This window comes from Litoreibacter sp. GN1-5, from assembly GCF_055693805.1.
Genome location: NZ_JBVFUP010000001.1, coordinates 281,667 through 338,271, shown reverse-complemented (window position 1 = coordinate 338,271; position 56,605 = coordinate 281,667). Strand labels below are relative to the sequence as shown.

At 55.0% G+C, this 56,605-nt stretch carries 54 protein-coding genes, 1 tRNA gene, 4 pseudogenes and 1 riboswitch (2 of these 60 only partly in view); of the genes and pseudogenes, 26 read left to right on the top strand and 33 right to left on the bottom strand.

What is annotated here, in order from left to right:
• Positions 1-758, bottom strand: the 5' portion of a protein-coding gene (locus tag ACZ1HF_RS01745) for a DUF2189 domain-containing protein (RefSeq protein ID WP_472655890.1). Its footprint begins 19 nt before the window's first position; 758 of the gene's 777 nt are visible here — the first part of the coding sequence; the start codon lies at positions 756-758; the stop codon falls past the left edge of the window.
• A 44-nt stretch (positions 759-802) separates the two neighbouring features.
• Positions 803-1,135 (bottom strand): hydroxyisourate hydrolase, encoded by a 333-nt coding sequence (gene uraH / locus ACZ1HF_RS01740; protein WP_472655889.1) that lies wholly within the window; start codon positions 1,133-1,135, stop codon positions 803-805.
• Positions 1,136-1,273: 138 nt separating this feature from the next.
• Between uraH and ACZ1HF_RS01735 the strand changes: the two genes are divergently transcribed.
• The 6 genes from ACZ1HF_RS01735 to ACZ1HF_RS01710 all read left to right on the top strand — a co-directional run bounded on the left by ACZ1HF_RS01735 (position 1,274) and on the right by ACZ1HF_RS01710 (position 7,542).
• Positions 1,274-2,569: a hypothetical protein gene (locus ACZ1HF_RS01735; protein ID WP_472655888.1), complete on the top strand. Its 1,296-nt coding sequence runs from the start codon at positions 1,274-1,276 to the stop codon at positions 2,567-2,569.
• Positions 2,570-2,653: 84 nt separating this feature from the next.
• The gene (gene puuE / locus ACZ1HF_RS01730) at positions 2,654-4,072 is read left to right on the top strand and encodes an allantoinase PuuE (protein WP_472655887.1); all 1,419 of its coding nucleotides are present in this window, start codon (positions 2,654-2,656) and stop codon (positions 4,070-4,072) included.
• Positions 4,069-4,875 carry a bifunctional allantoicase/(S)-ureidoglycine aminohydrolase gene (locus tag ACZ1HF_RS01725; protein ID WP_472655886.1) on the top strand — a complete coding sequence of 269 codons (807 nt, stop codon included), beginning with the start codon at positions 4,069-4,071 and terminating at the stop codon, positions 4,873-4,875. Before puuE ends, ACZ1HF_RS01725 begins: the two co-directional genes overlap by 4 nt.
• Positions 4,872-5,351, top strand: a complete 480-nt coding sequence (locus ACZ1HF_RS01720; RefSeq protein WP_472655885.1) for an ureidoglycolate lyase — start codon at positions 4,872-4,874, stop codon at positions 5,349-5,351. The genes ACZ1HF_RS01725 and ACZ1HF_RS01720 overlap by 4 nt, the downstream gene beginning before the upstream one ends.
• A gap of 45 nt (positions 5,352-5,396) precedes the next feature.
• A complete protein-coding gene (locus ACZ1HF_RS01715; protein WP_472655884.1) occupies positions 5,397-6,818 on the top strand; it encodes a nucleobase:cation symporter-2 family protein in 1,422 nt (473 codons plus the stop codon).
• Positions 6,819-6,921: 103 nt separating this feature from the next.
• Entirely contained in the window at positions 6,922-7,542 is a 621-nt protein-coding gene (locus ACZ1HF_RS01710; protein ID WP_472655883.1) for an ATP-dependent Clp protease proteolytic subunit, read from the top strand.
• A 58-nt stretch (positions 7,543-7,600) separates the two neighbouring features.
• On the opposite strand, the gene ACZ1HF_RS01705 is transcribed toward ACZ1HF_RS01710, so the two are convergent.
• Positions 7,601-7,687: transfer RNA gene (locus ACZ1HF_RS01705), tRNA-Leu, on the bottom strand.
• Positions 7,688-7,829: 142 nt separating this feature from the next.
• Between ACZ1HF_RS01705 and lipB the strand changes: the two genes are divergently transcribed.
• From lipB to ACZ1HF_RS01690, 3 genes are all read left to right on the top strand, one after another.
• Positions 7,830-8,474 carry a lipoyl(octanoyl) transferase LipB gene (lipB, locus tag ACZ1HF_RS01700; protein WP_472655882.1) on the top strand — a complete coding sequence of 215 codons (645 nt, stop codon included), beginning with the start codon at positions 7,830-7,832 and terminating at the stop codon, positions 8,472-8,474.
• A gap of 160 nt (positions 8,475-8,634) precedes the next feature.
• Entirely contained in the window at positions 8,635-10,305 is a 1,671-nt protein-coding gene (gene ctaD, locus ACZ1HF_RS01695; protein WP_472655881.1) for a cytochrome c oxidase subunit I, read from the top strand.
• A 5-nt stretch (positions 10,306-10,310) separates the two neighbouring features.
• Positions 10,311-10,853 (top strand): DUF2244 domain-containing protein, encoded by a 543-nt coding sequence (locus tag ACZ1HF_RS01690; RefSeq protein WP_472655880.1) that lies wholly within the window; start codon positions 10,311-10,313, stop codon positions 10,851-10,853.
• 91 nt (positions 10,854-10,944) lie between these two features.
• On the opposite strand, the gene ACZ1HF_RS01685 is transcribed toward ACZ1HF_RS01690, so the two are convergent.
• Positions 10,945-11,403 (bottom strand): GatB/YqeY domain-containing protein, encoded by a 459-nt coding sequence (locus ACZ1HF_RS01685; RefSeq protein ID WP_472655879.1) that lies wholly within the window; start codon positions 11,401-11,403, stop codon positions 10,945-10,947.
• Positions 11,404-11,562: 159 nt separating this feature from the next.
• Here ACZ1HF_RS01685 and carA point away from each other — a divergent pair, with 159 nt between their 5' ends.
• From carA to ACZ1HF_RS01670, 3 genes are read left to right on the top strand one after another with little or no spacing between them, the layout of a single operon-like run.
• Positions 11,563-12,732, top strand: a complete 1,170-nt coding sequence (gene carA, locus ACZ1HF_RS01680; RefSeq protein ID WP_472655878.1) for a glutamine-hydrolyzing carbamoyl-phosphate synthase small subunit — start codon at positions 11,563-11,565, stop codon at positions 12,730-12,732.
• Between the two features lie 47 nt (positions 12,733-12,779).
• A complete protein-coding gene (locus ACZ1HF_RS01675) occupies positions 12,780-13,721 on the top strand; it encodes a GspE/PulE/PilB domain-containing protein (RefSeq protein WP_472655877.1) in 942 nt (313 codons plus the stop codon).
• Positions 13,685-14,707 (top strand): glycosyltransferase family 2 protein, encoded by a 1,023-nt coding sequence (locus ACZ1HF_RS01670; protein ID WP_472655876.1) that lies wholly within the window; start codon positions 13,685-13,687, stop codon positions 14,705-14,707. Before ACZ1HF_RS01675 ends, ACZ1HF_RS01670 begins: the two co-directional genes overlap by 37 nt.
• Here ACZ1HF_RS01670 and ACZ1HF_RS01665 read toward each other — a convergent pair.
• A complete protein-coding gene (locus ACZ1HF_RS01665; RefSeq protein WP_472655875.1) occupies positions 14,651-15,298 on the bottom strand; it encodes a GntR family transcriptional regulator in 648 nt (215 codons plus the stop codon). The two genes, ACZ1HF_RS01670 and ACZ1HF_RS01665, sit on opposite strands and share 57 nt — an antisense overlap.
• A 113-nt stretch (positions 15,299-15,411) precedes the next feature.
• Here ACZ1HF_RS01665 and ACZ1HF_RS01660 point away from each other — a divergent pair, with 113 nt between their 5' ends.
• Together ACZ1HF_RS01660 and ACZ1HF_RS01655 are read left to right on the top strand one after the other, a co-directional pair.
• On the top strand, positions 15,412-16,059 hold the full coding sequence (locus tag ACZ1HF_RS01660) for a pyrimidine 5'-nucleotidase (protein WP_472655874.1): 648 nt from the start codon (positions 15,412-15,414) through the stop codon (positions 16,057-16,059).
• A 39-nt stretch (positions 16,060-16,098) separates the two neighbouring features.
• Positions 16,099-17,289: a UbiH/UbiF family hydroxylase gene (locus ACZ1HF_RS01655; RefSeq protein WP_472655873.1), complete on the top strand. Its 1,191-nt coding sequence runs from the start codon at positions 16,099-16,101 to the stop codon at positions 17,287-17,289.
• 1 nt (position 17,290) lies between these two features.
• Here ACZ1HF_RS01655 and ACZ1HF_RS01650 read toward each other — a convergent pair whose 3' ends face one another.
• The 4 genes from ACZ1HF_RS01650 to ACZ1HF_RS01635 all read right to left on the bottom strand — a co-directional run bounded on the left by ACZ1HF_RS01650 (position 17,291) and on the right by ACZ1HF_RS01635 (position 20,433).
• Complete coding sequence (locus ACZ1HF_RS01650) at positions 17,291-18,427, bottom strand: aminotransferase class V-fold PLP-dependent enzyme (protein WP_472655872.1); 1,137 nt, start codon at positions 18,425-18,427, stop codon at positions 17,291-17,293.
• A gap of 164 nt (positions 18,428-18,591) precedes the next feature.
• Positions 18,592-19,437, bottom strand: coding sequence for a crotonase/enoyl-CoA hydratase family protein (locus tag ACZ1HF_RS01645; protein WP_472655871.1), 846 nt, complete (start codon positions 19,435-19,437; stop codon positions 18,592-18,594).
• A 76-nt stretch (positions 19,438-19,513) separates the two neighbouring features.
• Positions 19,514-19,981 carry an Lrp/AsnC family transcriptional regulator gene (locus ACZ1HF_RS01640; RefSeq protein WP_472655870.1) on the bottom strand — a complete coding sequence of 156 codons (468 nt, stop codon included), beginning with the start codon at positions 19,979-19,981 and terminating at the stop codon, positions 19,514-19,516.
• Entirely contained in the window at positions 19,978-20,433 is a 456-nt protein-coding gene (locus ACZ1HF_RS01635; protein WP_472655869.1) for an Lrp/AsnC family transcriptional regulator, read from the bottom strand. Before ACZ1HF_RS01635 ends, ACZ1HF_RS01640 begins: the two co-directional genes overlap by 4 nt.
• Positions 20,434-20,566: 133 nt before the next feature.
• Between ACZ1HF_RS01635 and ilvC the strand changes: the two genes are divergently transcribed.
• The 3 genes from ilvC (at position 20,567) to ACZ1HF_RS01620 (ending at position 22,585) form a co-directional block, all read left to right on the top strand.
• Positions 20,567-21,589 carry a ketol-acid reductoisomerase gene (gene ilvC, locus ACZ1HF_RS01630; RefSeq protein ID WP_472655868.1) on the top strand — a complete coding sequence of 341 codons (1,023 nt, stop codon included), beginning with the start codon at positions 20,567-20,569 and terminating at the stop codon, positions 21,587-21,589.
• Between the two features lie 76 nt (positions 21,590-21,665).
• Positions 21,666-22,292 (top strand): DMT family transporter, encoded by a 627-nt coding sequence (locus tag ACZ1HF_RS01625; protein WP_472655867.1) that lies wholly within the window; start codon positions 21,666-21,668, stop codon positions 22,290-22,292.
• Positions 22,190-22,585 carry an EamA family transporter gene (locus tag ACZ1HF_RS01620; RefSeq protein WP_472655866.1) on the top strand — a complete coding sequence of 132 codons (396 nt, stop codon included), beginning with the start codon at positions 22,190-22,192 and terminating at the stop codon, positions 22,583-22,585. Before ACZ1HF_RS01625 ends, ACZ1HF_RS01620 begins: the two co-directional genes overlap by 103 nt.
• Here ACZ1HF_RS01620 and ACZ1HF_RS01615 read toward each other — a convergent pair whose 3' ends face one another.
• The 11 genes and pseudogenes from ACZ1HF_RS01615 to ACZ1HF_RS01565 all read right to left on the bottom strand — a co-directional run bounded on the left by ACZ1HF_RS01615 (position 22,586) and on the right by ACZ1HF_RS01565 (position 33,609).
• Positions 22,586-23,053, bottom strand: coding sequence for a hypothetical protein (locus ACZ1HF_RS01615; RefSeq protein ID WP_472655865.1), 468 nt, complete (start codon positions 23,051-23,053; stop codon positions 22,586-22,588).
• A 39-nt stretch (positions 23,054-23,092) separates the two neighbouring features.
• Entirely contained in the window at positions 23,093-23,377 is a 285-nt protein-coding gene (locus ACZ1HF_RS01610) for a hypothetical protein (protein WP_472658955.1), read from the bottom strand.
• Between the two features lie 18 nt (positions 23,378-23,395).
• A pseudogene (glmM, locus tag ACZ1HF_RS01605) lies at positions 23,396-24,360 on the bottom strand (phosphoglucosamine mutase); the annotation flags it as partial.
• Entirely contained in the window at positions 24,294-24,434 is a 141-nt protein-coding gene (locus ACZ1HF_RS01600) for a hypothetical protein (RefSeq protein WP_472655864.1), read from the bottom strand. The pseudogene glmM and the gene ACZ1HF_RS01600, both read right to left, overlap by 67 nt.
• Before the next feature lie 19 nt (positions 24,435-24,453).
• Complete coding sequence (folP, locus tag ACZ1HF_RS01595) at positions 24,454-25,479, bottom strand: dihydropteroate synthase (RefSeq protein WP_472655863.1); 1,026 nt, start codon at positions 25,477-25,479, stop codon at positions 24,454-24,456.
• Positions 25,480-26,376, bottom strand: a complete 897-nt coding sequence (locus ACZ1HF_RS01590) for a dihydroneopterin aldolase (RefSeq protein WP_472655862.1) — start codon at positions 26,374-26,376, stop codon at positions 25,480-25,482.
• 78 nt (positions 26,377-26,454) lie between these two features.
• Positions 26,455-27,029, bottom strand: a pseudogene (locus tag ACZ1HF_RS01585) (cell wall hydrolase).
• 257 nt (positions 27,030-27,286) lie between these two features.
• On the bottom strand, positions 27,287-29,845 hold the full coding sequence (locus ACZ1HF_RS01580) for a putative PEP-binding protein (protein WP_472655860.1): 2,559 nt from the start codon (positions 29,843-29,845) through the stop codon (positions 27,287-27,289).
• Between the two features lie 62 nt (positions 29,846-29,907).
• A complete protein-coding gene (gene glyS, locus ACZ1HF_RS01575; RefSeq protein ID WP_472655859.1) occupies positions 29,908-32,163 on the bottom strand; it encodes a glycine--tRNA ligase subunit beta in 2,256 nt (751 codons plus the stop codon).
• A 1-nt stretch (position 32,164) separates the two neighbouring features.
• Positions 32,165-32,683 carry a DUF6446 family protein gene (locus tag ACZ1HF_RS01570; RefSeq protein ID WP_472655858.1) on the bottom strand — a complete coding sequence of 173 codons (519 nt, stop codon included), beginning with the start codon at positions 32,681-32,683 and terminating at the stop codon, positions 32,165-32,167.
• On the bottom strand, positions 32,680-33,609 hold the full coding sequence (locus tag ACZ1HF_RS01565) for a glycine--tRNA ligase subunit alpha (RefSeq protein WP_472655857.1): 930 nt from the start codon (positions 33,607-33,609) through the stop codon (positions 32,680-32,682). The genes ACZ1HF_RS01570 and ACZ1HF_RS01565 overlap by 4 nt, the downstream gene beginning before the upstream one ends.
• Before the next feature lie 153 nt (positions 33,610-33,762).
• On the opposite strand from ACZ1HF_RS01565, the gene ACZ1HF_RS01560 reads away from it, so the two are divergent.
• Together ACZ1HF_RS01560 and ACZ1HF_RS01555 are read left to right on the top strand one after the other, a co-directional pair.
• Entirely contained in the window at positions 33,763-34,245 is a 483-nt protein-coding gene (locus ACZ1HF_RS01560; RefSeq protein WP_472655856.1) for a hypothetical protein, read from the top strand.
• Positions 34,246-34,247: 2 nt separating this feature from the next.
• Positions 34,248-35,489: a serine protease gene (locus ACZ1HF_RS01555; protein ID WP_472655855.1), complete on the top strand. Its 1,242-nt coding sequence runs from the start codon at positions 34,248-34,250 to the stop codon at positions 35,487-35,489.
• A 14-nt stretch (positions 35,490-35,503) separates the two neighbouring features.
• Here the strand turns inward: ACZ1HF_RS01555 and ACZ1HF_RS01550 are convergent, their stop codons facing one another.
• Entirely contained in the window at positions 35,504-36,952 is a 1,449-nt protein-coding gene (locus ACZ1HF_RS01550; protein ID WP_472655854.1) for a TrkH family potassium uptake protein, read from the bottom strand.
• Between the two features lie 188 nt (positions 36,953-37,140).
• Between ACZ1HF_RS01550 and ACZ1HF_RS01545 the strand changes: the two genes are divergently transcribed.
• The 3 genes from ACZ1HF_RS01545 to folE2 all read left to right on the top strand — a co-directional run bounded on the left by ACZ1HF_RS01545 (position 37,141) and on the right by folE2 (position 40,420).
• Complete coding sequence (locus ACZ1HF_RS01545) at positions 37,141-37,635, top strand: ClbS/DfsB family four-helix bundle protein (RefSeq protein WP_472655853.1); 495 nt, start codon at positions 37,141-37,143, stop codon at positions 37,633-37,635.
• Positions 37,636-37,758: 123 nt separating this feature from the next.
• Positions 37,759-37,836, top strand: a riboswitch (SAM riboswitch).
• Positions 37,837-37,898: 62 nt separating this feature from the next.
• Entirely contained in the window at positions 37,899-39,083 is a 1,185-nt protein-coding gene (gene metZ / locus ACZ1HF_RS01540) for an O-succinylhomoserine sulfhydrylase (protein ID WP_472658954.1), read from the top strand.
• A gap of 233 nt (positions 39,084-39,316) precedes the next feature.
• Complete coding sequence (folE2, locus tag ACZ1HF_RS01535) at positions 39,317-40,420, top strand: GTP cyclohydrolase FolE2 (RefSeq protein ID WP_472655852.1); 1,104 nt, start codon at positions 39,317-39,319, stop codon at positions 40,418-40,420.
• A 22-nt stretch (positions 40,421-40,442) separates the two neighbouring features.
• Here the strand turns inward: folE2 and ACZ1HF_RS01530 are convergent, their stop codons facing one another.
• The 4 genes from ACZ1HF_RS01530 to ACZ1HF_RS01515 form a co-directional block, all read right to left on the bottom strand.
• The gene (locus ACZ1HF_RS01530; protein WP_472655851.1) at positions 40,443-41,051 is read right to left on the bottom strand and encodes an inner membrane-spanning protein YciB; all 609 of its coding nucleotides are present in this window, start codon (positions 41,049-41,051) and stop codon (positions 40,443-40,445) included.
• Positions 41,051-41,953: an EamA family transporter gene (locus ACZ1HF_RS01525; RefSeq protein WP_472655850.1), complete on the bottom strand. Its 903-nt coding sequence runs from the start codon at positions 41,951-41,953 to the stop codon at positions 41,051-41,053. The genes ACZ1HF_RS01530 and ACZ1HF_RS01525 overlap by 1 nt, the downstream gene beginning before the upstream one ends.
• Complete coding sequence (gene ftsY / locus ACZ1HF_RS01520) at positions 41,950-43,533, bottom strand: signal recognition particle-docking protein FtsY (protein WP_472655849.1); 1,584 nt, start codon at positions 43,531-43,533, stop codon at positions 41,950-41,952. The genes ACZ1HF_RS01525 and ftsY overlap by 4 nt, the downstream gene beginning before the upstream one ends.
• Before the next feature lie 70 nt (positions 43,534-43,603).
• The gene (locus tag ACZ1HF_RS01515; RefSeq protein WP_472655848.1) at positions 43,604-45,289 is read right to left on the bottom strand and encodes an NAD(P)H-dependent oxidoreductase subunit E; all 1,686 of its coding nucleotides are present in this window, start codon (positions 45,287-45,289) and stop codon (positions 43,604-43,606) included.
• A gap of 109 nt (positions 45,290-45,398) precedes the next feature.
• On the opposite strand from ACZ1HF_RS01515, the gene ACZ1HF_RS01510 reads away from it, so the two are divergent.
• Together ACZ1HF_RS01510 and ACZ1HF_RS01505 are read left to right on the top strand one after the other, a co-directional pair.
• Positions 45,399-46,496 (top strand): alkane 1-monooxygenase, encoded by a 1,098-nt coding sequence (locus ACZ1HF_RS01510; protein ID WP_472655846.1) that lies wholly within the window; start codon positions 45,399-45,401, stop codon positions 46,494-46,496.
• A gap of 29 nt (positions 46,497-46,525) precedes the next feature.
• Positions 46,526-46,936 carry a hypothetical protein gene (locus ACZ1HF_RS01505; RefSeq protein ID WP_472655844.1) on the top strand — a complete coding sequence of 137 codons (411 nt, stop codon included), beginning with the start codon at positions 46,526-46,528 and terminating at the stop codon, positions 46,934-46,936.
• Positions 46,937-46,938: 2 nt separating this feature from the next.
• Here the strand turns inward: ACZ1HF_RS01505 and xseA are convergent.
• Positions 46,939-48,496, bottom strand: a pseudogene (gene xseA / locus ACZ1HF_RS01500) (exodeoxyribonuclease VII large subunit).
• A 72-nt stretch (positions 48,497-48,568) separates the two neighbouring features.
• Here xseA and purD point away from each other — a divergent pair.
• A pseudogene (purD, locus tag ACZ1HF_RS01495) lies at positions 48,569-49,830 on the top strand (phosphoribosylamine--glycine ligase).
• A gap of 57 nt (positions 49,831-49,887) precedes the next feature.
• On the opposite strand, the gene ACZ1HF_RS01490 reads toward purD, so the two are convergent.
• Positions 49,888-50,616 carry an FG-GAP repeat domain-containing protein gene (locus tag ACZ1HF_RS01490; RefSeq protein WP_472655843.1) on the bottom strand — a complete coding sequence of 243 codons (729 nt, stop codon included), beginning with the start codon at positions 50,614-50,616 and terminating at the stop codon, positions 49,888-49,890.
• Positions 50,613-50,936: a 2Fe-2S iron-sulfur cluster-binding protein gene (locus ACZ1HF_RS01485; RefSeq protein ID WP_472655842.1), complete on the bottom strand. Its 324-nt coding sequence runs from the start codon at positions 50,934-50,936 to the stop codon at positions 50,613-50,615. Before ACZ1HF_RS01485 ends, ACZ1HF_RS01490 begins: the two co-directional genes overlap by 4 nt.
• Before the next feature lie 157 nt (positions 50,937-51,093).
• On the opposite strand from ACZ1HF_RS01485, the gene ACZ1HF_RS01480 reads away from it, so the two are divergent.
• Positions 51,094-51,648, top strand: a complete 555-nt coding sequence (locus ACZ1HF_RS01480) for a peptidoglycan-binding domain-containing protein (protein ID WP_472655841.1) — start codon at positions 51,094-51,096, stop codon at positions 51,646-51,648.
• 35 nt (positions 51,649-51,683) lie between these two features.
• On the opposite strand, the gene ACZ1HF_RS01475 is transcribed toward ACZ1HF_RS01480, so the two are convergent.
• The 5 genes from ACZ1HF_RS01475 to gor form a co-directional block, all read right to left on the bottom strand.
• Positions 51,684-53,150, bottom strand: coding sequence for a DegQ family serine endoprotease (locus ACZ1HF_RS01475; RefSeq protein WP_472655840.1), 1,467 nt, complete (start codon positions 53,148-53,150; stop codon positions 51,684-51,686).
• Between the two features lie 156 nt (positions 53,151-53,306).
• Positions 53,307-53,507: a DUF2065 domain-containing protein gene (locus tag ACZ1HF_RS01470; protein WP_472655839.1), complete on the bottom strand. Its 201-nt coding sequence runs from the start codon at positions 53,505-53,507 to the stop codon at positions 53,307-53,309.
• Complete coding sequence (gene hflC / locus ACZ1HF_RS01465; protein ID WP_472655838.1) at positions 53,504-54,373, bottom strand: protease modulator HflC; 870 nt, start codon at positions 54,371-54,373, stop codon at positions 53,504-53,506. The genes ACZ1HF_RS01470 and hflC overlap by 4 nt, the downstream gene beginning before the upstream one ends.
• A complete protein-coding gene (gene hflK, locus ACZ1HF_RS01460) occupies positions 54,373-55,518 on the bottom strand; it encodes an FtsH protease activity modulator HflK (protein WP_472655837.1) in 1,146 nt (381 codons plus the stop codon). The genes hflC and hflK overlap by 1 nt, the downstream gene beginning before the upstream one ends.
• Before the next feature lie 71 nt (positions 55,519-55,589).
• A protein-coding gene (gene gor / locus ACZ1HF_RS01455) for a glutathione-disulfide reductase (RefSeq protein ID WP_472655836.1) crosses the window boundary here: on the bottom strand, positions 55,590-56,605 show its 3' portion. Its footprint extends 340 nt past the window's final position; the window shows 1,016 of its 1,356 coding nt (coding positions 341-1,356); its start codon lies beyond the right edge, outside the window; it ends in the stop codon at positions 55,590-55,592.

Sequence of the window (56,605 nt, the reverse complement as noted above, 5' to 3'; positions counted from 1 at the left end):
GCCCGCCGATACAGATGCCATGTTGCATGTCCCAGCACAGGCAAAATCAGCAGCAACCCCAAAAACAGCGGTAGCATTGCCACAAAAACCAGTATCGCAATGATGGCAGCCCAAACCAGCAAAACCCGTTTATTGCGCGCTACAACCCGCATCGAAATCAGCATAGCGGTCACAAAATCCATCTCCCGATCCAAAAGCAACGGCATCGAAACCACTGTAATCGCGTAAACCAACAACGCGACCAACCCACCTGTGACCAGTTCGAACGCAATCAACATCAAACCGCTTGGGGTGTTGAACACCTCCCATGAGGTCGAGATATTGGTCAGCGTCATCTGCCCCAAGAACAATGCCAGCGACATATGGGCAAAGAAGCTCCAGAACAAGAAAATGATCAGGATGATCGCACCGATCCACGGCAATTGCCGCCCGCGTTCTCGCCAGACGACGGCCAAAATCTCGGACCATGCCAGCGGATCGCCACATTCCAGACGGCGGCTGACTTCATACAAACCAACGGCTGCGAATGGGGCCACCAGCGGAAACCCAAGCGACAGCACAAGGGTCCAGGTAAAGCTACCGGCCCCCAGCAAGGTGAGCGACAGCCCGCAAATCACATAAAAGCTGCTGAAGAACAGCCCAAACAACGGTGCGCGGCGGAAATCATGCCAGCCGGCCTTCAACACAACAAACAACTCGGCCAAAGTGACCGTGCCGATAGTCGGCTGTGCCGAGGGTTCTTCAATCTGATCTGTCATGGCCTTAGCTTTCCCGCAGTCACGAAGAAGGGCAATGATCTCGATCAACTGCCCCTGTAGGTCGAATACCCGAACGGGCTCAGCAGCAATGGCACGTGATAATGATCATCTTCGCTCATCATAAAACGGATCGGGATTTCACCCAGAAAGCTCGCGGCGTCCCCCAGATATGGCGCAGTATGAAAGATCAGCTCATACGCCCCTGTCTTGAAGGCGTCTGGCGGTAGGATCGGAGCATCTGTTCGACCATCTGCGTTGGTCACAGCGCTGGCAATTTTGCGATGCGAATTACCGGACACACGATAAAGCGATATTTCGATCCCGGCCGCCGGACAGCCCTTTGCGGTGTCCAGAATATGCGTCGTCAGATAGCCCATGGCGCTTCCTCGTTTTCAAATTGCAGATACAGTTCACCTCAAGCCATGCTCGGGTGCAAACACTAATAAAAGCACATTCCTGCCATATCACGACCATATTCTTTTGGTCGGCCTATCTTTATTTTTCCGATTGAGGCCATGATGTCATCCAAAACCAAAACTATTAGTTTTTCACAAAGCGCCGGTGATATCGCACTGACAGGTATCGGCTTTCTGTTCATGCCAATTTGTCTTGTATTTGCGCCAAGATGGGTCATCTCAACTTTTCGGGATGGCAATGCTCTTACTCTGGATAATGAACAAAATACTGAATATTTTGCGTCTGTCCGCAAGCCTGCTTCGAACGAAACCGCAGAGTTCAAGAAAGTGCGGAAACTGATCGAAGACCTGATTGACGTTAATGATTGGCGCGAACTGACAAACCGTATCGCCGACTGGGATAAAACGCGGGCTTCTACAGATTTCGGAACGGGCTACATGGATATGGCGCTTGATGCGTTGCGCGTACATCTGGCGGATGAAATCTACCCTCCAAATATGTGCAATTTTGAAGATTATTACATGATCCCAGATGGCGCATTGGCCCGCGTTCAGGCCGCATATGAAGCTGATCCCAGCAATTACATACTGACAGCGCTTTTGGCTCAGATACATATTGATCGAGGCTGGGTCGCCCGTGGAGGAGGCTGGAGCCATGAGGTCACAGAAGAAGGCTGGGACGAACTTTTGCGCAGCTTTGAAACCGCAGCAACACTTTTGGCGCGCTTCGATCCGGCTGAGCTGAGTTCACCGCTTCTGGCGCGGGTACATTTTCAGCTTGTTGCAGCCACGACAGACGGAATTGAAAGCGCGCGCACAGAATATCAGACATGGTCCGATCTGGATATTTCAAACCAACACCCCCATCGGGCTTATGCGTTTCATGTTCTGCCCCGTTGGTTCGGCGATTACCAAACACTGGAACAAGAGGCTCGTCTTGCCACGGAGCGCACCAAAAGCGTTGCCGGCGCAGCAGCCTATGCGGCATTCTATGCAACAGCGCTCAGTTATGAAGACGATGCGCTGGACCTGCTTGATCTGGATTTATTTGAGCAAGGTGTGTGTGATCGCATCAGCAAAGATAAAGATCCTGCAACACGTGCCATGCAACTTATCTTCGCAATTCATGAATTCAGCGATAATGGCATCCCAATGATCTGGCATGAAGTTTTCAGTCGGGATCGTATTAACAAACGGAATGAGTTGCGTAAAATCTGTCGTACATTGGCAGATCGTTTTCTCACCCATCTGCCCACAGAAGGGTTCAAAAAGCGGGAAACAGAATTGCTGTGGATCTTGTCAGGCTTATACCACGACGACCTCAAGGCGGGGGCTAGAATCAAGTTCACGCCGGACGGTGTCCGGATGATCAGGCCTGATCAAAACAACAGCTAAATCGCGCGTTGCGAAAAATTTTGCGAAAACACCTTGGCAGCCATGCCCCTTTCGTGGCCAATAGCGACGCGTTAGGATGAAGCTGTGAACAGATACCCAAGAGATATGCGAGGCTACGGCCCAACGCCTCCGGACCCGCGTTGGCCCGATGGAGCCAAGATCGCTGTGCAGATTGTTCTGAACTATGAGGAGGGCGGCGAAAATAATATTCTCCACGGGGATGCCGCGTCCGAAGCGTTTCTGTCCGAAATTGTCGGGGCTGCCCCCTGGCCCGGTCAGCGACACTGGAATATGGAATCGATTTACGAATACGGTGCAAGGGCCGGGTTCTGGCGCCTTCATCGTTTGCTGAAAGACATGCCCATCACCGTCTACGGCGTTGCCGAAGCCTTAGCACGCAGCCCTGAACAGGTCGCCGCCATGCAAGAAGCCGGGTGGGAAATCGCCAGCCACGGATTGAAGTGGATCGATTACAGGGATTTGTCCAAGGATGAGGAACGCGACCACCTGAAACGCGCAGTTGCCCTGCACACAGAAATCACAGGCGAAGCTCCGCGTGGCTGGTATACCGGGCGTTGCTCTGACAACACGGTCGAGCTTGTGTCTGAGCATGGCGGCTTTGACTATATCGCCGACAGCTACGCCGACGACCTGCCCTATTACCTGCGCCATAAGAACCGTTGGCAATTGTTGGTGCCCTACACGCTTGACTGCAACGACATGCGCTTTGCCACACCGCAAGGGTTCAATGCAGGTGATCAGTTCGAAACCTATCTGCGCGACAGTTTTGACGCTCTTTACGCCGAAGGTCAGGATGGCGCGGCCAAAATGCTTTCGATAGGCTTGCATTGCCGCCTGATCGGACGGCCCGGACGGGTCATGGCGCTGAAGCGTTTTCTGGACTATGCGCAAAGCCATGAAGGCGTCTGGTTCGCGCGCCGCATCGACATCGCCCGCCATTGGACTGAAACCCATCCACCAGGGCCGCGCACCCGCCCCTCTGCCATGAACAAAGACACGTTTGTTGCCGCCTATGGTGGCATCTTTGAGCACTCCCCCTGGATTGCCAAAGGCGCATGGGAGCTGGAGCTGGGCCCCGCCCATGACAGCGCCAAGGGCTTGCATAATGCACTGTCGCGTATCTTCCGAGCTGCATCTGACACCAAACGACTGGAAGTTCTAGACGCGCATCCCGACCTAGCAGGCAAGCTGGCGGACGCAAAACGCCTGACTGCCGAAAGCACCGCCGAACAAGCTGGCGCCGGGCTGAATGCGCTGACGGATGAAGAACGTCAGACTTTTATAAACCTAAATGAGGAATACACCGTAAAGCACGGATTTCCTTTTATTATAGCTGTACGGGATTATGACAAACCTTCGATCCTTGAAGCCTTCCGGCGGCGGATAAACAATGACAGCCAGACCGAATTCATCGAGGCCTGTAAACAGGTCGAACGCATTGCCTATTTGCGGCTGGCCGATCTGCTGCCGGAGGATCAATGAGCTACGCTTTCCCAAAAGGCGGGCTGCCGCCTCAATCACAATCCCCCGAAGGTCGCGCAATCTTCACTGATGCCTACGCCTTTATTCCAGCGGATGTGATGACTGATATCGTTACATCCAACCTGCCCCATTGGAACAATACGCGCGCGTGGATTATTGCCCGCCCCCTGTCCGGCTTTGCCGAAACCTTCGCCCAATATGCCGTCGAGGTGGCACCGGGCGGTGGGTCTTCCCGCCCCGAGCCGGACCCCTTTGCGCAGGCTGGGTTATTTGTTGCAGAGGGCACCATGACGCTGATCATCAATGGCGACAGTCACACCCTGACGGCTGGCAGTTATGCCTATGTGCCGCCACAGACCGAATGGTATGTTCTCAACAGCGCAGACATGCCGCTAAAATTCCACTGGATCCGCAAGCGGTATGAACCGGAAGATGGAATCGATCCGCCCGAGGCATTTGTCACCAGCGATCAGAATACTGCCCCATCGCCCATGCCGGAAACCGACCTTTGGGCCACCACCCGTTTCGTGGACCCGTCAGATATGCGCCATGACATGCATATCAATATCGTGACCTTCCAGCCCGGCGGGCGTATTCCCTTTGCCGAAACGCATGTTATGGAACATGGCCTATACGTGCTGCAAGGCACTGCACGTTACTTGCTGAACAAGGATTGGGTCGATGTCGGCCCCGGTGATTTCATGTGGCTCCGCGCATTCTGCCCGCAAGCCTGCGAGGCAACAGGGGACGCGCCCTTCCGCTATTTACTTTACAAAGATGTCAACCGCCATCCAGCCCTATGATCACTGCACAGCCCCTCACCGCGCAGCGCTTCGCCCTTTTTGGTGATGTACTGGACTGCAATGGCGATCCCGACAAGCTGATCAATCAGGGGCTCTGCGGTCGTTTTCATGACCGCGCCAAACTGGATTTCACTGATGGTCACGCAGGCGTAAGCCTGTTTCAGGCGCAACCGCGCAACCTGCCCTACACGCTGGACCTGCTGGAGCGGCATCCCAGGGGATCACAAGCGTTTATCCCGATGAGTCTCGATGAATTTCTGATCATTACTGCTGAAAATGCAGGCGACCGACCGGGGAAGATACACGCCTTTCTCAGTACGCCGGGGCAGGCCATCAACTTCCACCGTGGCACGTGGCATGGTGTGCTGACACCTCTGCACGCGCCGGGGCTATTTGCGGTGATCGACCGCATCGGGGACGGAGATAATCTGCAGGAGCATTGGTTAGAGACACCAGTGACCATCACACGGGACTGACTGAAAAGCCCCGCAAGAAAGTTGAACAATAACGGGGACCACACAATGAACGCTTTATCCATCGGCACGCCAGAGCAACTGCGCGATCCCAACTATACCCCTGGGCTGCACAAGGCAGTCCCTTTGGGCATTCAGCACGTTCTGGCGATGTTCGTCTCAAACATCACACCCGCCATCATCATCTCGGGTGCTGCGGGGTTTGGCTTTGGCTCTGACGCAGGCGCGCAGGGTTTTCCTGATATGACATACCTGATCCAGATGTCGATGCTGTTTGCAGGCATTGCTACGTTGTTTCAAACCATCGGGATCGGACCGGTCGGCGCACGCCTGCCAATCGTCCAGGGCACATCCTTTGCCTTCATTCCGATAATGATCCCGCTGGTCGCAGGCAAAGGGGTCGAGGCCCTGCCTGCTCTCTTTGGCGGCGTGCTGGTTGGTGGATTGTTTCACGCAACACTTGGCACAGTTATAGGTAAAATACGATTCGCTCTGCCGCCGCTTGTGACCGGCCTTGTTGTGACTATGATCGGTTTGGCACTTGTAAAAGTCGGCATCCAATATGCTGCTGGTGGCGTGCCAGCCATTGATCAACCGGAATACGGCAGTCTGTTGAACTGGTCCGCTGCATTGGTCGTTATCTTCGTCACGCTTGGCCTGAAATTCTTTGCAGATGGCATGCTGTCAGTCTCGGCTGTGGTGATCGGCATTTTTGTAGGCTACCTCTATGCCCTGATGGTCGGCATCATCACGTTTGAGGCCATCAGTACAAGCTGGAACCGCGCCGCGGTGTTCCAACTGCCCATCCCATTCAAATACGGTTTCGAATTCAGCTTTGCCGCCATCGTGGGATTCTGTCTGATGGCCTTTGTCTCGGCGGTCGAGACTGTGGGGGACGTGTCCGGCATCACAAAAGGCGGTGCCGGACGCGAGGCAACAGATACCGAAATTCAGGGGGCGACTTATGCAGACGGGGTTGGCAGCGCCGTTGCAGGTATCTTTGGCGGTTTTCCGAATACATCCTTTAGCCAAAATGTAGGTCTTATAGCCATAACCGGCGTGATGAGCCGTCATGTTGTCACAATAGGCGCGCTGTTTCTGATCCTGTGCGGATTGATCCCCAAAGTCGGCGCGATCATTCGCACCATCCCAATCGAAGTTTTGGGCGGTGGGGTCATCGTCATGTTTGGTATGGTCGTCGCCGCCGGAGTCTCGATGCTGTCAGAGGTTCATTGGAACCGCCGCAATATGGTCATCTTCGCGATTGCATTGTCCATCGGACTAGGCCTGCAACTGGATCCGAAAGCCGTACAATATCTGCCTGACGCTGCCCGGATTCTGATGACCAGCGGCCTCCTGCCCGCCGCAGTTATCGCAATCGTGCTGAACCTTGTTTTACCGCAAGAGCTGTCTGACGAAGCAACGGACGAGCTATCCGGCGGATTTTCAGGCCGCGATACGGGATCGTAATCCCGATGCGTTTGCTAAACGCCCCCTTGCGGTAACGGGGGCGTTTGCGTCAATGCCGACATGGACATCCTCAAAGACTGTCCATAGCTTGGCTGCATATTGGATGATCAGTAGATTGAAAGGCCGCGCTATGAACACTCAGATGCTAGACGACACCAATACCCGTTCTGAATCCGAGAGCGGCGGACAGATCGCAACTCTGTTTTTCAAAAGTCGCAATGTGGTTTTGACGGGCGAGATCAATGACAAGCTTGCCCAGCGCGCCGTTACCCATCTGCTGGCATTGGCCGAAGATAGCGACGACCCGATCAATGTACTGATCTCGTCCCCCGGCGGCCATGTGGAGTCCGGCGACATGGTGCATGACGTGATCAAATATATCCGCCCAAAGGTGCGCACTATCGGGTCAGGTTGGGTTGCAAGTGCTGGCGCGCTGATCTTTGTCGGCGCAGCAAAGGAAAATCGCTATTGCCTGCCGAACACCCGCTTTTTGTTGCACCAACCCTCTGGCGGTATCGGCGGGCAAGTCAGCGACATGCAAATTCAAGCCGAACAGATTCGCATCATGCGAGCACGTTTCGACAAACTCTTTGCCGAAGCCACCGGCCAAACCGAAAAGAAGATCGCCACCGATACCGCTCGTGATTTCTGGCTGACCACCAAAGAGGCATTGGATTACGGCCTTGTGGGGCAGATGATCCGATCAGTTGATGAATTGCGGTGAAGACATAAGCCTGTCTCTTTGTACCACTAGAAAATCGATGAATATCTGGAAAGTCTTCTGGTGCGGTCGGAGGGACTCGAACCCTCACTCTTGTTACAGAACAGCGACCTCAACGCTGCGCGTCTACCAATTCCGCCACGACCGCAAGTCATAGGCTGATTTGGCGTTGTTTAGCCGCAAGGCTCTGCGATGTGAAGCGAAAAAACGGCCCTGTACACGTCCCTATGCGTTGTCACCCATGCGCAGAATATGCCATGGCTTGCGCAGACACTTGCAAAGGCAGATCCATGGTCACTTGGCTCACCTCAGACGGCTTCATCGACTACCCCTCCGCCGTGACCGAGATGGAGACACGCGCAGCTGCTATTCAAGCTGGTGAAGCAGAGGAATGTATCTGGCTTCTGGAACATCCGCCGCTTTATACCGCAGGAACATCTTCCAAGCCGCAAGATCTGACCGATCCCGACCGCTTCCCTGTGTATGAAACACGGCGTGGCGGGCAGTATACCTATCATGGGCCGGGCCAGCGGGTGGTTTATGTCATGCTGGATCTGAACCGGCGCGGGCGTGATGTGCGCAAATTTGTCCAAAACCTTGAGGCTTGGGTGATCACAACACTGGCCGAATTTAACGTGACTGGCGAATTGCGCGAGGGTCGCGTGGGTGTCTGGGTCGCGCGCCCGGAAAAGCCGCCCCTGCCCGATGGCAGCCCTGCTGAAGACAAGATCGCCGCGATTGGCGTGCGCCTGCGAAAATGGGTCAGCTTCCATGGGCTATCGATCAATGTAGAACCTGATCTGAACCATTTTAGCGGAATCGTTCCCTGCGGTATCTCGGATCATGGGGTGACGTCCCTTGTTGATCTGGGGCTTCCTGTCACCATGGATGATCTGGACAACGCTTTAAAACGCACGTTCACGACCATTTTCTAACCCAAAGGCGTGTGTCTGGGTCCGATCTGCCGCGACATTTTTTCCACGTCTATAATTGCTTGGATCATTGCCCTAGCCGAACAACCGCACTAAACCAGAATATCAAAGCAGGGGGCGAATCCGTCCTCAAGGAATAGTCTACTGGAAACGGGAGAGACACATGGCAGACGCCGCCATTGAGGGACACGAGCACGACGACCGGGGCTTTTTTACCCGCTGGTTTATGTCCACAAACCACAAAGACATAGGTATTCTGTACCTCTTTACCGCCGGACTTATGGGTTTCGTATCCGTGGCCTTTACCGTCTACATGCGGATGGAGCTGATGGAGCCCGGCGTTCAGTACATGTGCCTTGAGGGCGCGAGTTTGTTTGCCCAGAACACGGCAGATTGTACTCCAAATGGACATTTGTGGAACGTACTAATCACCGGCCATGGCATCCTGATGATGTTCTTTGTGGTAATCCCGGCACTGTTTGGTGGGTTTGGCAACTACTTCATGCCTTTACAAATTGGCGCGCCAGATATGGCGTTTCCACGGATGAACAACCTGTCCTACTGGCTTTATGTGACAGGCTGTTCGCTTGCTGTTGCATCCCTGCTGACACCGGGCGGCAATGACCAGTTGGGCTCTGGCGTGGGCTGGGTGCTTTATGCGCCGCTCTCGACCTCTGAGGCGGGCATGTCGATGGATTTCGCAATCTTTGCCGTTCACGTATCAGGTGCGTCGTCTATTCTGGGCGCGATCAACATGATCACCACCTTCCTGAATATGCGGGCACCGGGCATGACCTTGCACAAAGTACCACTGTTTGCCTGGTCAATCTTCGTGACGTCCTGGCTGATCCTTCTGTCCCTGCCCGTTCTGGCAGGTGCCATCACAATGCTTCTGACAGACCGGAATTTCGGCACGACATTCTTTGATCCTGCCGGTGGTGGTGATCCAATCCTGTACCAGCACTTGCTGTGGTTCTTCGGCCATCCCGAAGTTTACATCATCATCGTGCCCGGGTTCGGTATTATCAGCCACGTGATTGCAACCTTCTCGCGCAAACCCGTCTTCGGCTATCTGCCGATGGTCTACGCCATGGTTGCAATCGGCGCGCTTGGCTTCGTCGTCTGGGCGCACCACATGTATACCGTGGGCATGAGTCTGACGCAGCAATCCTACTTCATGATGGCGACGATGGTGATCGCGGTTCCAACCGGTATCAAGATCTTCTCATGGATTGCAACGATGTGGGGCGGCTCGATCGAGTTCAAGACGCCGATGCTTTGGGCATTCGGCTTCCTGTTTCTGTTCACCGTAGGTGGTGTGACCGGCATCGTTCTGTCACAGGCCGGGATCGACCGCGCCTATCACGATACGTATTATGTCGTGGCGCACTTCCATTATGTGATGTCGCTTGGTGCTGTGTTCTGCATCTTCGCGGGTATCTATTTCTACCTGCCGAAAATGTCTGGCCGGATGTATCCTGAATGGGCTGGCAAGCTGCATTTCTGGGCTATGTTCATCGGATCAAACATTACCTTCTTCCCGCAGCACTTCCTGGGTCGCCAAGGTATGCCACGCCGCTACATCGACTACCCGGAAGCATTTGCTTACTGGAACTACGTTTCGTCCTGGGGGGCTTTCCTGTCCTTCGCATCATTCCTGTTCTTCATCGGCGTCGTTTTCTACACGCTGCTTTATGGTCGCAAAGTGACAGAGAACAATCCGTGGAATGAATATGCAGACACGCTGGAATGGACCCTGCCCTGCCCACCGCCCGAACATACGTTCGAGCAGCTGCCAAAGCAGTCTGATTGGGACAAGGGCCACGCGCATTAAGGCAGATGCCCTATAAACGCATAGACCTTACAGACAGGGCCTCGGATTATCCCGAGGCCCTGTCTCATTACGGCGATGCCATCCCCGTTTACCGTGTATTGCTATGGCCACACAGATCTCTGCCAAGGGGCGGCTTTGTCTTCATCATCGCTGTGACCTCAGCCCTGCTATTGCTACCCTTGTTGCCGCTTCTCGGCACGCAGGCGCTTTGGGGGCTGCTCCCTTTCCTGATCCTGACTGTGGCGTTGCTGTGGTATTTCCTGATGCGAAACTACCGAGACGGCCATTTGATTGAAGAGCTCAGCCTCTGGCCTGACCACATGGCGCTTGTCCGCAAAAATCCACACGGGCCCAGACAAAGCTGGACCGCGAACCCCCATTGGGTTGCTGTAGAGCGCCACGATGCGCCTGTAAGCAATTACCTGACCCTGACAGGCGGCAGCCGCGAGGTCGAACTCGGTGCGTTCCTAACCCCAGCAGAGCGGCTAGAACTGAAAGAAGAGCTGGAGCATCAGTTGAAATTTCTCGCCGTTCGTACATCGAGCTAATGCCGTGCTGACATAGCGTGACGACTTTTTTGGTGGAAGGCTACATCACAAAGTAATCTGCAAGGACTACCCCGCTAACACTTCCCTCAAATCACCCCAACCGCGCCTTGACCATCGGCCCAGCGGCACCGAAATCCATCTGGCCAGTGTACTTGCCTTTCAGCTCACCCATCACCTTGCCCATGTCGCGGATAGAGCTCGCGCCAGTCTTGCTGATGGCAGCGTCGATGGCCGCAACGGTCTCGGCCTCGGTCAATTGTGTTGGCAGGAACGCCTCGATAACCTTGATCTCTGACAGTTCTTTCTCGGCCAGTTCCAGCCGCCCGCCTTCTTCATAGGCGCGTGCACTTTCCTGGCGTTGCTTCACCATCTTACCCAGAATTGCCAAAATCTCGGGATCGCCCACCGATTTGCCATCCACGCGCATGGCAATATCCTGATCCTTGATAGCTGCATTGATCAGGCGCAGCGTGCCCAGACGCTCGCTGTCCTTGGCTTTCATTGCCTCTTTCAGCACGTCATTGATCCGTGTGCGCATATCTTGTGTCATAGCCCGTCTCCGCAGCTTGTCTGAGCGCCCGTCTCTAACGAATTCCATCTGTGCCTACAACAGGAAACGCTATGTCCCAAGACTGACCAGCCCAAGGGTTGACCCCTCGCAAGACCAATCCTAGTGTCGCGCAAATCTCAACGAGGGAGTCGCCAACCCATGTCCACCGCCCCCACTCATCCGACTGCCTGCCTTGTTCTTGCTGATGGCACCGTGTTTTACGGAAAAGGGTTTGGGGCTACGGGGCGCACTGTAGCGGAGCTGTGTTTTAACACGGCAATGACCGGCTATCAGGAAATTATGACCGACCCATCCTATGCAGGACAGGTGGTTACATTTACATTCCCTCATATCGGCAATACCGGCGTTACCCCTGAGGATGACGAAACCTCTGACCCCGTAGCCGCTGGCATGGTTGTCAAATGGGATCCAACCATAGCCTCTAACTGGCGTGCCACAGAGGAATTGGCCGAATGGCTTACCAAGCGGGGCCGTGTTGGAATGGGTGGCGTCGACACGCGCCGCTTAACCCGCGCAATCCGCGCCCAAGGCGCGCCGCATGTCGCGATGGAGCATAACCCGGACGGTGTGTTTGACTTGGAGGCACTTGTCCATGCCGCGCGCGGGTTTGCCGGCCTTGAAGGGCTTGATCTGGCTAAGGAGGTCACCTGCGCGCAATCCTACAAATGGGACGAGATGCGTTGGGCCTGGCCTGAAGGCTATACCAAGCGGACAAGCCCCGGCCATAAGGTTGTGGCGATTGATTATGGCGCAAAACGCAATATCCTGCGGTGTCTTGCCTCGGCGGGTTGCAACGTGACGGTACTGCCAGCCACAGCCACAGCCGAGGACGTGTTGGCCCTGAAGCCTGATGGCATCTTCCTGTCAAACGGTCCGGGCGATCCTGCTGCAACGGGTGCCTATGCCGTGCCGATGATCAAGGATGTGCTCAAGCGTGATATCCCCGTGTTCGGCATTTGCCTTGGCCACCAGATGCTGGCCCTTGCCCTTGGGGCAACGACGGTCAAGATGAACCACGGTCATCATGGCGCAAACCACCCAGTCAAGGATCTGGAAACCGGCAAGGTCGAGATTACCTCGATGAATCATGGCTTTACAGTGGATAGCCAGACCTTGCCCGACGGTGTCATGGAAACCCATATCTCGCTGTTTGATGGCTCGAACTGCGGTATCCGCTTGAAGGATCGCCCTGTTTTCAGTGTGCAATACCACCCCGAGGCCAGCCCCGGCCCACAGGACAGCTATTACCTTTTTGAGCGTTTTGCCGCTGCAATGGCTGCGCGGGCGGGCGTTTTAACCTCGCCTTAACCCGCCCTGACGCAAACTTTGTCCAAGGCAACAGACAGGGTTTGGGAATGGACGTTCAGGGATTTCGGCTTGGCTGCGCGGAAAACCCTGCCTCCGCGACCGGTGATCTGGCGCAGGAACTACTGCGAAGGGGGCTTTTGTCCCAAAACGATTTATCCCAGATAAAGACCTTACCGGATGCCGATCTTGGGGATACCCTGATCGCCCGCGGCATTCTACAACCTACTGATATACTCAAAGCCCGCGCCAAATGTCATGGAACAAGCTGGATCGATCTGGAAGAACTGCCGCCCGACCCTCGCCTGCTGGGACTTGCAGACCCGAAGGACTGCCTGCGTCTTGGTTTTGTCCCGTGGCGCATGCAGGGCGGGGTTTTGGTCGTTGCCGTGACCGATCCCGCGCAGATGTCAATCATCCAGATCAAACTGCCGCCCGGCATAGGACGCGCACGCCACGTTCTGGTAAGCCAGAATGATCTGCACGATTTCATCCATAAATCCCTTGGGGCAGACCTGATCCGGCAGGCCGAAACTCGCACGCGGGCGCAAGATAGCTGCAGGAATTGGTCAACGCGCAAGATGCAATTCTGTCTGACGTTTATCATGCTGGCCTTTGCAACCATCGCCCTGATGTATCCAGATAAGCTGCTGAAAGGGCTTTTTGCGCTGGCTGTTACAACTTTGTGCATCAACAGCATCTTGAAGGCGATATGCGGGGGGATCGCGCTTTCTCGGATACGCAGCGGGACCCACAAAATTGATGTGATTGTTCCAAAGCGCCTGCCAAAAATCTCGATCCTTGTGCCTCTTTTCAAAGAAGAAGACATCGCCGGTACGCTTGTAAAGCGGCTGGAGCGATTGAAATACCCCAGAGAATTGCTGGAGGTTTGTTTGGTTGTCGAAGCTGATGACACCGTCACCCGAAAGGCGTTGCAGGGCCATACGTTACCACCTTGGATGCGGGTCATCCGGGTGCCGGGGGAAGCCTGAAGACCAAGCCAAGGGCCATGAATTACGCGCTGGATTTCACCACGGGCGAACTTGTTGGTGTCTATGATGCAGAGGATGCGCCCGAGCCGGATCAACTCTACCGGGTTGTTCAGAAATTCAACAAAAGCGGCCCTGATCTGGCGTGCGTGCAAGGTGTGCTAAGCTTTTACAACGCGCAGACCAACTGGCTATCGCGCTGTTTCTTCTTTGAATATGCGGGCTGGTTCCGCATCATGCTGCCGGGTTTACAACGTTTGGGCTTTGCTATCCCGTTGGGGGGCACAACTTTGTTTTTCCGTCGAAATCAACTGGCCGACATGGGGGCATGGGATGCTCATAATGTGACAGAAGATGCTGATCTGGGGATGCGTCTGGCGCGGCGCGGCTATCGTTGCGAAGTGTTGCACACTATCACTCACGAAGAGGCGAATAGCCATGTCTGGCCTTGGATCAAGCAACGCTCGCGCTGGTTGAAGGGCTACGCAGTTACGTGGAGCGTGCATATGCGCAATCCTGTCAGGCTCTGGCGCGATCTTGGTCCTTGGAAATTTCTGGGCTTTCAACTGCTCTTTCTGGGAACACTTGTTGCGTTCCTGCTGGCACCCTTCTTGTGGCTGAGCATGGTTGTGTTTTCATTTGGCCTGCTGGGGGCAAGCTTGGGCAGCGTTGCTTATACCAACCTCTATGGCCTGACGGCCCTGTTTCTTGCGGCCGAGATTGTCACGCTTACGGTCTTTTTCCTTGCGACATACCGCCTGGCCAAGCGACCCGCCTTGGGCTGGATCCTGACCCTGCCCGTCTATTTCATATTTGGCACGATGGCCGCCTACAAAGGCATCGTCGAGCTGCTGTTCAAACCATTTTACTGGGATAAAACGGCCCACGGTATGTTTGGCGGGCAAAATCTTGCAGAGACAGAACCGGACTTATCAGGCGATGCCTTTGGACGCGTCGATCTTCAATCGGGTCTCGAAAGCAGTGGATAAATGCGCGCGCAAAGCTTCTGAGGCGGCTGGGCCATCCCGCGCCTCAATCCCGCGCACAATTTTCAAATGCTCATCCAATGCGGCGGCCCCCCGCCCCTCTGCCGCCAGCGACGTTGTCGCCAAAAGCGCCATTGAGCGATACACCAGATCAAGCTGCTGGACGAGGTATCGGTTATGGGATGCCAGATGAATTTGCCGGTGAAAGCGCCGGTTGGCCTGCGCCAGTTTGCTTGGCTGTCCCAGAAAAGCGCGGTCTTCCTTGACCATGTCAAACAGCACTTTGATTTCTTCCGGGGTTGCATGCTGAGCAGCCAATTCAGCCGCCAACCCTTCCAGCGCTGTCCGCACTACATAAAGTTCGGCCATCTGATCATGATCGAGTGACGCCACGATCAAGCTGCGACCATCGCGCGTCAGCATCGATTGCGTCTCAAGCCGCTGCAAAGCTTCACGGATTGGCGTGCGGGACACACCAAAACGATCAGCAAGCTCGCTTTCCACCAACCGGTCGCCAGGCTTGTATATCCCTGTATCAATCGCGTGCAGGATCAGCCCATAAGCATCATTCGCCGCAGGTATCGAGATCGACATAGCACCCCCTGAAAATCTTGTTTTTCAAACTAACCGCGCTTACCGGACCGCTACAAGCACAACCGCATCATTAATATGCTTGTCGCGACATGTAACGCAGCTAGAATAGTCCTATGGTTGCACAACAGTTTTCCCATGTCCGCCACTGGGTCTTTGACCTCGACAACACGCTTTATCCGGCGCATATGCGCCTTTTTGACCAGATCGAGCTGCGTATGACGGCTTGGGTCATGGACGCATTGAATGTGGACCGTGCTCAAGCGGATCATCTGCGTCAGCATTATTGGCATACCTATGGGACAACACTGGCAGGCCTGATGGATGAACACAGCATTGATCCGGACGACTATCTGGTCGATGTCCATGACATCTCGTTCGACGCTTTGACACCTGACACGACCCTGCGGGACAGAATTGAAAGGTTGCCCGGACGTAAGATCGTCTACACAAACGGCAGCAAGCCTTATGCAGAAAATGTTTTAAATGCCAGAGGCTTGAGCAATGCCTTTGATGCGATCTATGGCGTAGAGCACGCCAATTTTCGTCCCAAACCTGAACAGCGCGCCTTTGAAACGGTCTTCGCAACTGATGGCACCGACACCAAAAACGCCGCCATGTTCGAGGATGAGGCGCGCAATCTGGCTGTCCCCCACAGGATGGGCATGAAGACCGTTCATGTGTGCGAAACAGCGGAGCCGCAAGATCATATCCACCATCACACAGATGATCTTAGCGGCTTTCTGAAGCAGATCGTCGGTTGACCCTTTCCGAAGCGTCCCTATCGGCCTAATTCTATACTTATGGAACATGATATTTTGGTCTCGGGCGGTGGCGTCGCTGGTTTGATTGCTGCCTGCCTATTCGGCAGCGCGGGATTTCGCGTAGTTTGCGTAGACCCGCAAAAGCCAGTCACAACGCGCGATGATGCCAGTGCTGATTTACGCAGCACAGCATTTCTGCAGCCCTCGATCCCTGTGCTGGAACGCGCCGGGCTCTGGCAGCATCTGTCCCCACATGCCATGCCCTTACAGATCATGCGTATTATTGATTCAGGTGGGCCGGATGGCACACCACGCGCGACACGCGACTTTGACGCAAGCGATATCTCAGAGCTACCATTTGGCTGGAACCTGCCGAACTGGCTGATCCGGCGCGAATTGGTGAAACGCATTGAAAACTTGCCCAACGTCACCTTTCGCACAGGCGTATCCAGCGCCCGTATCTTGACACGTGCCACAGGCGCGAAAGTCTGGTTAAGCGACGGAACACAAATCAGCGCGCGTCTGGTCATCGCCGCAGACGGACGTAATTCCTGGCTACGCGAAGCCGCAGGAATTGGCGTTAAGACAACCCGTTATGGCCAAAAAGCGCTGGCTTTTGCCGTGACCCATCCCATCCCCCATTTCAACATCTCAACCGAAATTCATAAAACGGGTGGGCCGTTCACATTGGTTCCGCTGCCCGATTATGATGGCCAACCCAGCTCAGCTGTTGTGTGGATGGAGACCGGGGCTGAGGCACAACGCCTGTTTGAACTGGACCCAAGCGCTTTTGAGGCAGAAATGTCAGACAGATCGTGCCACCTGTTTGGCCCCCTGAGCCTCGCCTCGCGAAAAACGATCTGGCCGATTATCAGTCAGATCGCTGATCATTTCACATCTGAACGTATGGCTCTTGTCGCAGAAGCTGCCCATGTCGTGCCCCCAATAGGCGCACAAGGGTTGAACATGAGCCTCACTGATTTGGGCTTGCTTCTGGAACTGGTTGAGGAAAACCCCGCAGGCATGGGGGAGCCCACCATGCTGGCCCGTTATGATCGTGGCCGGCGGCTTAAGGCGCAAATGCGTGTGACCGGCATTGATCTTCTGAACCGCACATCAATGACCCATAGCCAGTGGGTAAAAGACATGCGGTCCTGGGGGATCGGCCTGTTGCATGACGCAACACCGATCCGCAAAGGTGTGATGCAACTGGGGCTGGGCCTGCGGTGATTCAGGCGTCTTCCAAAACCTGATCCGTCACGGATTTCAGGCGTGCAAGCGTCGCGCCAGTATCATAGAGCTTGTCCAGACCAAACAACCCGATGCGGAATGTGCTAAAATCTGCGGGCTCATCACATTCCAGCGGAACACCTGCAGCGATCTGCGTTCCAAGAGCCGCGAATTTTGACCCGTTCTGCACCGCCGGATCGTCTGTGTAGCTGACCACCACGCCGGGCGCGCCATAGCCATCTGCCGCGACTGACTTTACGCCCTTTGCCCGCAGCATATCACGTACATCGTTGCCAAGTCGCCACTGCGCCTCGCGCAACCGCTCAAATCCATATTCACGCGTTTCTTCCATTGTATCGCGGAAAGCACGCAGCGCATCTGTTGGCATGGTCGCATGATAGGCGTGACCGCCATTTTCATAGGTTTCCATGATGGACAGCCATTTTTTCAGATCGATGGCGAAACTGTCGGACGTCGTATCTTCGATTGCCTGCCTCGCACGATCCGACATGCAAACAATTCCCGCACAAGGTTGGGCCGACCAGCCTTTCTGCGGTGCCGAAATCAGAACATCAACACCTGTGGCGGCCATATCGACCCATGCGCAGCCCGAGGCAATGCAATCCAGAACCATCAGCGCGCCAACCTCATGCGCGGCTTTGGACATCGCTTTGATGTAATCGTCAGGAAGGATGACACCGGCAGATGTCTCGACATGGGGGGCAAAAACAATGTCAGGCTTTTCTTCATGTATTTTCGCCGTCACCTCTGCAATCGGACATGGGGTGAATGGCGCTGTCGTGTCATTGCCGGTTTGGCGGGCTTTCATGACAGTCGCCGAAGCGGTGAAGCCACCTGCCTCAAAAATCTGGCTCCACCGATAGGAAAACCACCCATTGCGGACAACAAGCGCGCGTTTGTCACGGGCAAACTGACGTGCAACGGCCTCCATAGCAAAGGTGCCGCCGCCGGGAACAAGGGCGATGCTATCAGCTGCATACACCTCTTTCAGCATAGACGAGATGTCTGTCATCACCTTCTGAAACGTCTTCGACATATGGTTAAGGGAGCGATCCGTGAAGACGACCGAAAATTCAAGCAGACCATCAGGATCAACGGTATTGGGCAATGCGGACATGTGACACCTCCTTTGGATCATATCAACCTACGGTGTAAAGCTATGTCATGCACGGTCTATTTGTGTATATCAAGCCGCGAAAACAGAGGCTTAGAGCCGATGGCCGTTTCCTTTCGGAAATAGTTTCACCCTCTGTCAACAACCAACCTGAACATATTGAACGATTATGTGTGCGACACGTCTTTCAACAGATCCTCAAAAACCGCCTGTTGCTTTGTCATCTTCGCTTGCATCGCTTTCATCAAATCTTCGGCGCGCAGCATCCCCGCATTCCATGTCGCAATCTGATCAAGACCGTCCGCAACACTATGATCCCTAGCATAAGTGATCGCCCGTTTGATGCCTGCGATTGCTAGCGGTGATTTTGCCGCAATCTCACTTGCCATCGCCAAGGCCGCATCAATTGTGGCTTCCCGATCAGCATGAATTGCGTTGATCATGCCCCATCCCAGCGCATCCTCGGCCGAAAAGCGGCGGCCTGTATAGGCCAATTCTCTGAGCACACCTTCAGGCATCAGCTTAGGCAAACGCTGTAATGTGCCGACATCAGCGGTCATCCCGATATTGATCTCTTCAATGCCAAATGATGCCTCGGCACTGGCCAGCCGGATATCGCAGGCCGAGATCAGATCAACCCCAGCACCAAGACAAACACCATGTGTCGCGGCGATCACCGGGATGCGCATTTGCTCAAGGCTTGTCAAAGAAGCTTGCAGCTTTTTCACCAGATCACGCAGGGCGAATGCAGCCCGGCCCGGCTCCCCTTCAGTGAGCTGCATGATGTTTTGAAAGGCCGTCAAATCCATACCACCCGTAAAGTGCTTGCCCTGCCCGGACAGCACCAGAACCCGTACTGAGGGGTCACTGTCCAATGTTTGGGCGAGCCGCGGTAAATCAGACCAAAACTCAGATGACATTGCATTTGCCTTGTCTGGGCGGTTCATTTCCAGATGCGCTATGCCATCGCTAAGGCTGAGGCGGAAGAAGGTGCTGTCAGTTAACTCAGGCATGTATGTTTTCCTCAGAGGACTGGATTGATGTGATTTCTATCATAGTTTACCCGATACAGAACATCATGACGTTTGGTTAACCGTCGCTGGGTTGTAGTGGCCCCGGCAGTCGCTCTTCCGACAGCAAGACATTCGCCTCGACATCCCCCACACCGGGTAAGGTCATGATCCGCCGACGCAAGACGCGCTCAAAATCTGACAAATCGCGGGCAACAACGCGCAGACGGTAATCATAAAGGCCAAGGACGTGCTGTACCGTCTGCACTTCGGGGATGGCAGTTACGGCGCGTTCAAAATCTTCAAGCGACACACGCCCTTTGGTGGCAAGTTTGATACCCAGAAAGACCGTAACGGCAAATCCCAACGCCTCGGGGTCCAGATCGACCCGTCGCCCAGCCAGCACACCTGCGTCTTGCAAGCGGCGAATGCGTCGCCATGTGGCAGGCTGGGACAGCCCCAGTTGTAGCCCCAAAGCGCCTGCGCTTTGCGCGGCGTTCTCAGAAAGTGCGCGCAAGATAGCAAAATCGGTTGCGTCCCATGTCATATTGGCAGCGTCTCGGCGGTCTTAATGGTGGCCACATGCATCAAGGCTTCCAACTCTGCGATATGAGGCAACATCAGGATATAGTCGCGGTAGAGCGTTTGGTAATGCGCCATATCGCGGGCAATCACCGACAGACGTACATCGACGCGGCCAAGAAATGTCTGGATCGCGATGACCTCAGGAATTTTGCGGGCCTGCGCCTGAAATTCATCGAAAGCCCGCGGGGCGGTTTTATCAAGGGTAAACCGCAGGGACACCTCCACCACATAGCCCAGACGTTGCCAGTCAATAACGGCATGCTGCCCTTTCAAAATGCCGTTCGCGACCAGCTTCTCCAACCTGCGCGCAGTCGTTGCTGGTTGCATGGCGCATCGCTCAGCCAGCTCAGAGATCGAAGCCTCCGGATCAGCCTGCAATTGGCGCAGCAATCGTCTGTCAGCATCATTAAGCATGATTTCTGCATATAACTTTTATTATACGAATAAAAGTATCGATTTATTATAAAAAATCAGATTCTTGATCTGTGAAAAGCGATATATATCTGTAATGTCCGCCTCAGATGTACACAAACAAAGGAGCGCCCTTATGCGCGTTTACTACGATCGCGATTGCGATGTGAACCTGATCAAGGACAAGAAAGTTGCCATTCTCGGTTATGGCTCCCAAGGCCATGCCCATGCGCTGAATTTACGCGATTCAGGCGCTAAAAACCTTGTTGTGGCGTTGCGTGAAGGCTCTGCGTCCGCAGCGAAGGCCGAAGGTGAAGGTTTGAAAGTCATGGGTATCGCGGAAGCCGCCGCCTGGTGCGATCTTATCATGTTTACCATGCCCGACGAACTTCAGGCAGACACTTACAAAAAATACGTCCATGACAATATCCGCGAAGGTGCAGCGATTGCATTCGCGCACGGCCTGAACGTGCATTTTGGCCTGATCGAGCCGAAACCTGGTGTTGACGTGATCATGATGGCGCCGAAAGGCCCCGGCCATACCGTGCGCGGCGAGTTCACCAAAGGTGGCGGCGTACCGTGCCTTGTGGCCGTGGACAATGACGCCTCTGGTAAGGCGCTTGAGATTGGCCTGTCCTATTGTTCTGCCATCGGCGGTGGCCGGTCCGGCATTATCGAGACCAACTTCCGCGAAGAATGCGAAACGGACCTGTTCGGCGAACAAGCCGTTCTGTGCGGCGGTCTTGTCGAGCTGATCCGCATGGGGTTCGAAACACTGGTCGAGGCGGGTTATGCCCCCGAGATGGCGTATTTCGAATGCTTGCATGAGGTCAAACTGATCGTCGATCTAATTTATGAAGGCGGTATCGCCAACATGAACTACTCGATCTCGAACACTGCGGAATACGGCGAATACGTCTCTGGCCCGCGCGTGTTACCATATGATGAGACCAAGGCACGGATGAAGGCAATCCTGACCGACATTCAAACCGGTAAATTCGTGCGTGACTTCATGTCAGAAAACCAAGTCGGCCAGCCTTTCTTCAAAGGTACACGCCGCATTAATGATGCGCACCAGATTGAGGAAACTGGCGAGAAACTGCGCGGCATGATGCCATGGATCTCTGCTGGCAAGATGGTCGATAAGGCGAAGAATTGATCGCATAGTTCGAAACTGATCGAACACTATGGGAAAGGCATCGCATGCGGTGCCTTTTTCATTTACGACCGTTCCCATGACACCTTCTCCACAAAATCCAGGCCTGCTGAACTGGGCACTAATCCTGCTGCTTGGTGTGATCTGGGGTGGGGCGTTCATGTCGGTGCGCCTGTCGCTTGACGGATATCCCCCCTGGACCGTGGCCGCCGGGCGCGTCAGCATTGCGGCCCTTGTTTTATGCGCGATCAGCGAAGCAATAGGTCAAAGCCTGCGAACGATCCCGTCGCGCCGCGCGTGGATGTTCGCCGCAATGGTAGGTGCAGGGGCCACCGCCCTACCCTTCGCATTGCTGAGTTGGGGGCAGCAATTTGTCCCGTCCGCCTTTGCCGGCGTGGCGATGGGCGCAGTGCCACTTTTGGTGCTCCCGTTGGTCTATATCTTCTCGCCCGAGGAAGGGATCGGACCAAGACGCATCATAGGCATGATGCTTGGGTTTATTGGCCTTGTGATCCTTGTCGGCGACGGCGCATGGGACAGCACGGGGCAAACGAATGAGTTCTGGGGGCGTCTCGCCTGCCTGTCAGCTGCGATGTGTTACGCATGCGGGTCCGTCGTCACGCGCCGCGCCCCAAAATGCCGCCAATTGCCTTTGCCACGGCCTCGACGCTTATTGCTGCGATCGTGCTTTTGCCGATTGCACTGATCAATGACGGGATACCGCAATCAATGCCGCTACAGCCCTCGCTGGCCTTGTTCTACGCGGCGTTGCTGCCGACCGCATTGGCTGCAATCATCCGCGTGCAGGTGATCACCACAGCCGGATCGGTTTTCATGAGCCTGACCAGCTATCAGGTGCCGGTCTGGTCCGTTCTGCTGGGTGTCACGCTGATGGGCGAACAACTTCCCCCGCAATTATTTATTGCATTGTTGATCATTCTGGCGGGCATCGGGCTCAGCCAGTCCCGTGCCCTGAGCGATTTATTCAAACGCCGCTGATCACATCCAGACCGCCCACTTGCCACGCTTGCATGCAAACCAGCCGCCAAGCGAGAAATGGTCGCGTCGGATAAGCAGGATCAGCGCAATCATCGCACCCAGAACGGCTAAATCAATCACCGCATTGCGGTTCACCGGAAAGCCGCGCTCATTGATTTCAAATGGGGCAAGAAAGCTTTCCCAACGTCGCAACACAGTGAAGAAATGCATTACCAAAAGCGCACCATAGGCAAACAGACGACCAATTCCTACAAATGCCATTAGACAGACAACTATCTGCACGCCTGCAACCAGCAGGACCTGAGATGTGACGATCTCGACCCCTTCAAAATGACGGACCAGTTGTTGATATTGCCCCGGCGTCAGAACTTTGTTCACAGCCCAGACAAAGATGAACCACGCAAGACCAACCCGCAGCACAAGCGTTGCGGTGGCATCAAGCTTATCATTGGCAGAAAGAGGATTCATTCGATTATGCGCCCTAGATTTCCAGCCAGCCCGCGAAATTCAAACAACATTTTCGACAGCAGAAACGACCGAACCGACAACGTCATTTAAAACCGTTTCGTCCTCACATTCTGCCATCACACGGATAAGCGGCTCAGTGCCTGATTTACGGATCAACAGACGGCCATGACCATTGAGACGCGCCTCGGCTTGCGAAATAGCCGTTTGCACCGAGGCATTATCCAATGGGGTTTGCCCTATGGCAAACCGCACATTCTTCAGCAGTTGAGGACACGGTTCAAACTGTTTGACCAAAGCGCTGGCCGGTTGGCCTGTGCGCACCATCTCTGCCAGAAATTGTAGGCCAGCAAGCAAGCCATCGCCGGTGGTCGCGTAATCGGTCATGACGATATGGCCCGATTGCTCCCCCCAAGATTGTAGCCGCCCTTGCGCATTGCCTCGACGACATAGCGGTCGCCCACGGGGGTGCGTTCCAGACGCAGACCTTTGCTTTGCAGATGCCGTTCCAACCCCAGGTTGGACATGACCGTAGCAACCAGCGTGTTGCCATCCAGCTTTCCCTGCTCGGCCCAGCGGGTCGCCAACAGCGCCATGAGCTGGTCGCCATCGGCGACAGCGCCGGTTTCATCCAAGACCATGACGCGATCCGCATCCCCATCAAGGCAAATTCCCATATGCGCCCCATGGGCGACAACGGCTTCCGCCGCAACAGCGGTGCTGGTCGACCCGCACGCATCATTGATATTAAACCCGTTCGGCGCAACCCCCACAGGGATCACGTCAGCCCCCAGTTCCCACAACACTTCGGGGGCAGTTTTGTAGGCCGCGCCATTGGCACAATCGATAACAACCTTCATACCATCCAGCCGCAGACCTTGTGGGAAAGTCTGTTTGACCCGTTCATTATAGCGAAAGCGGCCATCGTAGATATGTTTGGCCCGACCAATATTTTGGGCCTGTGCCGGGGCAATATCTCCTTCAAGCAGCGCCTCGATCTCGATCTCGGCTTCGTCAGACAGTTTGTAGCCATCGGGTCCAAAGAACTTGATCCCATTGTCGGAATGAGGATTGTGGCTGGCTGAAATCATAACACCCACATCCGCACGCATTGACGGCGTCAGAAGCCCAACGGCAGGGGTGGGAACCGGCCCCAGCAAAAGCACATTCATACCGGTCGAGGTAAACCCAGCCGTGAGCGCACTTTCAAACATATAGCAAGACAGGCGCGTGTCCTTGCCAATCACGACCCGGTGCGCACCAGATCCATCACGTCGGAAATACCGGCCAGCAGCAGCCCCAGTTTCAATGCCATATCGGCGGTCATCGGATAGGCATTTGCTTGCCCGCGCACACCATCCGTGCCGAAAAACTTGCGTGTCATGCGAAAAGCCCCGCTGTTTTTATTGCTCTTGCGTCAATAGTGCCGCCCAAAGGGCAATGGCCTGACGATGCACCTCTATATCATGAACACGTAGTATCTGAACACCCTGTCTCAGCCCTTCAAGCCCTATAGCAATCGATCCGGGGGCACGTTTTTCGGCAACTTCCTGCCCGGAAATCCTGCCAATGAAACTTTTGCGCGAGACGCCCAGCAAGATCGGACAGCCCAGCGTATGAAACAGGCTTAGGCCACGGATCAGCGCCAGATTATGATCCAGCGTTTTGCCAAACCCGATACCGGGATCGACAATGATGTTGTGCCGCGCGATGCCTGCGGCTTCAGCCATATCAATCCGTGCCTTCAAATGATCGTAAACATCCAGAAGAACTTGCCCGTAATCAGGGTTGTTCTGCATTGTCTCTGGCGTGCCTTGCGCATGCATCAAACAGATCGGCAGATTGGCAAAGGCTGCCGTTGCAGCCATATCCGGGTCATAGGCAAGCGCTGAGACATCATTGAGCATATCCGCCCCTGCCTCAATCGCCGCCTGCGCCACCGCCGCCTTGCGTGTATCGATCGAAATCGGCGTGGAAAGACCGCCCATGCGAATTGCACGGATTACCGGGGCGGTGCGGGCGATTTCTTCATCGATGCTGACCGTTTCTGCGCCCGGCCGCGTGCTCTCCCCACCCAGATCAAGAATATGCGCGCCCTCTGCCACCATCTGCTTGGCCCGCGCAACTGCCTGATCAGGGGCGTTGAACTGACCACCATCGGAAAAACTGTCAGGCGTCAGGTTCAGCACCCCCATGATCAGTGGGCGGGTCAGATCAAGCCCCGCAAGCTGTGGACGCGGCTTGGTCAAGCGCGCCACAACCTGATCTGGAATGTCCTGCACACAAAGGCGCGTATGTTCCACCGTGCCATTTGCCCCGCGCTTGAGATGCTCCACTTGATCAAACCAAAGCGGTCCACCCAAAAGCTGCAAAGCGTTTGGGCTGTGGGCATGATCCGATTGCAGGATTGGGCGAAAATAATCTGTCATTTAAAGCAAACGCACAGGTCCGATTTGGCCATGCGCGTCCTCGTCCAGCGTGACATCTAGTAAGCCGATGGCCGAGAATTCTTGCGCGAACCACGCGGTCAGTGCCTTATCGTCCAATTGGGACAAATCCGGGCCGTCTGTGGCATCCAGAACAATTTTCGACGGTGCCCAAACGCTGATCTGGTTGTTTTTCATCGACCAATCCAGCTCAGTCCGCGTCGCAACCACAACGCAGCGTTTATCGCGACCAGCCAAGACCCAAGCCTGTTGTTCGATGGCCAGAAGATCAATGCGCCGCTGAGCCGCCGGGTGATCGGCTTTCGGAACGGGCTGTGCGCCCTGCCCCACACACAAGATCAGCGGCTTGTCCTGTGCGGACAGCTCATCAAGTACTGCTGAAAGATTGCACATATGAATGGCCGTGGCATCAAGATAGACAATCAATGGCCGCACGACATCTTCGTCAGGAACTGGCTTCAAAGCTTCACGATCTCGCACGATCTCAACCCCAAGCGCACCGGGTCCACGGTCAAGCTTTTCGATCCGCACAAATACACGGGCGGCACGGGGGTCGGCCAGAATATCCTCTGCCACGCGTTCAGCCAGAGTTTCCAGAAGGTTCAGACGCTCGGCGGAAAGTTCCCGGTCAATCGCTTCGGTAATCGTGTCATAGGACAGGATCTTATCGACATCGTCGTCCAGCCCATCCGGCAAGCGCACCTCGACCACCACATTGAAACAGATGCGTTGTGTGCTTCCGCGCTCGGCCTGAAAGGCGCCGATCTCGACCTCGCGGATATGGTCGCGCAGCGAAATTCGGTCTCGCAATTCAGACCCGGCAGTTGCCTCGGCCCGCTCAGATGGATGGGCGAAGGCTAAGCGAATATCAGATATCATAAGGGCTGTCCCGAACCGCAACTTTGGCGACTACCTAACAAACCTTACGTGGCCTGTCTTCCCCCAAACCAGCCCGGCTCAGAAACCTACGTAAAACAGATGCACCCCATGGCGTGCGGTCCGGCGGAACGCGCGGGCCCATTTCGGATTGACCGCTGTTGTGTGATAATGCGTAGCCCCCCGGACAAGACACGCGGGGCACCATCCAGCATCATGCGTGCAATCTTGCCAAGATGTGCATAGGCTTTCTTATTGCGGATATGTTCAGGCAGCCCGTCACACGTATAGGTAAACTGACACGCATATTTGCGACCAGTACCTTGATTGACAACACCGCAGACCGTGTTCGGAAAGCGCCGCGATGCGACACGGTTCAGGATCACCTCGGCAACAGCAATCTGACCTTTCACACGTTCGCCACGTGCCTCGAAATAAAGCGCTTCGGTCAGGCATTTCCAATCTGCCCCGCCAGTGGCGGCGGGCATGGCAGCCAGCGCACGTGCATTATGGACCAGATCTGGCTTGGGCTTTGTTGCTCTGCCAGGCAAAACCCGCTGCGCGATTTTGCGCAAACGGTCCTGCGAAACCCTTGCCCGGGACCTGCGATCCGTAGAGGACACACGAATGACCTTCGGGCCTGTCAGCGCAGACATATCATATGGCGCAATCACAGCACGATCCGCCCATGCGGAAGAGCCTAGTACACACACACCTGCCACAATGGCCATCATTAAGCGCTTGATAATCATAGTCCTGCCTTTGGGATCAATCCCGTTACCTTCGAACCAGCACGTTCGAGGCGGCGCTATAAACAGCAGGATTTAACGAGTCTACCTTACGTAGCGATAACGTGACGTCGCCAAACCTGACCAGTTTGTGACCCGGTTATGGCCAACCGTCATAATTAAAGCTAAGCTTCTGGAAAATCAAAGTTTTCTTCGTGAACAAGCGGATCGCGGATCGCAAGCTGCGCTGCAGCAAGTCGAGCCACAGGAACCCGAAATGGCGAGCATGAGACATAGTCCATTCCCAGCCTACGACAAAACGCGATACTATCGGGATCACCCCCATGCTCGCCACAGACAGACAGGGTTAGTTTCTCGCGCACATGGCGACCTCGCTCACAGGCCAGCCCTAACAACTCGCCAACACCATCCTGATCCAATGCATGGAACGGATCTTCGGGGAACACACCCTCATTTACGTAATCCGACATGAACCGGCCCGCATCATCGCGTGACAACCCATAGGTCATCTGGGTCATGTCATTGGTTCCAAAGCTCAGAAAACTTGCATGCATGGCAATATCGCCGGCGCGCAAGGCCGCACGAGGCGTTTCAACCATAACGCCCAGGCGGTATTCGATACTCACGCCTTTCTCGGCTGCGACGTCTGCTGCAACGGCATCAATACGGGATTTAACCAGCTCGACCTCGCGCTTGGCTGACACAAGCGGGATCATGATTTCCGGCACGACAGCCGGGCCGCCCTTGGGTGAGGCAAGAATGGCCGCCTCAAAAATCGCGCGCGCCTGCATTGCATAAATTTCCGGCACTGTTATGCCCAGACGCACACCGCGCATCCCCAGCATCGGGTTAAATTCGGATAGATCATCGATCCGCATTTGCACTTCGCGCGCCGTCAGGTCCATCGCTTCGGCAAGCTCGCGGATACCGCTGCGGGTCGAGGGCAGGAATTCGTGCAAAGGCGGATCAAACAGGCGCAAACAAACCGGGCGCGGCGCCATGATTGTGAATATCTGCTCAAAGTCACGCCGCTGCATCGGCAACAGCCGCTCCAGCGCGGCTTGCCGATCATTGGTATTGCTGGCAAAAATCGCCTCCCGCAACACAGTCAGGCGATCTTCGTCGAAGAACATATGCTCTGTCCGGCACAGGCCAATCCCTTCGGCCTGAAATACCAGCGCCACCTCGGCGTCAGTCGGCGTGTCCGCATTGGCGCGCACACCGATATCACGCAGCTTATCGGCCCAAGTCATCAGTTTGCGGAACGGACCGCCAATTCCGGCCTCAACCATCGCAACCTCGCCGGCCATCACTTGCCCGGTCGAGCCATCTACAGTGACCAGATCACCTTCGCTAAAAATACGCCCGTCGGGAATACGCAAAATGCGCGCCTTCGCGTCAATCTCCATACCAGATGCGCCCGACACGCACGGCAGCCCCAAACCGCGGGCAATCACAGCCGCATGGCTGGTCATACCGCCGCGTTCGGTCACAATGCCACGGGCCGCATGCATGCCACGAATGTCTTCCGGGCTGGTTTCACGCCGGATCAGGATCGAGGCCTCGCCCCGCGCAGCCGCTGCCTGCGCTGCGACCGTATTGAACACCAGTTTGCCACAGGCAGCACCGGGGCTGGCGGCAAAGCCCGTCAGGATCACATCACGCGCAGCTTTGGGGGCCACCTGCCGGTGCAACAGATCAGCGACCGTCTTGGTATCGATCCGCAACACCGCGTCTTCGCGCGCGATGACCTTGTCATCGGCCAGCGCCACGGCCACGGCTACCCGCGCCCGCGCACTGCGCGGCGTAACCAACGCATCAAGGATATGCAGATTGCCGCCTTCAAGGGTAAATTCGATCTGCATCTCTTCGCGCAGGCCTTTGCGGGCAATCGCGCCATATCGTTCCAGATCAGCAAAGATATCCGGTTGAGTTTCCTCCAGCGACGGGCCGCGTTTATCGCGGGTCAGATACATCGCCTGACCCTCGTTGCTAAGCGCATCACGCCCCTGCGCCTGGCTGAGATAACGCCCGACTTTCTGCCGCTTGCCCGTGTCAGAGTTGATGAAATGGATCACCCCCGCCCCGCTTTCGCCTTTGCCCAGACCAAAAGCCATACGCTGCACCACAAGCCCAATCCCGGCATTCTCGGGCGCACCTTTCGACTGGCGCAGCAACCGGGCTGACGTACCTTCCCAGGCGCGGCTCATGGATTTGAGCACTTCAAACAGTTGCGCCTCGATATCTTGCGGGAATGGTTCGTCCATTTCCGTCTCGTAGGCCTCAAGCGCGCGGTCGGGGGTCAGATCAGGGATATCAAACATCTCATCATCCAGCCGTGCCACATCCAGCGCGTAGGATTTGATGAACTTCAGATGCAGCGCCGCCGCTGCATCAGCACCAATGCGTGAGGACAAATATGCCTCGGTCGCGCGGTTCATACCGATATTCAGGATCGTCCCCGGTCCACCCCAATCAGGTTCCACCGGCGAGGACCGGACCGAGATTACCGGCCATGATCCGAAATGCCCTAAAATCCCGCTCAGATCAGGGCGTTGTCCGGCGGCAATGGCGCGCACAAGCGGGATGGACAGGGCTACGGTTTCGGGCACCGGCATTTCCAGCCGGATCAGGCGTTGCAGGCATTTCGCCCTCGCACCATGAAGCTTGCGCTGAATTGCGGCGGTGGGGGTGATCAGCTCAAAATTCAGACTGTCCAACATGCGTTAGCCTCTCTGCGGCGCAGCATAACGAGCTACGCCGAGCGGTCAATGTTACACAGCTGTTACCCTTCCAACTGGGTCAAATCCGCCACCCCGCCGCAAATGGTGCGGATGCGGTGCAGCAGACACAAACGATTGCGACGGATAATGTCATTGTCAGCGTTGATCTTTGTATCTTCAAAGAACGCATCAATCGGGCCGCGCAGTTGCGCCATGGCGGTCATAGCCGTGGAGAAATCTTCGCGTTCCATTGCGGGTTTGATGGTTTTGTCGGCTTCGTCAAGCGCTGCGAACAAGGCTTTTTCCGCATCGCCTTCGGCAAATTTCGGATTTGGATCAAGCTCGTAACTGACGCCATCCTTTTCTTCGGCCTGGGTCAGGATGTTATTGGCCCGTTTGAAACCTTGTAGCAGGTTTTCCCCATCATCGGTTTTGAGCGTTTCCGACAGCGCCTCGACGCGTTTGACCAGCAAAGTCAGATCATCGTTGTTAGGCATAGCGATGCAAGCGTCGATGATGTCGTGGCGAATGCCTTTGTCTTTGAGGAAAACTTTGAGGCGATCGTGGATGAAGGTAAGGAGGCTTTCAACTACTATCTCAGGTTTTTCCATCTTATATTTAAAGGCATCTTTTGATGAAAACACATCTTCTTCAGCAAAAACATTACGTCTTGTTGCCCAAATTTCACAATCCTCCCTAAGACCAGCTAGTTCACCAACATGTTCTACTTTTGTATCTTTTCCATCGCCGCGAAGAAATAGCTCACCACTCTGAATCAATTGTATTGTACGTGGATCATAGGCTTTCGCTATTATTTCATTTAGGTTGAGGCGTTCTGCGCTTTGTGAAATCACACGAATAACCCCCAACGCAGCCCTTCTTAAAGCAAACGGGTCTTTCGACCCTGTTGGCTTCTCATCAATCGCCCAAAAGCCAGTCAGTGTGTCGATCTTATCCGCCAGCGCGACAGCCACGGACACTGGCGCAGTTGGGACATCATCTGACGGGCCCAAGGGGGAATAATGTTCCTCACATGCCTCTGGCACGCCGCCATCGTGCCCCGCCGCCTGCGCGTAATATTTACCCATTATCCCCTGCAGCTCGGGGAATTCGTAGACCATTTCAGAGGCCAGATCGGCTTTGGCAACCCGCGCTGCCTCTGCGGCCAGATCGGCTTTGGCACCGACGATGGGCGCGATCTCGCGGGCCAGCGCTTCGATCCGTTTGATCCGGTCCGCTTGCGAGCCCAGTTTGTTGTGGAAGGTCACGTCCGCCAAGGGTGCCGCCATCCCTTCAAGACCCACGTTTTTCACCGTGCGCAGGTCATTTTCCCAAAAGAATTTCGCATCCGACAGCCGGGCAAACAACACTTTCTGATTGCCCGCCAGAATGGTCGCGCCGCGGTCTTCCGTCTCGACATTGGCAACGGTGATAAAGCGTTCAATCCGGCCCGTTTTGGGGTTGCGGACGCTGAAAAACTTCTGGTGTTCCTTCATCGAGGCCTTCAGCACCTCGGGCGGCAGATCAATGAAGGCATCATCGATCTTGCCCATCAGCACCACTGGCCATTCGACCAGCCCCGCGACCTCGGCCAGAAGGCCCTTGTCCTCAACGACTTCAAGCCCTTGTGCGAATGCCTGATTGGTGGCGTCGGCCCAGATGTGATCTGCCCGTTCCCCGGCATCAAGCACAACGTAAGCGCGCTTGAGCTTCGCCGTGTAATCCTCGAAAGATGTTACAGAAAACGTCGCCTCAGACATAAAGCGATGGCCCTGTGTTATATCACCGGCAGCAATCCCATCGATTTCAAGTGGAACGATTTCGGCCCCGGCCTCATCGTTCAGGATGCACAGGATACGCTGCAAGGGACGCACCCAGCGCATACTGCCTGCCCCCCAGCGCATGGATTTGGGCCACGGAAAATTGCGAACCGTGTGTTCCAGCACCTCGGCAGCGATGTCAGCAGCAGTCCGACCCGGTTTTTCGATGACTGCGAACCAGACCTGCCCCTTTTTGTCATCCCGCGCCTCAAGCTGATCTTTCGTCAACCCGGTAGAGCGCAAAAACCCCTCTAACGCCTTTTCGGGTGCATCGGTTCTGGGCCCCTTGCGTTCCTCGCGCGTGGGTTGTGAGGCTGCTGTTAAACCATGCACGGACAACGTCAGACGGCGGGGTGTAGAAAATGCCTTGGCCCCTGCATAGGTCAACCCGGCCTCTACCAGCCCGTCCGTGACCAGCTTTTGCAAATCAGACGCGGCGCGGGATTGCATCCGTGCAGGGATTTCCTCGGAAAAGAGTTCGATCAGAAGATCAGGCATGTCAGTCGCTTTCACGTGGGGGGCATTCGGGGCCGGTAGGGCTGCCGTCATAGGTTCGCTTGCCGCAATTGTTCAATTGGTGCCAGACAAACCCGCGCCCATCCTCAAAGATGGCAACGATACGATCGACACCGTATTCAATATTCTCAACGCCCATAAAGGCCAGCGCTGTACCGTCTTCAAGGGCCGCGCCGATGTCATCGGCGTTGAAACAGTCGAACCAGTCCGGTGCAGTCAGCGGGGTTGCATCTTCATAAGGCGTATAGGTTTCGCTCAGCAGCGAATGGCTCATCGGAGTGGTGAAGCAGGCGCGAAAGCGAATGGGCGAAGATGTGGCATCAATCGCAGTAATATCGTCCGCGATGATTTCTTCCGGCGCACCCGTGGCAATGGCGGTCAGTGTGATCGCCTCAGGTGTTTCGACAGGTTCATAGAAATAATGGACCTGCAGGTAATACATCACCACACCGGCAATCAATGCTATCATCACGATAACCCCTCCAACGATTTTACCGCTCATACGACGTGGCCACCCGCCTCGGTCTGCACGAACGCATCCGCGCACGCCTTGGCAAGCGTGCGCACCCGACCGATATAAGCCTGACGCTCTGTAACAGAAATCACGCCGCGCGCATCAAGCAGATTGAACAGATGTGATGCCTTGATCGCCTGATCATAGGCAGGATGTGCCATAACGATGCGTTTGCCGGTCTTGGCATCCTCGGTCGGCGCTTCAAGGATACGGGCACATTCAGCCTCGGCGTCCTTAAAGTGTTGCAGCAGCGTGTCCGTATCTGCGGTATCGAAATTCCAGCGCGAATACTCTTCTTCAGTCTGGCGGAACACGTCGCCGTAGCTCAGCGGGGTTGGGCTTTGCGGGTCGTTGAACGGCATGTCCATGACGTGATCAGCACCAAGCACATACATCGCCAGACGTTCCAGCCCGTAGGTCAGCTCCCCCGAGACGGGGTGGCAATCATGGCCGCCAACCTGCTGGAAATAGGTAAATTGCGACACTTCCATACCATCGCACCAAACCTCCCACCCTAGCCCCCAGGCGCCCAGGGTTGGGCTTTCCCAGTCATCTTCGACAAAGCGGATGTCATGGGCTTCCATGTCAATACCGATAGCCTTCAAAGACCCCAGATAGAGGTCCTGCAAATCGGGCGGCGATGGTTTTATCAAAACCTGATACTGATAATAATGCTGCAACCTGTTGGGGTTCTCCCCATAGCGCCCGTCTGTTGGACGGCGGCAGGGTTGCACATAGGCGGCAGCCCAAGGTCTGGACCCCAAAGCACGCAGTGTTGTCGCAGGGTGAAATGTCCCGGCACCAACCTCCATGTCGTAGGGTTGCATGATCGCACAGCCCTTTGAGGCCCAATAGGTTTGCAATCTCAGAATGATCTCCTGAAAACTGCGGGGGATGCCGGATGTTTGTGTCATCTCGTCTGCCTTTGCCTGATCGCGTTCTCAATAGGCAACAGGTCAGGAAGGGTCAATCGGCCAACGAGGTCTTTGGGGGTGCATCACGCAACAAGACTGCTAGTTTACCACCTGAGATTCGCTATTGGCGTGAATCTGATCAGAGGCAAGTATATGTATCGATATATTATTCTGTCATTTTTATCTTGGGCTTTCGCCTGTTCACACGCAACTCTGGCGCAAAGCAACGCTGCGACATGGGTACAAGTCGAAGCCCATCGGGATTTACGCACAGCAGAAACCCGTGCCCGCGCCTACAGCAATGCCTTATCGGATGTAACCGGATTTCGCATGACTTCTGGCTGGTATGCCATATCCCTTGGTCCCTATAGCGAAGCCGAAGCAACAGCCCGCCTGCGCGAACTTCTAGCAGCCGGGATTATACCGCGCGATTCCTACATCGCGGAAAACAGAACCTATGGCCAGCAGTTCTGGCCTGTTGGCGGCGCAATCTCGCGCGTGGCACCCGCAGCAGATGATACGCAAGCGTTGACCCAGCAAGCCCCCCGACCCTGCAACCAGCAGACGAGACATCACAGGAAGCGCGCGCAAACGAAAGCCTGCTCGACCGCACAGCCCGCGAGCAGCTTCAGGTAGCGTTGCAATGGTTCGGGTTCTACAACGCCAGAATTGACGGCTCGTTCGGGCGCGGCACACGCGCGTCCATGGCGGCCTGGCAACAGGCTAACGGGTACGAGGCGACGGGCATCCTAACCACTGCGCAACGTAGCGTTCTGGGGGAATCCTACCGCGATGCCCTCAATGCGCTTGGTTTGGCCAAAATCACCAATGCTCAAGCCGGGATCGAGATCGAAATGCCAAGCAAGCTGGTGCAGTTCGAGAAATATGAATCCCCCTTCGCCCATTACAGCGAAAGAGACGAAAGCGGCATCAAAGTCCTGCTGATCAGTCAGGAAGGGGACGAGAATACGCTGTTTGGCCTTTATAACGTCATGCAAACGCTTGAAATCGTGCCGGTGGACGGGTTCCGCGAGAAGAGCAGGGATTCTTTCGTTCTGACAGGGCAGAATGACCGGATACATTCCTATAGCTATGCGCGGTTGCAAGGGGGGCAGGTCAAAGGTTTTACCTTGGCATTCCCGCCGGAAAAGGCGCAGGACATGGCCCGTGTGATCGAAATTATGCAAGGCAGCCTGAAAAGCATTGAGGGCGTTTTGCCCCCTAATCTAGGCGATGAGGATGCACAGGCCATTGATCTGGTCTCTGGGCTAGAGTTGCGCACGCCAATCCGCTCGGGCAGCGGGTTTTATGTGGACCGCCTCGGACGGGTTCTGACCAGCGCCAACGCTGTAGCCAGTTGCAAGCGGGTTACGTTGGACGAAACCCATGATGCCGAGATCAGCGTCGTTGGTGATGGATTGGCGCTGCTGACCCCGAAAACTGAAATCATTCCACTGGATTTCGCCCGGTTTGCAGGCTCAATCGGTCGGTTGCGTCAGGATGTAGCGGTATCAGGTTACAGCTACGGGAATGCGCTAAGCGCCCCTACGTTAACTTATGGCACCTTAGAGGACGCACGCAGTCTGGACGGTGATGAAAGCGTTCAACGGCTGGCTGTTGAGGTGGAGCAAGGCGATACAGGCGGCCCGGTTTTGAATATGTCTGGTGCCGTTACAGGCATGCTGTTACCGAAAGATGCAAACAGCAACCGTGCCCTTCCCGCTGATGTCGCTTTCGCAGGCAAAAGCCGTGTGATTGCAGAATTTCTGAACAGCAATGGCGTTGATGTCACGCAGGCTGATGATACATCGCCATTAGCACCGGAAGATTTGGTCGCGCGGGCGTCAGATATGACCGTTCTGGTCAGCTGCTGGGGGTAAATTGGGCTGACCGCCTAACCACGCCAGAACTGCGCTGAGAACAAGACATAAACCGCCAATAGCTCCAACCTTCCGATCAGCATAGTGAACGTCAAAATCCACTTTGCCGCATCGTTCAGGGCAGCGAAATTCCCGGCTGGCCCAATTTGTGGCCCAAGACCGGGGCCGATATTTGCCAGCGCCGTTGCTGCACCCGATACGGATGTAATGAAGCTCAGACCCGTCATCCCCAAAAGCACTGACACAACGCCCATTGTGACAATAAACAGCACGAAGAATGACATGACAGAGCTTAGGACATCTTCGCTGACAGCCCGTCCCTGATAGCGCGGCTGGAACAGCCCATGGGGCGAGTGAATCTTGCGTACCTGCGCCCGAATGGATGTAAAGAGCAGCTGATAGCGAAATACCTTTATGGAGCACGAGGTCGAGCCAGCGCAGCCTCCGATCAGGCCAACAAAGAAGAACATTACGACAGCAAACGGCCCCCATTGGCCGTAATCTGCACTGGCATACCCCGTACCCGTCAGGATCGACACCGTATTGAACAGCGATTTGCGAAAGGCAGTCTCGCCGCTCGAGGTGATAGTGCCTAATTGCCACAAGGTCATGATCAATACCAAAGCCAGTGCCGTGATCAGAAATGTTCTGATCTGGGTGTCCTGAGCCAGCGGGCGCGCGGTTCCTGCCACAAGCTGCACATACCGCACAAACGGCAGGGCCGCGAGGATCATGAACAGCGCCGCAACATATTCCGCCGCTGCACCGGCCTGCGCAAAAGAGGCATCCGTGTTCGCAAATCCCCCCGTCGCAATTGTTGTCATTGCGTGTACCAGCGCATCAAGGCTCGACATGCCAGCCGCAAGATAAGCCAACCCACATATGACTGTCAGAACAAGATAGATCAGTGAGATACTTTGAGCGATTTGCCCCGCACGTGGTAGAATTTTCCCGAATGTATCAAACCCTTCGGATCGAAAGATTTGCATGCCCCCCACACGCAGTTCGGGCAAAAATACCATGGCGACCACGATGATCCCGATCCCGCCAAACCATTGCAGTAAGCCGCGCCACAGCTTCAGACCTTCCGGCAAATCTTCCAGATTAAAAAACACTGTAGAGCCTGTTGTCGTCAAACCAGACATCGCCTCAAAAAACGCATCGACAAAACGGGCCTCCGTTGCCCCAAGGAAAAACGGGATTGCCCCGAAGACTGGCAAGGCCAACCAGACACCACTTGTCAAAAGAAACGTCTGCTGAATGGTTATGCGATCACGCACACCATTGGCTGAAGCAAGGGCCATAAGCCCCCCGCTGATCGTGGTGATAATTGCGCTTTCCGCAAAAACCGGCCAATGACCGTTGCCTGCCAACAGGTCCAGCCCCATGGGAAACAGCATGGACACACCAAGACAGGCCACCAACAGGCCAACCACATACCCAACAGGACGCAAGTCAAACATGAGGTGAAGGCTTGGCGCGGGAGAGTGCGAGTGTCAACGCTGATAAGGATTTATTGCAATTGGTCGATGATGTTTTGGAACACCGGATCACATGACATTTCTGATGAAGAAGCACGCCACCCACTGACCTAAATCAATGATCGCGCCTAGAGCCGTTGATATTCAAAATACAAAAAGTAGGGTGTCAAATGGCTGCTACAACTAAAACTGAACTTTTGGATGTCGCTCGGAAGGAATTCGACAAGCTTGAAAAACTATTAGCAAAGGTTGAACCCACACAAGCCTTGATCAAGGACGAAGACAACACCTCGATAAAAGATGTAGTGGGGCACCGGGCCCATTGGATCGATTTGTTTCTGGGCTGGTATACGGACGGCCTTGCGGGCAAAGAGGTCTACTTCCCAGCGAAGGGGTACAAATGGAATGAACTGAAACGCTACAATGCCGCGCTGAGGGAGACCCAGAAAGACATCGGCTGGGAAGACGCCTGCCAAATGCTCCAGCGCAATCACGGCAAACTTGCTGGTTTCATTGAGGACCGTGCAGAGCACGATCTTTACGGCGGCCCCATGAAAGGCGCGAATAATAAATGGACACCCGGCCGCTGGGCCGAAGCGGCAGGTCCAAGCCATTACAGGTCAGCCACCAAATACATTCGTTCAAGGCTCAAGGCGCTTGTGTGAATACATAGCGATAGAAATGAAAAACCTGTCTTAACCTCGCCCCCATGCGATGCAAGCCCGTGACGGCTTCGCTAACAAAATCTTGAACCAATCTCAGCTTGACCTCTGCCGGGCTGGCACGTATTTCAGCATCGTGGCGATTTGTTACCGGATTGCGGGCCACGTTAAATATACTGCTAAAGAGGTCGGATCGCGTAAGCCTCCCCCTCTCTTTCTGGTGGAGGCTTTTTTTATTTGGGCACACTTACATGCCCGGAGGAATGATGATGAACGACTGGTCCCCCCGCACGAAGGCAGTTCATTCTGGCACACGTCGCAGCCAGTATGGCGAGATGTCCGAGGCGATTTTCCTGACACAGGGCTTCGTCTATGACAGCCCCGAACAGGCCGAAGCGCGATTTATCGAAGCCGGGGCGGATGAATTTATCTATGCCCGCTATGGCAACCCCACTGTGCGCATGTTCGAAGAACGCATTGCAGCATTAGAAGGCACAGAGGACGCTTTTGCGACCGCCTCGGGCATGGCCGCAGTGAATGCGTCGCTTTGCGGTTTGCTGAAGGCCGGGGATCACGTGGTATCTTCCCGCGCACTCTTTGGGTCGTGTTTGTATATTCTTGAGGAAATCCTCACCCGTTATGGCGTCGAAGTGACATTCGTGGATGGCACCGATCTGGATCAATGGCGCGCAGCCATGCGCGACGATACGAAAGCCGTCTTCCTAGAAACCGTGGCAAATCCAACGCTGGAAGTCATTGACCTAAAAGCCGTCAGCGACATCGCCCACGGCAAGGGCGCGCTGGTTATTGTTGATAATGTTTTTGCCACGCCAGTGTTTTCCAACGCAGTAAAGCTGGGGGCCGATGTGGTCATCTATTCAGCGACCAAACATATCGATGGTCAGGGCCGCTGTTTGGGTGGCGTGATCTGCGGCACGCAAGAATTCATTCGCAAAACAGCTGAACCTTACCTGAAGCATACCGGCGGATCATTATCACCATTCAACGCATGGGTCATGCTGAAAGGTCTGGAAACTGTGCATCTGCGCTGTAATGCGCAAGCCGATAGCGCGCTACGCATTGCTTCTGAACTGGAAGACCACCCAAAGCTGGCGCGCATGCTTTATCCGCACTTGAAGTCACACCCACAAGTCGCTGTTGCAAAAGAGCAAATGGATAAGGGCGGCACTGTAATAGCATTGGACCTCAGAGGCGGCAAAGACGCTGCTTTCAGCTTCCTGAATGCGCTTGAGATTATCTCCATTTCCAACAATCTAGGCGACAGTAAAAGCATTATCACCCATCCAACAACGACCACACATCAACGCCTGTCTGACGACCAGCGTGCAACCCTTGGCATCACAGACGGGCTGGTTCGGCTGAGTGTCGGACTAGAGGATGCAGGTGATTTGTTAGGGGATATATTACAAGCCCTAGACGCAACCGGTTAATATACAGTTTGTTCTGGCAATCATAAAATTCAGAACCGCATCGATACCATTAAGATTAACACGACTCCAATCCCTAGGTTGGGGAACAACCAAGATTTCTGCATTATGCCAGCATATTCAATCCAATGTGATCCGTCTTCCGCCGACTTTCGTAATTCTTATATCAAATAAGTTGGATATCGCTGCCAGAAAGTCCATATATCTTTATGCGCGAACCGAAGGGAGGGACAGTTATGAATGTCCACACGCCGGAAATTGAACGCTTCCCCAGCCGTGAAGAGGCCGAGAAGGCGCTGGAACTGCTTAGATCATGGGCGGGTGCGTCAAGCGACGTTGAGATCGCCGACCTCGATCCGCTGATCTCGCGACTTGTGCCCGGGCAGGAAGTGTCAAACTACCCTGCCCTTGCCCGCGCATACCCTGAAGATTTCAAGGTGGATGAGGCCTACAAGGCTTCCATGCCTGATCTGCAGAACGGGCCATCCTCCCTGATCCGAGGCGCCAAGCAGCAGATACAACATGTCGGCATCTCGAATTTCCGTCTGCCGATCCGCTTTCACACCCGCGATAATGGTGACCTGACGCTTGAAACATCCGTGACCGGCACCGTGTCATTGGACGCCGAGAAGAAGGGCATCAACATGTCCCGCATCATGCGCAGCTTTTACAAGAAGGCGGGTGAGACATTCAGTTTCGAGGTGATCGAGCGCACGCTGGACGCTTATAAAGAAGATCTCGAAAGCTTCGATGCCCGTATTCAGATGCGCTTTTCCTTTCCGATGAAAGTGCAATCGCTTCGGTCAGGCCTTGAGGGGTTCCAATATTACGACATAGCCTTGGAAGTTGTGGACGTGGACGGCGTTCGCAAAAAGATCATGCATCTGGATTATGTTTATTCGTCCACCTGCCCCTGCTCTTTGGAATTGTCCGAACATGCCCGCCAATTCCGTGGCCAGTTAGCGACACCCCATTCTCAGCGTTCTGTTGCGCGGGTGTCGGTTGAGCTGGACAGCGCCGCAAAATGCCTGTGGTTCGAAGACCTGATAGACCTGTGCCGCGCCGCTGTACCAACTGAGACGCAAGTGATGGTCAAGCGAGAGGACGAGCAGGCATTTGCAGAATTAAACGCAGCCAACCCTATCTTTGTTGAGGATGCTGCGCGCAGTTTCTGTGAACAGCTTCAACAGGACGACCGCATCGGCGACTTCCGTGTTGTGGCTAGCCATCAGGAATCTCTGCATTCCCACGATGCGGTGTCTGTGTTGACAGATGGCACGACCTTTACATCAGAAAGCCTAGACCCAAAGCTGTTCAATACGCTTTTTCATGTAGGGTGAAAAAAGCCGACGTAGCTTCCTGCTACGTCTCTTCTTTCTCGGGCTCATCAAGGTATTTTTGGAATAGCCAGCTTTGGGCCATGAAGAATACGAACAGTGCCGCCGGGAAGCCGAAGGTTTCGATCTTGACCCACATATCTGTGGACATGGTACGCCAGACGAATTCATTCGCGATTGCCAGAAAAGCAAACATGGCAGTCAGGCGTTTGGTCAGGATCATCCAGCCTTCGGCCTTTAGTGGCATCAGGCTGTCCATCACATATTCCAGCCAGCTTTTGCCCAAAAGCAGACCTATCCCCAGAACGGTTGCGAAGAAGCCGTAAACAATTGTCGTCTTGATCTTGAAGAACTTCTCATCATTGAACCACACTGTCAGCGTGCCAAAAAAGATCACCATCACTGCCGTCAGTACCTGCATCCGTGACAATTGTCCGGTCAGCTTCCACAGGATCGCAGTCGAGGCCAGCAACAATGGCACGAACAGGGCTGTCACGATGATGAAGCCGGAATATTCAGTCCCGCCGATAGTGTAGATCTCATCTTTCAGCTTCACATACGCTGCGAAAAAGATCAGCACCGGCCCTAATTCCAGCGCCGATTTCAACCCTTGCGATATCTGCTTTTCGGCCATCAGCCCCCCATTTCCACAATGACTGCGCCAAGTGCAATCAACGCCATTAACAACAACCGCCTTGGTCCTACCTTTTCCTTCAGGATCAGCCAACCAATCAATGCTGCAAAAACAGTTGATGTTTCCCGCAGCACCGCCGCCTCGCCCACTTTATCAAGCCGCGTCGCCAGCATAATGGACCCGAACGAGAAGAAGGCAACAAATGCCCCGATGACCCCGCGCAATGCCAATGGTCCAAGGTCTGGGCGATCCGCCATGCGCTGCCATCGTACAGCTGCAATAATCGGCATGAAAAATCCATCGATAAAGAAGAACCATGCGAGGAAGGTGAACGGGTCCGCCGTCGCCCGGATGCCGTAGGCATCATAAGTGGTATAGAGCGCCACGAAGAAGCCCGTACCAACAGCAAGCCAAAGTGCCGGAACCAGCGTGTGGCGATCCACCTCAATGGTGCGCAGGTTATAGACCGCCAACCCGTAAATTCCACTGAGCAGAACAGCAACGCCGAACCATTGCACGCCCGTGAAGGTTTCGCCAAACAGTACATAAGCCCCGATCACAGTAAAAAGCGGCCCTGTGCCACGCACGACGGGATAGACGACCGTGTAAGCACCTTTGCTGTAGGTCCAGCCTTGCATCAGCTTGTAGCCCACATGGATCAGCCAGACGACGCCGAAGATGGGCCACATATGCGGCTCGGGCCATGGAACCACGAACAAAGCCACCGGGGCGGCCATCAGGCAATAGCTTGCATCAATCGCCCCACGGCTGAGCCACGGGTCATGACGGCCTTTCTGCAAGGCCCCGAAAATCGCGTGCAGCAGTGCTGCCAGCAAGGCCAGGCCAAGCGCGACCTGATGCCCCTGCTCGGTGCCTTCAATAGACGTGAGCCAATCGCTCACTCTGCAATTCCGGTCAAAGCCTGTGCGAAGTCTTCGGGATCAAACGGCGCCAGATCATCGATCTGCTCACCCACGCCGATGGCATGGATCGGCAAGCCAAATTTATCGGCCAACGCCACCAAAACACCACCTTTGGCGGTGCCATCTAGCTTGGTCATCACCAAACCCGACACATCCGAGATTTGCCGGAACACATCCACCTGATTAAGCGCGTTCTGACCAGTCGTAGCGTCCAGTACCAGCAGAGTGTTATGGGGCGCTGTCTCGTCCTTTTTGCGAATGACACGGACGATCTTGGCCAATTCTTCCATCAGATCGCTGCGGTTTTGCAGTCGGCCAGCTGTGTCGATCATCAAAAGGTCGGCACCATCGCTTTCGGCTTTCCCCATCGCTTCAAACGCCAGACTGGCCGGGTCCGATCCTTCCGGGGCCGTCAGTACCGGAACGCCCGCGCGCTCACCCCAGACCTGAAGTTGTTCCACTGCGGCGGCACGAAACGTATCGCCTGCAGCAATGACCACCTTCTTACCAGCTTGTTGAAACTGAGAGGCCAGCTTGCCAATGGTCGTGGTCTTGCCCGACCCGTTGACCCCCACGACAAGTACCACCTGCGGCTTTTTCGGATAAAGCGGCATGGGCTTGGCGACAGGCTCCATAATCTGGGCAATCTCGGAAGACAGCAATGCCTTTATCTCATCGGTCGATAGTTTCTTGCCAAAACGCCCCTCGGCCATATTGGCCGTGACCCGCAGGGCCGTATCTACCCCCATATCCGAAGCGATCAACAATTCCTCAAGCGCTTCAAGCATATCGTCGTCCAGCTCGCGCCGAAGAACAGTTTTCTTTTCTTTTCGCCCAAGTATACGTCCGAACAGGCTAGGTTTTTTTGCGGCCTCTGCGGGGCTATTAGTCTCGTCTGCTGCCAGTGAGGCTGCAGCAGCCTTGGCGTCTTCCAGTGCCTTTTGTGCTTCCTGCTCCGCTGCTTGGGTGGCTGCCTCCTCGGCCTGACGTTTCTGTTCGGCAAGCCGTGCCTCTTCGGCAGCTTTGGCAGCTTGTTCTTCCGCTGCACGGGTCTCTGCCAGAATACGGGCAGCTTCTTCTTCTGCAACGCGGGCTGCTTCGGCTGCCTTCGCAGCATCTACCAAAGCCTTTTCGTCCGCCTCTTTCGTAAGGCGTGCGGCTTCGATCTTGGCAGCTTGTATTTCAGCGTCACGCGCCAGACGCACAGCTTCAGCTTCTTGCTTTTCCGCCTCAACAGCCGCCGCTTTAGCTTCCGCTTCTCGGGCCAACCGCGCGTCTTCTGCGACACGGGCGGCATCTTCCTCGGCTTTACGAGCTTCCTCGGCCAGCCGGGCTTGCTCTGCCGCTTCTGCCTTAGCTTTCGCAACAGCTTCGGCGGCGGCCTTTTCTTCGGCCTCTAGGGCAAGCTGTGCAGCCTCAACTGCACTAGCGTCGTCTGAAGTGACCTCAACTTCGACTTCTTCTTCGACACCACCATCCTCGACAATGGCATCCAAACCCTCGTCAAGTTTGCTAGAGGATTTGAACAGCTTGCTTTTGAGCTTTTTGAAAAACGACATGGACGTCCCGGAATTTCTGGTCCCCTGTCACCTAATACGGGCAGCGCCAAAGGTGAAGGGGCAACGCCACTTACACCTCATCGCTGAAATGTTTCATCACCATCCTGATAGGGTTCGGGGCCGCCTGTCCCAACCCGCAGATCGAGGCATCGGCCATTGCCGTACAAACCTCTTCCAGCAAACCCTGATCCCATGTTTCCGCTTGCATCAGCTTAACCGCCTTCTCGCACCCTACTCGGCAAGGGGTACATTGGCCGCAGCTTTCATCTTCGAAAAACCGCAGCATATTCAGTGCCGCGGCCTTGGCGCTGTCCTTATCCGACAGCACAACAACGGCAGCAGAGCCGATAAAACTGCCCAAAGGTTGCAATGTGTCAAAATCCAACGGCACGTCATTGATCGACGCTGGTAGCAAACCGGATGACGGGCCACCGGGCTGGTATGCTTTGAAGACATGGCCCTCGGCCATACCACCGGCAGCCTCAATGACATCCATAATTGTCGAACCTGCGGGCAACAGATACACACCCGGTTTTGTCACACGACCCGAGACTGAATAGCTGCGCAAGCCCACACGACCGTTCTTCTCGGTCGTATTCAGAACCTCTGGCCCTTCACGGCAGACCCGCGCGACCCAATGCAGCGTCTCGACATTATGCACCAATGTCGGGCGATCAAAGACACCCACCTGCGCCACAAATGGTGGCCGGTGACGCGGGATACCGCGTTTACCTTCAATGCTTTCGATCATCGCGGATTCTTCGCCGCAGATATACGCGCCAGCCCCACGTCGCAGATCGATATAGCCCTCTTCGACAATCCCTGCAGTTTCCAGCGCTTTGATTTCACGCCGCAAAATTTCCAACACTGCCGGGTATTCATCGCGCATATAGATGAAACAAGTTTCAGCCTCGACCGCCCAAGCGGCGATCAGCATACCTTCCAGGAACAGATGCGGTGTGCGCTCCAGATAATAGCGGTCCTTGAATGTCCCCGGCTCCCCTTCATCGCCGTTCACAGCCAGATAGCGCGGGCCCGCATTGGCACGGACAAAGCCCCATTTCTTACCCGACGGAAACCCAGCTCCACCAAGTCCACGCAAGCCGCTTTCCAGCACCTTGTTTTGAACCGCCTCCCAATCTCCATCGGCGCGCAACGCCTTTAGCGCATCATAGCCACCACTTGAGGAATAATCCGTAAGTTTTTGATATTCCATGATATGAGCACTAGTCTCGCCCCGCGCAATCGCGTCCTCCACCTTCTTAGGCGTGGCGTGGTCGATGTGGTTATGCCCAAGCTCAAGCACAGGTGCGGTATCACATCGCCCCATACAAGGCGCACGAACAACGCGCACTGCGGATGCATCCAACCCGTCCTCCAAAGCTTTCTGCAATGCCTGTGCGCCCGCCAGCTCGCAAGACAGAGAGTCGCAAACCCGGATCGTCAAAGCTGGCGGCGGGGCTTCGCCTTCTTTCACCACATCGAAATGAGCATAGAAAGATGCGACCTCATAGACTTCCGCTTGTGACAGCCGCATTTCCTCGGCAAGCGCGCGCAGATGCGCGGCAGACAGGCAACCATAAGAATCCTGAATCAGATGCAAAAACTCGATCAGCAGGTCACGGCGGCGTGGTTGATCACCCAGTAACGTGCGAACCTCGTCCCAAGCTTGTTCATCCAGCTGGCGACCTTTCGGCGTGCGCCGTCCTTTTCCCTTGCCAGATTTCCAGACACCCTTACGTTCATCTAATGCCATCGTCCTACCTATACGTAATACTTTCCCAACCTACGCCCCTTGCCTGCAAGTTGACCACGGCAAAAGCGACCAATTTAGCGTTACGGGCGCACATCGCCGCATGTGGTCTATGGCATGTTTCCATGATCCGCGCAGTTTTGTAGAGTTTCGGAAACCTGTTTCAGAGCTAAATGATATGTTCCAATCCCTCAAAGCCTTCGCTTTGGTTACTCTGCTGCCTCTGCCATTCCTGCTTGCGGGCGTTCTGTCTGGTGGCTGGGCCGTTTGGATCGCGCTGTTCTATATAACTATACTTATCGCTACAGTGGACAGCCTTGTCCCCGCAAAAAGCCAAGGTACCCGCGATGATACGGACGCTGACCGTCTGTCGCTGCTTCTTGCCAGTGCGCACTTTTTGCTGCTTTACAGCGTAATCTGGTCCTTGTCCGGTCACGGTGTCGGTCTGTTCAGCCTTGACGGGCTCATTCTGTTTCTGGCCGCTGGTATGTTCATCGGACAGGTCAGCAACTCAAACGCGCACGAGTTGATCCACAGGCAATCCCGCACGCTGCGACGGGTCGGCAAATGGGTTTATATCTCGCTTCTGTTCGGACATCATACTTCGGCTCATCCGACTATACACCATACCCATGTGGGCACCCCGCTGGACCCTAACACCGCGCATCTGAACGAAAGCTTCTACCGGTTTTTCAAGCGCGCCTGGATTGGGTCATTCAAAGCCGGGCTTGTTGTGGAACAAAACCGTCTGGCACAAAAAGGCCGGAGCCGGTGGAGCTGGCAAAATCCCTACATCATTTATATTGTTGGCGCAGTTGCCATGCTTGCGCTCTCGATCCTTATCGGCGGGCTCAGTGGCCTGCTAGTGCATATATTGATCGCAGCCTATGCACAAATGCAGCTGATGCTAAGCGATTATGTTCAACACTATGGGCTGCAACGCGCCCAACGCCCTGATGGCAGCTATGAGCCGGTCGATCAGCGGCATTCCTGGAATGCGCCCCATATTCTTTCGGCGTTCTGGATGCTGAACGCCCCGCGCCATTCGGATCATCATGCCAACCCCGCAAAACGCTTCCCAGCCTTAACCCTGCCAGACAAAGATGCGGCGCCGACCCTACCCTATTCTCTGCCGATTATGGCAGGAATTGCCCTATATCCGCGCCTTTGGAAAAAAGTGATGAACCCTCGGGCCAACGCATGGCATTAAGACAACAAAACCTAAAGAAAGAGAAACATATGCTTCGACTTGTCTTCGCGCTTCTCAGCTTTGGCGCTGCATCTGGCGCGCTTGCTGAAACGATTATCAGCCCGAAAGACTTTTCGGCCTACGCCACAGGCACAACGGTCTATTATAACAAACAAGGCGCGCCCTTCGGGGCCGAGCAATATCTGAAAGACCGTAAGGTCATCTGGACATTTCTCGATGGCAGTTGCCAGCGCGGCGTCTGGTTTCCTGTCGAGGATCAGATTTGCTTCGTCTATGAAGGCCAGTTGACCCCGCTATGCTGGCATTTCCTGCAAACGGATGCTGGCAAGATCGCCCGCGTTGTTGGGGCTGACCCCATAGAGGATCTTTTGGCTGTGGGTCAGGACAAAAAGCCGCTGAAATGCCCCGGCCCGGATGTGGGTGTCAGCTACACACCGTAAGCTTAGTCATCAAACAAACTGCCTTGATCCGTCTTGGCTGGCTTGGTTTTCTTTGAGGCGGGCTTGGCCGCAGTCGTGCCGACCGGATAACGACCATCCTGAAACTCGATCTCCAGATGGGTTGCTTTTTGCGCAATGGCCTTGGTGGTTGCCACCTGCTGCCCAGCCCAGACCACTGCATATCCGCGAGACAACGTCGCCTTATAGCTCAGCGTTTCGCGCAACCGATCCAGCCGCTCAAGATCGCGCGCCCAGCCGTTGATCTGTGTGGTTGCTGCTGATGACAAGGCAGTCGTTGCACGGGTAAACCGGGATGTCTGCTCTGCCATTTCACGAGCCAGACGCGTCGGCACAAGTCGCGCAGCAACCTGATCCAGCCGGGACCGAGCCCGGTCATTGCCCGTCGCCAACGCCCGCCCCAACAGTCGAGACAGTGTTCCCAGTTGATCCGTCTTTTGGCGAAGCCCCTGTCGCAAGATACGGCTACGCAAAAGGTGCCGCGCCGCGTTCCAAAGCAACACGTTTCGTTTGCGTTGCGGCGTGCAACGCATTTGGCAGCCGTGCCGAGACAGCATCTAGCCGTTGAGTTGACCCCGCAGTTAATTCCTCAACCCGTGGTAAGGCGCGCGCAAGATCACGCACACGCTGTACCCGCCGGTCAAAAGCCCTGGCCATCGCTTGGGTCAACCGGCCATCAAAACTGTCGAGCGTCGCCAGCAGGTCCAATCGTACTGGCACAGCCAGCTCTGCCGCAGCGGTTGGCGTGGGCGCGCGTTGATCTGACACATAGTCGATCAGCGTCGTGTCAGTCTCATGCCCGACAGCCGAAATCAGCGGGATATCAGACGCTGCCGCAGCCCGCGCCACGCTTTCCTCGTTAAATCCCCAAAGATCCTCGATCGAGCCGCCGCCGCGCGCGACAATAATCAGATCAGGGCGCGGGATCGCACCACTGGGCAACAATGCGTTAAACCCCTTAATCGCATTGGTCACTTCGGGCGCGCAACGCTCCCCCTGAACAGCGACCGGCCAAATCAAAACTTTGCGCGGGAAACGATCCCGCAGGCGGTGCAATATATCACGGATCACCGCCCCTTGCGGTGAGGTCACGACGCCGATGACCTCGGGCAAATAGGGGATTGGCGCCTTGCGCGCCGGATCGAACAACCCTTCGCGCTCCAGCGTTTTCTTACGTTTCTCAAGCATCGCCATCAGCGCGCCAACACCCGCAGGCCGGATATCTTCAATCACCATCTGATAGCGCGACTGACCGGGAAAGGTTGTCAAACGTCCGATCGCAATGACTTCCATCCCCTCTTCAGGCCGCACGCTCAGCTTGGCCGCTTGCCCTTTCCAGATCACTGACGCCAGAACCGAGCGGTCATCCTTCAAATCCAGATACACATGCCCCGAGCGCGCAATCATCACGCGACCCAACTCCCCTTTGACACGCACATGCCCGAATTCTCCTTCGATCACACGCTTTATTGCGCCCGAAATTTCGGAAACACTGTATTCAGGCTCGTTACGGCCGGGGGTTTCGTCTTCGATCAGATCCATCGGGATACGCCCTTGTGGTGTTGCTATGGTCAGCTTAGAACGCGGGCGTGTTGAGGGAAAGCGGAGCCTGCGATGAATATTCTGATCCTTGGTAGTGGCGGGCGGGAGCATGCCTTGGCTTGGGCAGTCATGCAAAACCCGAAATGCGACCGGCTAATTGTTGCACCGGGAAATGCCGGGATTGAGGCCTTGGCGGAATGCGCCGATCTGGATATCATGAGCGGCCCAGCCGTGGTTGATTTCGCGGTCGAGTATTCGATTGACTTCGTGATCATCGGCCCAGAAGCACCCTTGGCCAACGGCGTTGCCGATTCTTTGCGCGATGCTGGCATTCTGACTTTTGGTCCTTCGCAGGCCGCTGCGGCGCTGGAAGCCTCTAAGGCCTTTACCAAGGAAATCTGCGGTGCAGTCAACGCCCCCACCGCTGCCTATGCGCACTTCACTGAGAGCAGTGCCGCGAAAAACTATGTCAAAGCGCAAGGCGCCCCGATTGTTATCAAGGCCGACGGGCTGGCCGCAGGCAAAGGTGTCGTTGTGGCAATGGATGAGACCACAGCGCTGGATGCCATTGACGATATGTTTGATGGCAACTTCGGCGCGGCCGGTGCGGAAGTCGTCATCGAAGAATTTATGGAGGGCGAAGAAGCCTCGTTCTTTGTGCTGTGTGATGGTGAAAACGCGCTGCCGATTGGTACGGCGCAAGATCACAAACGTGCCTATGATGACGATGAAGGCCCCAATACCGGCGGCATGGGTGCCTATTCCCCCGCGCCGGTGATGACCGACATAATCGCCAGCGCCGCGCTGGAACAGATCATCAAACCGACCATGGCCGAGATGGCCCGTCGTGGCATACCCTATCAGGGCGTGCTCTATGCCGGGCTCATGATTAAAGATGGGCAACCTCGGCTGGTAGAATACAATGTGCGGTTTGGCGATCCGGAATGTCAGGTGCTTATGATGCGCCTTGGCGCGCAGGCGTTGGATTTGATGCTGGCCTGCAGTGAGGGGCGGCTGGATCAGGCAAATCCGCAATGGGCCGCAGACCACGCCCTTACCGTTGTGATGGCTGCAAAGGGATATCCTGGCAGCTATCAGAAGGGATCAGAGATAAAAGGGCTTGGCAATCTGCCCGAGGATAGCTTGAACATGGTCTTTCATGCGGGAACATCGCTAAACGGCGAGCAAATCCTTGCGACAGGCGGGCGGGTTCTGAATGTCACTGCCCGCGGGAAACCTTGTCTGTGGCGCGGGACCGCGCCTATGAGATGGTTGACCAGATTGATTGGCCAGACGGGTTTTACCGCCGGGATATTGGCTGGCAGGCGCTCTGATACCGCGCTGAAGTCAACACGCTATTCACGGATATACGGGCTATAGGGAATAAACCCTTACTGACAGGCAAGCGCCGCATTCAAGTCAGCGCGGCCATGATGCGGGCCAATTGCGCGCGTGGAGAGTTCACCATCTTGCAATACGGTCGCCATGGCCTGCGACCAATCCGCCGAGGCGGTGATCATTTCAGGGCCATCACCACAATCACGAAGACCCCCGCCAATGTCAGGCTCACCGATGCGGTGATTTGTCAGGCCACCCAAATCGGCAACTGGCTCCAGCTTGTCATCCTTGAACCGCCACACACGTAACGTCTTGGCCAGATGCGGGCGGTCAATATAGGCAATTTCGACAAACCCATCCCCGTCCATATCTGCCGCACCTATCGGGGCCAGCCAGCGAAAGCGCGTTCCGATATGCGGGGTCGCTGCTATTTTGCCAGTCGCATCGTAGACAGCCAATTGCGCGCCTTTCGCGACATGCGTTTCCACCACAACAACTTCCGGCTTGCCGTCCCCGGTTACGTCAAGAAGCCGTGGTTCAACATCTTCAAACACGCGATCAAGAGGCAACCGCATGACATATGTTTTAGACCGCACAACTGCGTCATCCAACAAACCTTGGCCCGCGCCGTCCGTCACAATCTCCAGACCACTCCACTCAATCGCATCCCCCAGAACGCCATGAGCATAACGATCTGTCGATTCAGTATATCGAGCGTTCGTGATTGTTTCACCACTGGCTGGACCAGCAAACAGGGCAAAAAGCAGAACTGTCCTGATCACATCTGTTTCTCCGGCATCTGAACGATCAACCCGTCCAACGCATCAGTCACCTTCAATTGACAGGTCAGGCGGGACCGGCTGGGATCAGGCTCGTATGCGAAATCCAGCATGTCTTCTTCCATCGCATCCTTGGTGGGGAGCTTCTCCACCCAATCCGGCGCAACGTATACGTGACAGGTCGAACAGGCGCAGGCACCGCCGCAATCGGCCTCAATACCCGGAATATTATTGTCGCGGGCGCCTTCCATGACAGTCAGGCCATTAGCAACCTCGACAACATGTTCTGTCCCGTTATGCTCGATATAAGTGATTTTGGCCATATTCTTCCCCGTATCTGGCGATCTTGCATCCCTAGCAGATAGTCCAGCACAGAGCGTTTTGCCAGCCCCCATGGGTCTATCGCTTTATCGTACCGCTTTCGTAAATGGATCAGAGGCAGTAACCTGCATCAATATGTGAGCAAAGAGTTCTGAAACCATGTTGGAAAGACTAACATTCGCAGCCGCGCTGGCGTTTTGCCTTGCAAGCTGCGCGCCACCTCAACCCGAGGTCGGAAGCAAGCAAATCGCACCACCTGCCCTTCGGCTACTGGACAGCGAACCATCAGACCCACCAGAAGGCACATGCTGGAAAAGCGGCATGGCATCGCCTGTCATCGGAACCGTAATTGAGCAGGTGATTGTTACACCAGCCCAGATTGACGGCACAGGCAAAGAAATCAAACCGGCCATCTATGAGACCACGCCACGTGATATTGTAGTCGAGCCCAGCAAAGAAGTCTGGTTCCAGACCATTTGCACATCTGATCTGGGCGAAGACGCCATAAAAACAGTGCAAAGAGCCCTGGCCGCAAGAGATCTCTACGATGCACCTGTTACGGGTGAGCTAGGGCCAAAAACCCGCGCAGCTATTCGTAGTTTTCAAAAGCCTCTGGGCCTTGATAGTGAGGCGCTCAGCCTGGCAGCGGCACGACAATTAGGGGTTGTCCCGGTAGAGATCATAGGATTGCAACCCGACGACCCAGCAGAATGAAAAAGGCACCCGAAGGTGCCTTTTCCTGTGTTGAGTTATTCGTCCAGCGGTAAGGCTACGAAACGCGGGTCGCCTTGCCGGCGGATCAGCATAAGGAAGGATTTTCGTCCCGCCTCTTTCGCATCGTCGATACGCGCTTCGAAATCTTTCAGCGTTTCAATCCTCTGTTGTCCGGCCTCGACAATCAGATCGCCAGCACGCACACCTTTTTCAAAGGCCGTGCTGTCTTCGGATACATCCGTGACCACAAGGCCCGTGTCATCGTCTGACAGATCAAGCTGTGTACGCAATTCGTCATTCAGGGCCGACACTGTCATACCGAACATAAGCTTCTCTTGCGGATCAGCTTCCTTTTCCGCCACGGCTGGTACGGCTGTATTCTCGGCATCTTCACGACGACCCAGCGTCACTTTCAGTGTTTCCGTGTTGCCGTCGCGTATAACAACAACCCGCACTGCCTTCCCAACGGTCGTGTTTCCAACGATACGCACAAGTTCGCGTGTGTCCGAAACTTCGGCGCCATCAAAGGTGGTTATCACATCACCTGCTTGCATACCTGCATCTTTGGACGGACCATCGGGCACATCTGTGACCAATGCGCCAGCAGTCTTTTCCAGACCCATCGCTTCCGCAACATCATCCGTAATGTCCTGAATGCGAACACCAAGCCAGCCGCGGCGTGTCTCGCCAAATTCTTTCAGCTGATCGACAACTTTCGTGACAACTTTGGAGGACATGGCAAAACCAATGCCGATTGACCCACCCGTTGGTGAAAGGATTGCGGTATTAACGCCAACAACCTGACCTTCAGTATTGAACAGCGGACCGCCAGAGTTACCACGGTTGATCGCTGCATCCGTCTGGATGTAGTCATCATAGGTGCCACTAAGGGCGCGATCACGGGCCGATACGATACCAGCAGAGACCGAGAAGCCCTGCCCCAGCGGGTTGCCGACGGCCATCACCCAATCCCCGACACGGGCAGCGTCGCTATCGCCAAAAGGAACAAATGGCAGCGGCTGATCGCTTTCGACCTTCAAAAGCGCAATATCTGTTTTTGGGTCTGTGCCAATTACTGTGGCTTCCAGACGTTTGCCAGAATAGAACTCGATCTCGATCTCATCGGCTTTATCGATTACATGGTTATTCGTGACAATGAACCCGTCCTCAGAGATGACAAACCCGGACCCAAGGGCCGAGGATCGTTGCGGTCTGCGTCCTTCGTCCTGACGGTCCAGAAAGTCGTTGAAGAAATCTTCAAGCGGTGATCCTTCGGGCACAATGGGGCCAGGGCCACTTTGCACGCCAGCAACGGTCGTAGACGTGGTGATATTCACCACAGACGGGCTGACACTTTCAGCCAGATCGGCAAAGCTTTCAGGCATCTTGGCATGTGCCGTGATGGTTTGTGCCAGTACAAGCGCTACGCCAAAAATCAGGGCGGCAAGCAACTGAATTGGCCCTTCACGGCGGTTAGTCTTTTGAATTACGTGAGCGTACAATTCAGGGTCCTCCGATTGTTTTGGCTCTTGGTGGCCCAGGTGGTGTGGGCGGTTTGCCTGTATAATCTGGGCTTTTTGAGTTCAGGTTCAACGCATAGCGCCATTTTGAGTGTCAACTCTGCGTGAGAAAGATGTCAAATTCTCGCACGAACCAGTCTATTCTCCAAATGCTGATTTTGCCACCCAGACCAATACAGTGCCGCAGGCAACCGCAATCAGGCCGAACAGGCGGCGTTGTTCGATAGGTATTTCGCTCAGCATCTTAAGCATATCTTCCATGCGCGAAGGGGCCAGTGCAAGCACCAGCCCCTCGACAACGAAAACCAAACCAATAGCCAGAGCAACATGGGTGATCACTGACCGGTATCCGATTTCAGATAGTTAAAGAATTCGCTGTCAGGCCGAATGACCATAGTGGAATTTGACCCTTTCAATGACAGCTCATATGCCTTGAGTGAGCGGTAGAATTCGAAGAATTCTGCGTCTGCACCGAAAGCTTCCGCAAAGATATTGTTGCGGCGGGCCTCCGCCTCACCCCGAATAATGTCAGCATTCTTTTGCGCATCCGAGACAAGTTCAACCACAGTTCTATCCGCCTGCGCGCGCACCCGTTGAGCGGCTTCCTCACCACGTGCAATCTCGTCTGCGGCCTCACGTTCACGCTCGGCCCGCATACGGGCAAATGTGGCTTCAAGGTTTTGCTCAGGCAAATCCGTGCGTTTCAGGCGAACATCAATCACCTCAAGGCCCAGCGCGTTACCTTCGGCACGGGCTGCATCCCGAATACGAGATAACAGCGCTGCACGGTCCGTGCTCAGAATGTCATTGGATGCCACAGACCCCAGAACTTCACGGATTTCAGCGCGCAGAATGCGGTCAATCCGGTTATCTGCGGTGGCCACACCGCCCGCACCTACAGCCTGGCGGAACTGGACAACGTCGCGGATACGGTAGCGCGCGAACGCATCAACCACCAAACGCCGATCATCCAGCGGTGTAACTTCGAGCGGATCCGTATCAAGAGACAAAATTCGGTCGTCATACCGCACGACTTCTTGGATAAACGGTATCCTGAACGCGAGGCCTGGCTCTTCCTTAACCGCCTTTACCTGTCCAAATTGCAGCACCAGTGCTCTTTCCCGCTCATCAACGATAAAGAGAGACGACAGCAACAACCAAGCGACGCCGATCACAACCAATAGTGAAATCAAACCCTTGTTCATTAGTTCGACCCTTCTGTTGGTTGTTGTGGTTTACGCAGCTCATTGAGCGGTAGATACGGCACGATGTTCGAACTTGCGCCATCAATTGCATCGTCAAGAATGATCTTGTCCAGATTGCCGAATACTTTTTCCATGGTTTCGATATAAAGACGCTTGCGCGTGACCTCAGGGGCTTTTTGATATTCTGCAAGAACGGCGCTGAAGCGGCTTGCTTCACCTTCGGCTTCATTCACGAATTTTGCCCTGTCCGCTTCGGCTTGTTCAAGGGTTTGCGCAGCTTCACCACGTGCGCCCGCCAGAACACGGTTGGCATAGGCGTCTGCGGTTTTTTCCAAGCGGTCGCGTTCCTGTTCTGCTGCCTGCACTTCGCGGAAGCTGTCGATCACTTCACGGGGCGGGTCGGCGCGGTCAAAGTTCACACGCACGACAGTCATGCCAGAATTGTAACTGTCCAGCGTAGCTTGTATGAGTTCCTGCAAACGGCCCGCGATAACGCCACGATCGCGGTTGAGGATCGGTGCAAGCTCTGATGTTGCAATGATTTCACGCATCGAAGACTCGGCCACAGCGCGAATTGTCTGCTGCGGATCAGCCAAGTTAAACAGGAATTTCTGCGCATCATTGATGTTCCAGACCACCTGGAAATCGATATCGACGATATTTTCGTCCCCGGTCAACATAAGCCCCGCATCACCGCCACGCCCGCCAAATCCGATATCTTCCGTCTGTTCCCGCGTGACGGGGATGATGTCTTTGGTCACGATAGGCCATGGGGCAAAATTCAGGCCGGATTCACCAATCTCAGAGAATTCACCAAGAAACAGCTCGACCGACTGTTCTTCCGGTTTAACGCTGTAAAAGGATGCAAATATCCACACCCCGAAAGCGACCAAACCGATCAACCCCAAACTACCTTTGGAAAACGCCGGGCCACCTTCGCCGCCACCGCCGTTATTTCCGCCACGTCCACCGCGACCGCCCATGAGCACGCGCAGCTGTTCCTGGCCTTTCTTCATGATCTCATCGATTTCTGGAATTTGTGGGCCGTCGCCACCAGGCTTTCGACCACCGTTATTGCCACCTTGGTCATCCCCGTCGCCGCGGTTCCCACCGCCGCCCCAAGGTCCGCCTTTATTGTTGGACATTCAGGTTATTTCCCTCTTGCGAATTAGCTTGTGCTTTGTTGCATTTGTAATTGGGTGTATTGCGCTGAAATTCAAGCACTTCTCATTGGAGTTTTCATTGTCACCAGTTCTTCTGCCATTGTCGGGTGGACGGCACAGACCTGATCGAATTGCGCTTTCGTCGCGCCCATCTTTATTGCGACCCCTGCCAGTTGGATCATTTCGCCCGCATGATCAGCAACGATATGACAGCCCAGCACCTTGTCGGTTTCTTGGCTAACGATCAATTTCATCAACACACGTTCGTCCCGTCCAATAAAGGCGCGCTGCATTGGTTTGAACGAGGTGCAGTAAATATCCACGGGTTCCTGATCACGCGCTTCTTCTTCTGTCAGGCCTATTGTACCATATTCCGGCTGAGTAAACACCGCTGATGGAATAAGGTCGTGATCCACAGGGGTTGGGGTGCCGTTGAAGACGGTCTCTACAAAAGCCATGCCTTCGCGGATCGCCACTGGCGTCAGATTTACCCGGTTCGTCACATCGCCAATGGCATAGATCGAAGGTTGCGCCGTCTGGGAGAACTTATCTACCTCAATCTGGCCCCGTCTGCCGATTTTGACATCTGTATTTTCCAGCCCCAGATCGCTCGTGTTAGGGTCGCGTCCAGTGGCAAACATCACTTCGCCGTAAATACGTTCTGACCCGTCCGTGCCTTTGACCCAAATGCCGTCATCTTGCTTGCGCATTTCCAGCAGGTTAGTGCCCACATGAAGCTTAACGCCATTGCGCACCATATGATCCGCAATATGACCCCGCGCTTCATCATCAAAACCACGCAAGATTTGCGCGCCACGGTAGAATTGCGTGACCTCAACCCCCAATCCGTTCAGGATGCAGGCAAATTCACACGCAATATATCCACCCCCGATAATCAGAATGGATTTCGGCAAATCTTCCAGCAGGAAAATTTCATTAGAGGTGATCCCCAGATCAGCGTTTTCCAGATCAGGTTTGACCGGATGCCCACCAGTGGCGATCAGAATATGTTTCGCCGTTATTTCACCACCGGTGCTTAGACGCACCGTATGAGGGTCTTTCAGCGTCG

Excerpts from the sequence above, each read along its gene's own strand:
- ACZ1HF_RS01610 (WP_472658955.1), bottom strand. The coding sequence starts at position 23,377 with ATGGTGCGCACAGGCCAACCGGCCAGCGCTTTGGTCAAACAGTTTGAA.
- ACZ1HF_RS01645 (WP_472655871.1), bottom strand. The coding sequence starts at position 19,437 with ATGCCTGAGTTAACTGACAGCACCTTCTTCCGCCTCAGCCTTAGCGAT.
- hflK (WP_472655837.1), bottom strand. The coding sequence starts at position 55,518 with ATGTCCAACAATAAAGGCGGACCTTGGGGCGGCGGTGGGAACCGCGGC.
- ACZ1HF_RS01505 (WP_472655844.1), top strand. The coding sequence starts at position 46,526 with ATGCTTCGACTTGTCTTCGCGCTTCTCAGCTTTGGCGCTGCATCTGGC.
- ACZ1HF_RS01685 (WP_472655879.1), bottom strand. The coding sequence starts at position 11,403 with ATGACACAAGATATGCGCACACGGATCAATGACGTGCTGAAAGAGGCA.
- ftsY (WP_472655849.1), bottom strand. The coding sequence starts at position 43,533 with ATGTCGTTTTTCAAAAAGCTCAAAAGCAAGCTGTTCAAATCCTCTAGC.
- ACZ1HF_RS01480 (WP_472655841.1), top strand. The coding sequence starts at position 51,094 with ATGTTGGAAAGACTAACATTCGCAGCCGCGCTGGCGTTTTGCCTTGCA.
- ACZ1HF_RS01725 (WP_472655886.1), top strand. The coding sequence starts at position 4,069 with ATGAGCTACGCTTTCCCAAAAGGCGGGCTGCCGCCTCAATCACAATCC.
- hflC (WP_472655838.1), bottom strand. The coding sequence starts at position 54,373 with ATGAACAAGGGTTTGATTTCACTATTGGTTGTGATCGGCGTCGCTTGG.
- ACZ1HF_RS01735 (WP_472655888.1), top strand. The coding sequence starts at position 1,274 with ATGATGTCATCCAAAACCAAAACTATTAGTTTTTCACAAAGCGCCGGT.
- folP (WP_472655863.1), bottom strand. The coding sequence starts at position 25,479 with ATGACAGATTATTTTCGCCCAATCCTGCAATCGGATCATGCCCACAGC.
- ACZ1HF_RS01620 (WP_472655866.1), top strand. The coding sequence starts at position 22,190 with ATGCGGGTCCGTCGTCACGCGCCGCGCCCCAAAATGCCGCCAATTGCC.
- folE2 (WP_472655852.1), top strand. The coding sequence starts at position 39,317 with ATGAATGTCCACACGCCGGAAATTGAACGCTTCCCCAGCCGTGAAGAG.
- ACZ1HF_RS01675 (WP_472655877.1), top strand. The coding sequence starts at position 12,780 with ATGGACGTTCAGGGATTTCGGCTTGGCTGCGCGGAAAACCCTGCCTCC.
- ACZ1HF_RS01660 (WP_472655874.1), top strand. The coding sequence starts at position 15,412 with ATGGTTGCACAACAGTTTTCCCATGTCCGCCACTGGGTCTTTGACCTC.
- ACZ1HF_RS01625 (WP_472655867.1), top strand. The coding sequence starts at position 21,666 with ATGACACCTTCTCCACAAAATCCAGGCCTGCTGAACTGGGCACTAATC.
- ACZ1HF_RS01720 (WP_472655885.1), top strand. The coding sequence starts at position 4,872 with ATGATCACTGCACAGCCCCTCACCGCGCAGCGCTTCGCCCTTTTTGGT.
- lipB (WP_472655882.1), top strand. The coding sequence starts at position 7,830 with ATGGTCACTTGGCTCACCTCAGACGGCTTCATCGACTACCCCTCCGCC.
- uraH (WP_472655889.1), bottom strand. The coding sequence starts at position 1,135 with ATGGGCTATCTGACGACGCATATTCTGGACACCGCAAAGGGCTGTCCG.
- ACZ1HF_RS01530 (WP_472655851.1), bottom strand. The coding sequence starts at position 41,051 with ATGGCCGAAAAGCAGATATCGCAAGGGTTGAAATCGGCGCTGGAATTA.
- ACZ1HF_RS01600 (WP_472655864.1), bottom strand. The coding sequence starts at position 24,434 with ATGACACGCAAGTTTTTCGGCACGGATGGTGTGCGCGGGCAAGCAAAT.
- ACZ1HF_RS01510 (WP_472655846.1), top strand. The coding sequence starts at position 45,399 with ATGGCATGTTTCCATGATCCGCGCAGTTTTGTAGAGTTTCGGAAACCT.
- ACZ1HF_RS01485 (WP_472655842.1), bottom strand. The coding sequence starts at position 50,936 with ATGGCCAAAATCACTTATATCGAGCATAACGGGACAGAACATGTTGTC.
- ACZ1HF_RS01550 (WP_472655854.1), bottom strand. The coding sequence starts at position 36,952 with ATGTTTGACTTGCGTCCTGTTGGGTATGTGGTTGGCCTGTTGGTGGCC.
- metZ (WP_472658954.1), top strand. The coding sequence starts at position 37,899 with ATGATGAACGACTGGTCCCCCCGCACGAAGGCAGTTCATTCTGGCACA.
- ACZ1HF_RS01590 (WP_472655862.1), bottom strand. The coding sequence starts at position 26,376 with ATGATATCTGATATTCGCTTAGCCTTCGCCCATCCATCTGAGCGGGCC.
- ACZ1HF_RS01580 (WP_472655860.1), bottom strand. The coding sequence starts at position 29,845 with ATGTTGGACAGTCTGAATTTTGAGCTGATCACCCCCACCGCCGCAATT.
- ACZ1HF_RS01710 (WP_472655883.1), top strand. The coding sequence starts at position 6,922 with ATGATCAGTAGATTGAAAGGCCGCGCTATGAACACTCAGATGCTAGAC.
- ACZ1HF_RS01515 (WP_472655848.1), bottom strand. The coding sequence starts at position 45,289 with ATGGCATTAGATGAACGTAAGGGTGTCTGGAAATCTGGCAAGGGAAAA.
- ACZ1HF_RS01565 (WP_472655857.1), bottom strand. The coding sequence starts at position 33,609 with ATGACACAAACATCCGGCATCCCCCGCAGTTTTCAGGAGATCATTCTG.
- ACZ1HF_RS01715 (WP_472655884.1), top strand. The coding sequence starts at position 5,397 with ATGAACGCTTTATCCATCGGCACGCCAGAGCAACTGCGCGATCCCAAC.
- ACZ1HF_RS01545 (WP_472655853.1), top strand. The coding sequence starts at position 37,141 with ATGGCTGCTACAACTAAAACTGAACTTTTGGATGTCGCTCGGAAGGAA.
- ACZ1HF_RS01615 (WP_472655865.1), bottom strand. The coding sequence starts at position 23,053 with ATGAATCCTCTTTCTGCCAATGATAAGCTTGATGCCACCGCAACGCTT.
- glyS (WP_472655859.1), bottom strand. The coding sequence starts at position 32,163 with ATGCCTGATCTTCTGATCGAACTCTTTTCCGAGGAAATCCCTGCACGG.
- ilvC (WP_472655868.1), top strand. The coding sequence starts at position 20,567 with ATGCGCGTTTACTACGATCGCGATTGCGATGTGAACCTGATCAAGGAC.
- carA (WP_472655878.1), top strand. The coding sequence starts at position 11,563 with ATGTCCACCGCCCCCACTCATCCGACTGCCTGCCTTGTTCTTGCTGAT.
- ACZ1HF_RS01640 (WP_472655870.1), bottom strand. The coding sequence starts at position 19,981 with ATGACATGGGACGCAACCGATTTTGCTATCTTGCGCGCACTTTCTGAG.
- ACZ1HF_RS01650 (WP_472655872.1), bottom strand. The coding sequence starts at position 18,427 with ATGTCCGCATTGCCCAATACCGTTGATCCTGATGGTCTGCTTGAATTT.
- ACZ1HF_RS01570 (WP_472655858.1), bottom strand. The coding sequence starts at position 32,683 with ATGAGCGGTAAAATCGTTGGAGGGGTTATCGTGATGATAGCATTGATT.
- ACZ1HF_RS01665 (WP_472655875.1), bottom strand. The coding sequence starts at position 15,298 with ATGTCGATCTCGATACCTGCGGCGAATGATGCTTATGGGCTGATCCTG.
- ACZ1HF_RS01690 (WP_472655880.1), top strand. The coding sequence starts at position 10,311 with ATGCCCTATAAACGCATAGACCTTACAGACAGGGCCTCGGATTATCCC.
- ctaD (WP_472655881.1), top strand. The coding sequence starts at position 8,635 with ATGGCAGACGCCGCCATTGAGGGACACGAGCACGACGACCGGGGCTTT.
- ACZ1HF_RS01655 (WP_472655873.1), top strand. The coding sequence starts at position 16,099 with ATGGAACATGATATTTTGGTCTCGGGCGGTGGCGTCGCTGGTTTGATT.
- ACZ1HF_RS01560 (WP_472655856.1), top strand. The coding sequence starts at position 33,763 with ATGTATCGATATATTATTCTGTCATTTTTATCTTGGGCTTTCGCCTGT.
- ACZ1HF_RS01635 (WP_472655869.1), bottom strand. The coding sequence starts at position 20,433 with ATGCTTAATGATGCTGACAGACGATTGCTGCGCCAATTGCAGGCTGAT.